Genomic DNA, 56,071 nt, shown 5'->3' with positions numbered 1-56,071 from the left:
GGAAAAATGAGTCATCAGGGCGGAGGCCGCGATGGGGGTCGCGAACAGCACCACAAACACGCAGGTATTGCCCATGGCCAGGGCGGTACCGGCGCGACTGGCGCCGGCCAGTGTGGCCAGTTCGGTGTAGGCAACACCGTGCCAGGCGGACACGCTGATCCCGGCGACGACCATCACACCGATGATCACGGCGCTGGCCAGTGGGGTTTGGCTGATGCCATAGAAGCTGGCGGCCGATACCGTCCCGCTCAAGGCCAGGAAGGTCAGGGTGCTCAACCAGGCGCAGGCTTTGAGGTAGCTGCGGCGGTTCTTGTTTTTGTCGGTCCAGCGTCCGCTCCAGATCCTGCTGACGATCGCGCCAATCTGGATCACCGCCAGAGTCGCGGAAACCAGGGTGATGTTGATGTTGCCGAAGTCATGAAAGAACACCGCCGCATAAGTGAGAATGGCAAATTGCGGGGCGCAGAGCAGGCCGATGGCCAGGACGATTCGCCAGATTCTCGGGTCTTTCAAGGGGCTGTTGCTGCTCTCCAGGCTCTGTTTTTTTGCCGCGCTGCTGGAGAAGTCCGGCTCATACAGCCATAACCAGGCAAATAGGGCGGCCACCAGGCAGAACAGCGCCGATGCCGTGAATACTTCGATAAAACCGTAGGTATGAGCCAGGTAGGGCAACACCACCGCGCCCAAGGCGTAGCCCCCGGGTACAGCGGTTTGCCGGATGCTCATGGCCAGCCCGCGCTCGCCTTCCTTGAACCAGGCCATGATGGCCCGGCCGCTGGCGCCGTTGACGCTGCTGCCCAGCAGGCCCACGGTGAACAGCCCCGCCGCCAGCAGGACCACCGTTGGGGCATAAAAGGCCAGCATGGCCAGGATCAGCAAGGCGATGCCGGAGGTCAAAAGCCCGGTCAGCAGAACCGGACGATCCCCCCAGCGATCGGTGAGCAGCCCCCAGGGAATTTCGCTGATGGCGATGCCCAGTCCGAGCACCCCCAGGACCAGCCCCAGCTCCGCGTTGTCCAGCTGATAGGTGGCGCGCATATAGACCGCTGTAGCGGGCAGTCCACCCACCACACTGGAAAAGCTGGCGTTGGCCGCAACGCCGACGCCGAGCACTTTCCAACGGTGACCGTTATCTACAGGCATAAGAATCCCACTAGTTAAATAGTTGTGGGTCAAAAGACTCTCATGGGAGTATCGTCTCGAATATCAAATAATTTTGCGTGTTAGTCCCAAAAAACAGGATTGTCATGAGACCAGTAAATTTCGATTTGGATGTCATGCGCAGTTTCGTCACAGGGGTCGAATTGGGCAGTTTTGCCAAGGCGGCGCAAAAGCTCGCTCGTTCGACATCGGCCATCAGCGCCCAGTTGAAGAAACTCGAAGCCCAGGCGGGTTCGCCCTTGTTCAAGAAGGCCGGTCGCAGGCTGGCACTCACGGACACCGGGGAAGTGCTACTGAATTACTCCCGGCGGCTTTTAAGCCTCAACGATGAAACCATCACCGCGGTGTCCGAGCTCAAGCTCAAAGGCTGGGTGCGTCTGGGGCTTCAGGAAGACCTGGGCAGCTTCCTGCCCACGGTGCTGGGCCGCTTCGCCAGGGCCCATCCCGATGTTCGGGTCGAAGCCCGCATCGCGCGCAATGGCGATCTGCTCAGCCGCATCGAAAACGGCTCCCTGGATCTCGCCGTGGCCTGGGGGGCAGAGCGGACCACCGGGTATCAGGAAGTGGTGGCGGACCTGCCCATGCAGTGGATCGGCTCATCGCACCAGTACCTCGACTGGCGCGCCGAGTCCGGCACACCGTTGCCGATTATCGCGTTCGACGCGCCTTGTCCCTTTCATTCGATGGCCACCGAAGCGCTCAATCGCGAAGGGATTCCCTGGTTGCTGTCGTTCACCAGCTCCAGCCTCAATGGCCTATCCGCGGCGACCGAAGCCGGCCTGGGCTACACCATTCGCACGGCCCTGGGCCTGCAGCCAGGCACCGAGCTGCTGCAGGCCGGCGACCGCGGCTTGCCAGCCTTGCCCTCGATAGCCCTCACGTTGCATCGCCGCGAGGCAACCCCGGACCCGCTGACCGAACGGCTGTCGAACATCGTGATACAGGCCATCCGCAGTGAAATTGTTTACTGACGAGGGACGGCTTGAGTACAAGCCTTGCCAGACCGATTTTGCCTAACAGGTGTTTGCAGCCGGACTATTGTTAAGCACAGAGATTTGATCAGAAGAGAGCACACAATGAACAAGTTCGTTTGGCCGGCACTGATGGCTTTGCTGTTTGTCCAGTCCCCGGCCCATGCCATCAATGAAAAGTATCGCCAGCAGCTTGAGCAATCGGGCTGTACCCAAATGACCGAGCTTCAGGGATGCGACATCCACAAGAGCAAGGCGGAAAACGCCAAGGCCGGATTTGCCGACCCTTACACACCCGCCGCTGCTGACAGCGCCAAGGAACAGACCCCCTACGCCGGACAGTGGACGGCCAAAAGCGCTGCTGGCGCGACAGTCGCCACCATTCGTATCGATGCCAAAGAGCATGTGTGGGTGAACGGCAAAGAGGTCAAAGCCAAACGCACGGACGGCGCCCTGCAATTTCGTCAGGGCACGCTGCTGTTCACCATTCAAGGTGATCGACGCCTGAAGAATGAAGATGTGTGGATGGATACCGATGCCGGAACCAAGGGGCCGATTCAGAGCGAGTGAGGGTTCGAACAGGCACAAAAAAACCGGCTCAAGTGGCCGGTTTTTTTGAGTTCAAGATGCATTGAGCGGCATCTTGAGATATGTACTTGGTGCCTGAGGGAGACTCGAGCGTTCCATATAAACTGTGTCTTGTAGCGAGATTCTACATGCTGGGATACACATGGGGATACACGCTGCTCAATTCTAGAAGAGCATTGGTATAGAAGTTAACGGTAAGCGCCGCCTGTATCAATTCGTTTGTGATGCGTTGAACTTATGCGCGATGGAAAAGGCCGGACCTAACTCGTCTAGTAACGCGGTTAGGGTTGCCATCAGCTGTCGAATCGTTCGCTCGATTTCGGCAGCTCCTGCCGACGAGTACTCACGTTTAAGCTCGTTCACGTCTACCGAACCGGTATCCACGTTGAACTGCTCTATCCCCACGAATATGCCCAGCTCACGACTAGAGTACGCACTTGAGTGGATCAGCTCATTTCTAGGTCCACGGTAGCTATTCACGGCGTCCGCTACCGCGCCCAAAGCACTAAACAATTTAGGATGCTTTGTTTTTGTGGCTTTCTGAACAAAGCTATTTCCTCCCATCGCCTCATATTTCTCTGAGGGCAGGAGCAGAGAAGCCCCCACCAGTCGATGTGCCCGATCCACCAGGCCTATTACACGAAGCACGAAGTTTTCGTAGTGGTAACGATAGATAGCTGGGCTCGGACTTGGCTCGGAACCAAGCTCAGTTACAAATCTGCACGCTAAGCGCAAGGAGACCAGCGCGGTATCAAGCTCATCGACCCGTGAAAAGACTCCGGTGGCGTAGGTCTCAATGGCTGAAACCTGAAAGCGATCTTTGCCTTCAAGATGATTGGTTAGACCTTTTTCGTAGTAGCTGTGCATGTGGGGGAAAAGAACAACCAAGCTAGGATGATCTACCAAGTTTTTGTCTGTTGATGTATCTCTCAAATCGCACCTTCCTTATTCCGTCTAGCTTCATTGCTGGGGCGATCATAGCGCGGTCTGCAGTACTGTTTGATCACTTATTATGAGGTCCCCCCGCAGCTTAGCTCCATAGGTCAGATCCTTGATGAGTTACCGTTTTCTGAGCGGAAAAGCGCCGGGGCCCCTGGCGCTTTTCGTCCCACACGGGGTCGGAAACCCGCAGGACTGTGTTAGTGGGAGGATTTCAAAGTTACTGAAATTTCAGCCATTGAAATCGAAAGAATTCTGCTGAAAAAGGCCATCGTTACCGCAGCGGTAACGATGGCCTTTTGTGTTGATGATTATGGACACCTTGGGCCGTCAACCAAGTCAACCTGTCAACTAATGTACAAAAATCAGCCACTGCCAAAATCACGCGGGTTTTATGCCCCGTGCCATTCAGAAATGCTCAGGGTCCCCGGCTACCTCTCAACACCTTGTGCAATTGCACTGGTGAACTGTGGGTTCATCCGGTTCACCAGTTCACTAAGCTGCGCACCTGCCCGCTAACAAAGTCCGGCGGGTTTCCGACCCGTGTTCTGCGGAAATGCTCAGGGGCCCCGGCATGCGTTGGAACATGATCTTGATGCTCGCTGGAGGGATTGGTGCCTCTGGGGAGCGGGGTAAGTCAGGTTCTATCCAAAAGATGTGTTACCCATGTTACGTGTGTAACGAAGCTCCCTAACTAACTGTATTTGCTAGGTTTTTCAACGGTTACACCGCCTTTGAGCGTTATAAGTGAGAGGTGTTACTACGCCTGCTGGTGTAACGCTTCGGGGAAGTTAATTTGAAGTCTGAGGCGGCTATACCTACGATCACTAAATTAGAGCGTTCAATTTCTTGACCACGCCTGCGTATTCATGGGTAGCTGATAGTGATTAGTTTTGTTCGGGTATCTGTTGGCGAGAGTCTTGTAGCCACGAATAGCTCCAGTCTGCTATCTGCAAGAGGCGCGTGTACCTATTTAGGAGTACTCAGCAATGATATAGCGACAAAGTGACTGACTAGATGATGTATTAGATTCTTCTTCAAATTAGACGACCCCAAAATAACTAATAGCCTAGATAACTTTGTGCTCTATGAAGTGCTTCTAACACAGCGCGTTTAAGGCTTGGAATTAAGTTCGAATGATGTTAAGTTTTTGGAATAACCTAAAACTCGCAAGGTGTTTACTTGCTGCACGGAAAATGTTAACATCGCGCGCATTTTATTTTTTTGGTGAATATCCGTGCTTGTCGAAGAAAATCTTCAGTTTGAAGAAATACAAACTTTGAAGCGCGAAGAGCGGAGGCGAAGCCTCGGCGCTTTTTATACGCCAAGTTTTCTCAGTAAGTTGTTGTGCAGCTGGGCCATTCGAGATAAAAATCAAGTTGTATTAGAGCCGAGTTTCGGAGGCTGCACATTCTTAGAGGAAATCTCCTCTAGATTTCTTATGTTGGGATCTAATAGTCCGCTGAAGAATGTGTATGGTTGTGACATAGATAAAAATGCGTTTTTGAAATTAGAGTCACTTGAAATTGTTGGATGTGAAAATAATTTCCTGGAAAAAGATTTTCTGCTTTTGGAGCACGCCTCATTTTGTGAGGGTAAGGCAGACGTCGTCATCGGCAATCCTCCCTACATTGGGAACTCCCAAATTGGACCTGACCAGCGTAAGGCCTTAGAAACATGGAAAAGCATCTATGGGTTCGAGATAGATGCGAGATCGAGTTTGTGGGTATATTTTTTTATTCACTCTTTGAGCTTTCTCAAAGAGGGTGGGCGTTTGGCATTCGTTTTGCCAGGCAGCTTTCTCTCCGCGGACTACTCTAAAAAAGTGCACGCTATTCTCAAAAGTAATTTTTCTAATTGCTTAATAGTTTCTTTAGCTGAAAGAATTTTCATTTCTGAAGGTGCAGAAGAACGAACAGTGATTTTATTAGCAGATGGGTTTAAAGAGGATGCTCTTTGTAACGGTATGCTGAAGTTTGCTCACGCTCCAACGCTCTCATGCTTGCCAGAGCTGTTTTCTAGCTGGGAGATAGACAAGTCTGTTTTTTACGATTTTGATAATGTAGGTCTTGGTTCATTTGTCGAGCGAAGTGCTACAAAGAAGTTTTTTGATTTGTCGCTTCGCATTCCAAACATAGTGCTTGGAAGTCTGGCTAAAGTTAGCATTGGGATTGTTACCGGTGATACTAAGTTTTTCATTAAATCGTTAAGTGATTGGCGCGAGCTGGGTGTTTCTGAAGATTTTCTAAAATTCGTGGTGCCTAAAATTAGAGGGATTACGGGGTTGAATCTAACAAAGGCGCAGGTGCAATCGCTTGTTAACTCCGATCTACGCTGTCTTCTTCTTAATACTGAGAAGGAAAATCTTTCTACTGATGTCTTGCTGTATTTAAATCGCTATCCTCTTGAAAAGCGAGAGTTGGCGACTTATACCAAGAGAAGCATCTGGCACCAACCGGATGATCATAAGATTCCTGATGGTTTTTTTACATTCTTGACTCATAATGGTCCGAGACTAGTTCTGAATGATGCTAGGGTGAACTGCACTAATTCTGTCCATAGAATGTTTTTCAAATCGAAAGTAGACGTTGTGACGTCAAAGCTTGTTGCTCTTTCCATGCTTTCAACTTTCACACAGGTTCATGCTGAAATCATTGGCCGACCTTGCGGTTCTGGCGCTTTAAAGCTGGAGCCTAAAGACGCTCTGCAGCTTAAGATTTTATATCCAGAAACTATAGATGCAAGTTTGGTGAAGTCTGCTTTTAAGAACGCTCATCGAGAGCTGTCGAAGAATCCGCCGGATGAGGGTGCCGCTCGGAAGATCGCCGATGAAGCATTGGCAATTATGATCGGTGAGGATTATCAGCGTGAGATTAAATCATTAGATCTTGCTTTGCAGGTTGCCCGAGATCATCGGAAAGGCAATGTGGAGTTGAGTCTACAGTAGAGGGAACTATTTGATGGATATAATTAGTTTAAAAGCAAGCCTGGCGTCAGCTTTAAATGATAGTGAGGTTGATTACAATAGAATATTGAGTCTCGCAAATCAGATTTCAAAATACGATACACAAAATGTGCGGTTCTCAATAGATGCAAGTCATATTTCAAGGCTAGGTCATGAGCTTGTCTCTAAACAAGAAACGGCTGTCGCTGAACTGATAAAGAATGCTTATGATGCAGATGCTAACTACGTAAAAGCTATCTTTAAGCATACTTACAGAGCAGGTGGCGAGCTCATCATTGTGGATGATGGGTTGGGTATGAGTCGTGATGAACTTATCAACGGTTTTATGCGTATTTCTACAAGAGATAAAAGCGAGAACCCGCGGTCGTCTAAGTATAAGCGACAACGAGCAGGGCGAAAAGGAATAGGGCGGTTTTCGGCGCAACGTTTAGGAATGCGCCTGCAGTTAACTACTAGGCGGGAAGAAGACGTAGCCGGGATATGCATTGATATCGATTGGAATAAATTCGAAGAAGTAGGAGATTTGATTTTAGTGTCAAATCAAATTACCTCTGTCCCGTTAGCAGATGTTGGTACTAGTCTCAGGATTAGTAATTTGAAAGACTCGTGGAGTAACGCGCAAATCCAGCGCGCTTACCGTTTTATATCGGAGCTTTTGCAGCCTACGCCACTTCGATTCGCTCCAAACAAAAAGGACGGTGATCCTGGATTTAGGGTCGAGTTTTATGAAGAATTCGATGGCGTGCAAGAGCTAATTGCCAGCGAACAACAAAATATCCTCGATAATGCCCATGCATTGATATCTGGATATGTCGACGAAAATGGCGTTCCCTATTTCTCGATTGATTCGAAGAGGTTCAATTACAACGGTGGTCCTGAAAATTTCCAATCTGATGCAAGAGTGAAAACTGTTTTCGATGCAGACATAGCAGATTATTCGCTGCTGGCTGGTGTCAGCTTTCAAGCTCACTATTTTATTGAAAATGATTTGCCCCCGGGCTCAAGAAATATTGTAAGAAACGTTCTGCGTAAAAATAGTGGCATTAAAATTTATCGTAATGGTTTTCGTGTGCTTCCATACGGGGAAGCACAAGATGATTGGCTTGGGTTGCAGCGCTCATCTGCTCTTAGGCAATTACTGCCGCCACATGCAAACTCGAATTTTATTGGCTTTGTTCAGCTAACCGATCCAAATGGCGATAACTTCGAAGAAACGGCTAGTCGTGAAGGTCTGATTGAGAATCAGGCGTTTTCTCAGCTGCAAGACTTTATTTACAAGTCGCTTATGCACGGAATAATTAAAATCGCGCATGCTCGCGGGAAAAAGGCTTTCGCGACTGATCCTTCACCAAAAAAGACTCCGTCGCAGCGTGCGGAAGATATTACAAGTAAATTATCAACGTTTTTTGAAAAAGTCAGCAACCGTGATAGTGCGGTACAGCGCCCTGCTGCTGAACAAGCAAAGATTGAAGAGGAAGCCTCCGAGATTTTTGATGAGATTATTCTTCTAAAAAAAGATACCAAGGATCTATTGGAAGAAATTGGTATGCTGCGTGTGCTCGCAAGTCTCGGATTAACTATCGGCGAATTTACCCATGAGACCAGGCATGTATTATCTGCATTGTCTGCAGGTATATTCACAATTACTCAGGGAAATCCTAGTGCCGATAAGTTAAAAACGTTGCAGGCCAATATAGAGTCTTTGCAGGCTTATATGCGCTATTTCGATAAGGCGGTTACTCAGAACTCCCAAAGAAATCTAAGCGTACATGAAGTACGGGATCTGTTGGGTGATTTCGAGCAAGTGGTATCATCTGCGCTTAAGCGGCAGTTCGTTTCTTTGAAGGTTGATGTTTCCGGCTACGACTTGTTCGTTAGACCGAGTCATAAGTCCGAATGGGCATCAATATTCTTTAACTTGTTCACGAACTCACTTAAAGCCATCAATCGAGCTCGGGTATTGGGAGATATCCGTATCTCAGCGGGAGAAGTTGATGATGCCAGGATCTTTATCGAGTTTATGGATAATGGGGATGGCATTGCTGAGGAGAACAGAGAAAAGGTTTTTGACGCCTTTTTTACCACTAGCACCCCTGCGGACGCGCTAGCCGATGATGAAGTTCATATTACCGGTTCTGGGTTGGGTCTTAAGATAATACGAGATATAGTTGAAAGTGCGGGTGGGGAAATATTTATCTCTGAGCCACCTAAAGGTTATTCGACTTGTATTCGCATTGAGTTTCCACGCGCCACGGATGAGGAGATTCCCGATGAGCTTCGTTAAGTATTTGTGTATCGATGATCAGCCAGAGGATTTTATTCAGCCTCTTTTAAATAAGTTGTCTAGTTGTAAAGAAGGCTTGGATTTTGCTCGGATGCACCCGCAAGAATTTGAGTCTCAATTCGAACGTATACATGAATTAGCCGCCGCGGGACAGTGTTTTGGTCTGCTTGTTGATTTGAGACTGGATCAAGATGCAGATCTTGAGAACGGTAGTAAGGTTTATTATCGCGGCCCTACACTTGCGCAAGAACTTCGTACGCGCATGGCGGAAGGCTTGTTACCTAGCTTCCCAATAGTTCTTTGGTCGATGAATGATAATATCGTTCATTCTTATGCTCCTGATAGCTCTTCTCACGATCTTTTTGACGCTGTTTATGCCAAGGACGACGGTCAACATGTCTTGGGTGAGAGCATTGCATTGGAGCTGTTTTGGCTTGCAGCTGGCTATTGCGAGTTGACGCAGTTATTTGAACGAGGAGCGGCATTTACCCTGGAGGAAGTAGCTGGTTTGGTCGAGGGGGATAGAGACTACCTGGATCCACGACTCATCTCGTTTCTGAAAGGAAAAGTGGTATATGAGATCGCTGGAAAAGTCCTCAATACTTTGATCCGCTCAGAAGGCGTATTGGTGAGCGAGGGGATGCTTGCTGCGCGCCTAGGTGTCGATATAGAACGCTCAGCCGATTGTTGGCCAAGCCTTTTAAGTAAAATAAAAGATACTAGCTACTCTGGCGTATTTCATGAGGCGTGGCCTCGGTGGTGGATGCATCGCATCGACGCCTGGTGGGCTGATTTAGTGGCGTTTAAAGCCTCGCTTAGAAAATATTCTGCGTCAGACCGCGTCGCGCTCATTAACGAAAAATTTGACCTCAATTTGGTAGCGGCGTTGCCTATAGCAGAGAACTATAGTGTCCGATATTCCACTATCTGTGTAGCAACCGGCAGAGCGCTCGACCCGGTTGATGGTTTTAAGGTTTTCAGCCCTCAACAAGACTCATGGCAGGATAGTAAATATGTTTCTGCTTATGCGGTGCTAGAAAGACTCAAAAAGTCTGAATGGGTGCTCGATCCACTGGAGGTGGAGCGGTTTAAACAGCTTACGGACAGGCTTAAAAATGACAAGAAGAATTAAGCCGGAAGCCTATCGAAAGCAGCTTTCTTCTGAACTCAGACAACTGGGTGGGGTTCTTGAGCGAAATGCAAGCGATGTATGCTTTGATACGGGGCCTATCACTCAGGCAGCCAGTATGTGCGGAAGCTCTAAACCGTACGGGCCTGAGTCCTGGGGATATCAAGTTGATGATCTTAGATTTAGAGTGAAAACACCGCAAAAAGTTATTCCGAACTCTGTTGGTGAGTATCTTCAGGTTGTGATGAATTTCAAGATTCAGGGTAAATGCTCGGATGAGCTTACTGACTTGATTAAGTTGTTAGAGTTTAGCATTGTCGTTACAAATGATGAGGGGACGTACTTGTCTTCGTGGCATTTTGACAAACATATAGTATCGGATGACGGTGGCGATGCAGAGCCAGAGGATGCGCATCCGCTATACCATTTCCAATATGGTGGTAAAAATTTAGCGCCGTTAGAAGGTAATCATGGAGGGATACTGATATTGCCATCACCAAGAATTGGTCATCCTCCTATGGATGTTGTGCTGGCAATTGATTTTATACTATCAAATTTTGCAGGAGTACACTGGAAAGGTCTAAGAGAAAAGACGGATTATAGCAAACGCTTGAGTGACGCGCAGAATAGATATCTGAAGCCTTATATTGAAAGTATGTTTTCTTGGTGGAATACCGGTCGAGAGTCTGACTTTGTTAGAAGTCTTTGGCCTCATCTGATATAGCTCTGCGAAAAAATTTCAGTTTCTCGCTATTCCTTAGGGGAAAGATAATGGAGACAGGACTAACAGAGGAGCGTTCCAGTATACTTGATTTAGTTATGATCTTTGACTTTGTGGTCGATAGACACGTTGACTTTTTCTGGAGGTAGCTCAGCCAAAAGGCTGAGCTATCAGTGACTTTATTCCGATTTCAAAATTATAAAAGGGCTTCTTTTACATCTTCGATCGTCCTTTCAACTTGCTTTCCACATAGTTTATTTCCTTCTTTAGCAGATTGATGGTGAGCGCCTGAACCGTTGTGGCCTTTCCAGTTTTGATGTCGACAACTTTTAGCAGAGCGGTTAAGTGCTCCTTTCGCGCTTTCAAGGTGTCGCTCCAGCTCGCACTGCTTCGGATTTGGTTGATCATGGTCTTCGTCCTGATTGAGTAATAAACAGCCCGCGCGCGCAGGCTGTTTCAGGTGGCTCAGTGCGTTACAGCGAGAGGATGTCTTCTACGGTGAACTTGTACGAGCGGTCAGCGAGTTCACGACTGCCCCATGTGTCGAAGCCTTCACCTTCTTTAGGCAGCACCAACCTTCTAAGGCTGAGCTGATCGCCACCTAGCAAACGTTGAGCAGCCCACAGCTTGGCGCCCATATCCATCAGTACGTGAGCTATTTTGTTCCACTGCTCTTCCATTACCTTTTCGGCCAGCAACAATGCTGTTCTCTGGAGGGCAAGGTGTTCTTTTTGCGCCTCGGCAATGTGCTGGTCGACGATGACCAACTCCTGCTCCAACGCGTTGATGATTAGATGCTGGCGACGATTGTGCTCGATGGCAGCCGCAAGGTTTTTCGCAGCTTTTTGCGCGTCTGTATTGGCGTTCTTTTCGCCCTCAGTGTCGCCCCAGGCCACTGACTGTGCGTAGGCGGTGGCTGCATCGGTTTCGGCTTGCCGGGCCTTGGCCAAGTCTTCCACTGCTTGCTGCTGGATCTGCTCCAAACGGGTGCTGAGGCTATCGCGTTTTTCGTTGAGCTCTTGCTCGTCGGCTTTCCAGTTCGCCATCGATTCGGTGTAACCGGCCATCAAGGTTTTGTGATTGAGCAGTTGCTCGCGTCGAGTGATCTGAGTATCTAAGGTCCAGGCATGGTGCTTATTGGAGTTGTGTGGGAGTTTCAGCGTGTTGTATTCACTGCGGACTTCACGCAGACGATTCGCGTCTAATTCTTCGTCGCCCTCCAGTAATGCTTCCAACGGTGCCATCTCGAAGTATTGCTCTTCAGCCGCCCTCAGGTATTTATCAAGGCGGGTGGTCAGTTGGTCGATCTCATCGAACAACCGTTGCTTCTTCTCGCAGGCCGCGTGAGTGCTATCCGAATTCGGCAGTGAAGGTAAGATGGTCTCGCTGCATCCCAGTCCGCTTGCCAGCGGTTCATGTTGTTCGGTAGAAGCTTGGAGTTCGTTCATCTCTCTGGTTCCTTCAAATTGGGTTTGGGTTGAATGACGGCTGGCGAGGCCGGGACTAAGCCGGCGCTACCTCGATCAGCAGAGATGCCCTCAGGCAGCGCGAGCCTCGCGGTCATCCGTTCCCGGAATCGTCTTCACGATGTAGCAGCGTTGCGGGCCGAGGCCGGGCAACCGGACCAAGCTCGATGCTTTGCCGTCGGTGGCCGGTTCCAGCACTCCGCGTTGCAGCAGTTCCTTGTTCACGGCGTTGATGTTCATGCCCCGGAAGATCTCGGAGCGCCACGCCTCGGGCAGCACGTAATAGGTGTTGGTGGTGTGCATGGTGTCGCCCATGCCGTGCTCCAGCGTCTTGCGAAAGCCGAGACGGTCGATGGTGCGCGGGCCGTGTTCGTCGATCTTGGCCGCCGCCGATTCCCAGCGGGTGAAGCGGCTTTCGCCGAAGCGTTCGATGACCTGGCGCAAGCGCGCCAAGGTCGCATCACCCTCGAAGTTACCGGCGCCACCACGCTCAGCTAGCCATGCGTGCAAGCAAAGTCGGGCGGCGGTGGTGGCGGTGCCATCCGGCCAGCCGGTGACACCAAAGGCTGTGGCCAGCTCGCCTGCTGCGGCCGCGAGGCCGAAGCGCAGGGATGCGCGTTGGGCCTGACCGCTGGATGAGGTTGGCAGGTTTTGGGTAATGATTTGCTCCAGCGTGCGGCGAACGATCACTGAGCACCTGAGCATTTCTCCTGGCACACACAGCGCCTCCAGAAAGGCGGTGAGGAGAGTTACCGTAGTACTTTGTGACTCTGGCTGTAAGTTAGTCGGAGAGGGCGGCTGCGTGTTCCTAGTCGTTCAGCACGTCGAACATGCCGATTTCGTCCAGGTCGCGGTGTTCCTAGTTTCAGGCTTCAGCCTTGCAAGCTGGGAAGCAGGAGTACAGAAGAGGATGGGATAGAAAGGCCAATAGCCAGGCACAAAAAAACCGGCTCAAGTGGCCGGTTTTTTTGGGTTCAAGATGCATTGAGCGGCATCTTGAGATATGTACTTGGTGCCCCGAGGGAGACTCGAACTCCCACTTCTTGCGAAAACGGATTTTGAATCCGCCGCGTCTACCAATTCCGCCATCAGGGCTCAATGGCGGCGAAGTATAGAGAGGCAGTTACCGTTGGTCAATCGGCTTTCGTGGTCAATTTTTAGTTATTCCGCTAAACTTTCCGGCCCTGCTAGACGAACCCCATCATGCGCGTTGCTGACTTTACCTTCGAGCTTCCTGATTCGCTGATCGCCCGCCATCCTTTGGCCGAGCGTCGCGGCAGCCGTCTGTTGACCCTGGATGGGCCAACCGGCGCCTTGGCCCACCGTCAATTCACCGATCTGCTGGAGCATTTGCGTCCGGGCGATCTGATGGTGTTCAACAATACCCGGGTGATTCCGGCCCGTCTGTTTGGCCAGAAGGCCTCCGGCGGCAAGCTGGAGATCCTCATCGAGCGGGTGCTGGACAGCCATCGTGTGCTGGCTCATGTGCGCTCCAGCAAGTCGCCCAAGCCTGGGTCGAAGATCCTGATCGACGGCGGTGGCGAGGCCGAGATGCTGGCGCGCCACGACACGCTGTTCGAGCTGGGTTTTGCCGAGGAGGTGCTGCCGCTGCTGGATCGGGTCGGGCACATGCCGTTGCCTCCTTATATAGATCGCCCGGATGAAGGCGCGGATCGTGAGCGTTATCAGACCGTGTATGCCCAGCGTCTGGGAGCTGTCGCGGCGCCCACGGCGGGGCTGCATTTCGACCAGCCGCTGCTGGAGGCCATTGCCGCCAAGGGCGTGGAGACGGCGTTCGTGACCCTGCATGTCGGTGCCGGCACTTTCCAGCCGGTGCGGGTCGAGCGTATCGAAGATCACCATATGCATCACGAGTGGCTGGAAGTCGGCCAGGACGTGGTGGATGCGGTTGCCGCATGCCGTGCTCGCGGTGGTCGGGTGGTGGCGGTGGGCACCACCAGTGTGCGTTCCCTGGAAAGTGCCGCGCGCGATGGTGTGCTCAAGCCGTTCAGCGGCGACACCGATATCTTTATCTACCCGGGCCGGCCGTTCCATGTGGTCGATGCCCTGGTGACCAACTTCCATCTGCCGGAATCCACGCTGTTGATGCTGGTTTCGGCGTTCGCCGGTTATCCCGAGACCATGGCCGCCTATCGCGCCGCGGTGGAAAATGGATACCGCTTTTTCAGCTACGGTGATGCGATGTTCATCACCCGTAATCCTGCGCCGACCGCTCCCAAGGATCTGGCCCCCGAGGAAACTGTATGAGTCGCACTTGTCGTATGTCCTTCGAGCTTCTGGCCACTGATGGCAAGGCTCGTCGCGGTCGCCTGACCTTCCCCCGCGGTACGGTGGAAACCCCGGCCTTCATGCCGGTGGGCACCTACGGCACGGTCAAGGGCATGCTGCCGCGGGATATCGTCGCCACCGGCGCCGAGATCATCCTCGGCAACACCTTCCACCTGTGGCTGCGTCCGGGCACCGAGGTGATCAAGGCTCACGGTGACCTGCATGACTTCATGCAGTGGAATGGGCCGATCCTCACCGACTCCGGTGGTTTCCAGGTGTTCAGCCTGGGCGCCATGCGCAAGATCAAGGAAGAGGGCGTGACCTTCGCCTCGCCGGTGGACGGTGCCAAGGTTTTCATGGGCCCGGAAGAGTCGATGCAAGTGCAGCGCGACCTGGGTTCGGACATCGTGATGATCTTCGACGAGTGCACCCCGTACCCGGCCGATGAGGACGTGGCGCGGATTTCCATGGAGCTGTCCCTGCGCTGGGCCCAGCGTTCCAAGAATGCCCACGGTGACAACACGGCGGCGCTGTTTGGCATCGTTCAGGGTGGCATGCACCAGGACCTGCGCATGCGTTCCCTGGAAGGCCTGGACAAGATCGGCTTCGACGGCCTGGCCATCGGTGGCCTGTCGGTGGGCGAGCCCAAGCATGAAATGATCAAGGTCCTGGACTACCTGCCGGGCCAGATGCCTGCCGACAAACCTCGTTACCTTATGGGAGTTGGCAAGCCGGAAGATCTGGTTGAGGGTGTGCGCCGCGGTGTGGACATGTTCGATTGCGTGATGCCAACCCGCAATGCCCGCAATGGGCATCTGTTCATCGATACAGGCGTGCTGAAAATCCGTAACGCGTTCCATCGCCATGATGATTCGCCGCTGGACCCAACTTGTGATTGCTACACCTGCCAGAACTTCTCCCGTGCCTATCTGCATCACTTGGACAAGTGCGGGGAAATGCTCGGGAGTATGCTCAATACCATCCATAATTTGCGCCATTACCAGCGTCTTATGGCTGGTTTGCGCGAGGCTATTCAACAAGGTACATTGGCCGCCTTTGTCGATTCCTTCTATGCCAAACGCGGGTTGCCCGTGCCGCCTTTAGAATAAGTTCTAAAGACGTTAAGCCACTAATTTTGCAATTATCGGAGTGTTAAATGAGCTTTTTGATCCCTGCCGCGTATGCGGACGCCGCTGCACCTGCCGCTGCCGGTCCTGCTGGCACTGGTTTCGAGTGGATTTTCCTGGTTGGCTTCCTGGTCATCTTCTATCTGATGATCTGGCGCCCGCAGGCCAAGCGCGCCAAAGAGCAGAAAAACCTGCTGAGCAGCCTGCAGAAAGGCGACGAAGTTGTGACCACTGGCGGTATCGCCGGCAAGATCAACAAGGTGACCGACGACTTCGTGGTTCTGGAAGTATCGGACTCCGTTGAGCTGAAGTTCCAGAAGGGCGCGATCGCTGCCACGCTGCCAAAAGGCACGCTGAAAGCCATCTAAGTTTCATCTTTTACCAATCGACGGGGCGCGCAAGGCGCCCCGCGTCATAAACGGGCGGCGTGATGCTGAACAAATATCCTCTGTGGAAGTACCTACTGATCCTGGCGGTGCTGGCGATCGGTTTTATTTATTCCGCTCCCAATCTATACCCTGATGATCCGGCCATTCAGGTCAGCGGTGCGAGCACTGCGTTGCAGGTCACTCAGGCGGATCTGGATCGTGCGAGCAAAGCGCTCACCGACGCCGGTATCAAGGTCAAGGCTGCTTCCATTGCTGCCAACGGCAAGGGCGGTCTGCTGCGCTTGACCAACAAGGAAGACCAGCTTCCGGCCAAGGATGTAGTGCGCAAGGCGCTGGGCGATGACTATGTGGTGGCGTTGAACCTGGCGCAAACCACTCCGCAATGGCTGCGCAACCTGGGTGCGCACCCGATGAAACTGGGTCTGGACTTGTCCGGTGGTGTGCACTTCCTGCTGGAAGTGGACATGGACAAAGCCCTCGACGCCCGCCTGAAAGTCTATGAAGGCGACGTCAAGAGCCTGCTGCGCAAAGAGCGCCTGCGCTATCGCAGCCTGCCGCAGCTCAATGGCGCCATCCAGCTGGGCTTCAGCGATGAAGACAGCCGTGAACAGGCTCGTTCGCTGATCCGCAAGAACTTCAACGATTTCGATATCGTACCGGCCGACCTCAATGGCCAACCGGTGCTGCGTCTGGCGATGACCCCGGCCAAGCTGGCGGAAATCCGTGAATACTCCATCAAGCAGAACTTGACCACCGTGCGTAACCGGGTCAACGAGCTGGGTGTGGCCGAGCCTCTGGTTCAGCGTCAGGGTGCCAACCGTATCGTGGTTGAGCTGCCGGGCGTGCAGGACACTGCTGAAGCCAAGCGGATCCTGGGCAAGACCGCCAACCTGGAATTCCGTCTGGCCGCCGAGCCGGGTGCTTCCAAGGCGACTTCCGAGTCCTTCGAATTCCGTGAGGGCAACCGTCCTCCTGCACTGATCGAGCGTGGCCTGATCATCACCGGTGACCAGGTGACCGATGCCCAGGCCGGTTACGACGAACACGGCCGTCCACAGGTGAACATCAAGCTTGATGGTCACGGTGGCGAGCTGATGAACCGTTCGACTCGCAGCAATGTCGGTCGCAGCATGGCGGTGATCTTCATCGAGCAGAAGCCGACCACTACCTACACCAAACAAGTGGTGAACGGTGTCGAGAAAGACGTGGCGGTGCAGACCTTCAAGGAAGAGAAGAAGATCATCAGCCTGGCGACTATCCAGTCGCCGCTGGGCAGCCAGTTCCGCATCACCGGCCTGAACGGCCAGGGCGAGTCTTCCGAGCTGGCGCTGTTGCTGCGTGCCGGTGGTCTGGCGGCGCCGATGTACTTCGCCGAAGAGCGCACAATCGGTCCAAGCCTGGGTGCTGACAACATCACCAAGGGTATCGATGCGTCTCTGTGGGGCATGCTGTTCGTGTCGCTGTTCATTATCGCCATCTACCGTTTCTTCGGTGTCATCGCCACTGTGGCACTGGCATTGAACATGGTGCTGCTGCTGGCCCTGATGTCCCTGCTGGGGGCGACGCTGACCCTGCCGGGTATCGCCGGTATCGTCTTGACCATGGGTATGGCGGTGGACGCCAACGTACTGATCTTCTCGCGGATACGTGAAGAGCTCGCCGCCGGCATGAGTGTGCAGCGGGCAATCAACGAAGGCTTCGGCCGGGCATTCACCGCGATCCTGGACTCCAACCTGACCACCTTGCTGGTGGGCGGCATTCTGTTCGCCATGGGTACCGGTCCGGTGAAAGGCTTTGCGGTGACCATGTCCCTCGGGATCTTTACCTCGATGTTCACGGCCATCTGGCTGACCCGTGCGATGGTCAACCTGATCTTCGGCGGTCGTGACTTCAAGAAGTTGTGGATTTAAGGGGCTGCCATGTTACGTACTATCAACTTCATGGGCGTCCGCAATTTTGCGTTCGGCGTCACTGTGCTCCTCACCGTTCTGGCGTTGTTCAGCTGGTTCAACAAGGGGTTGAACTACGGTCTGGACTTCACCGGCGGTACGCTCATTGAGCTGACCTACGAGCGTCCGGCGGATGTGATGAAGGTGCGTTCGCAACTGAACGACGCCGGTTATCACGAAGCCATCGTGCAGAGCTTCGGTGCGACCACTGATCTGCTGGTGCGGATGCCGGGTGAAGACCCGCAACTGGGCCACCAGGTGGCCGAGGCGCTGCAGAAGGTTGGCGGTGACAACCCGGCGCAGGTCAAGCGCGTCGAGTTTGTCGGTCCGCAAGTGGGTGAAGAGCTGCGGGACCAGGGCGGCCTCGGCATGCTCATGGCCCTGGGCGGCATCCTGATCTACCTGGCCTTCCGCTTTCAGTGGAAGTTCGCGGTGGGCGCGATCGTTTCGCTGATCCACGACGTGATCGTGACGGTGGGCATCCTCTCGTTCTTCCAGATCACCTTTGACCTGACGGTGCTGGCGGCGGTGCTGGCGATCATCGGTTACTCCCTCAACGACACCATCGTGGTGTTCGACCGGGTGCGTGAGAACTTCCGTGTGCTGCGCAAGGCCAGCCTGATCGAGAACATCAACATCTCGACCACTCAGACCCTGCTACGGACCATGGCGACTTCGATCTCCACCTTGCTGGCGATCATCGCGCTGCTGTTCTTTGGTGGCGACAACCTGTGGGGCTTCTCCATCGCCCTGTTTGTCGGTGTTCTGGCGGGTACCTACTCGTCGATCTACATCGCCAACGTGGTGCTGATCTGGCTGAACCTGAACAGCGAGGACCTGATTCCTCCGGCCAATACCGAGAAGGAAGTGGACGACCGTCCATGAGGATCTAGCCCTTTTCCGGCTGTCAGTTAAAAAGGCGCGAGTGTTGAACTCGCGCCTTTTTTATTGCTCCAACGCTGGGAGAAGCGCGGGCCAAGTCCCGTTTGTATGGTCAGGAGGTTCACGTGAACAAGTCGTTGCTGGTTGGTGCGGTATTGGGTGCTGTCGGTGTCACCGCCGGGGGTGCTGTTGCCACCTACAGCCTGGTTAAAAGCGGCCCTGAGTATGCGCAAGTGCTGGCCGTACAGCCGGTCAAACAACAGATCAAGACCCCTCGTGAAGTCTGCAAGGACGTCGCCGTGACTCGCCAGCGCCCGGTCAAGGATGAGCATCAGATCCTGGGCACCGTGGCGGGTGCGGTGGGCGGCGGTCTGCTGGGTAGCATGATTGGTGGTGGTAATGGCAAGAAGATCGCCACTGTGGCGGGTGCGGTTGGCGGTGGCTATGCCGGCAACAAGGTGCAGGAAGGCATGCAGGAACGTGACACCTACACCACCACCCAGACTCGCTGTAACACGGTCAATGACATCAGTGAGAAGGTCGTGGGTTATGACGTGAAGTACGACCTGGGCGGCAAGCAAGGCCAGGTGCGCATGGATCGTGAACCGGGCAACCAGATTCCGGTGGATAAAGAGGGGCGTCTGATTCTGGGTCAGAACCAGAATCAACCCGGCCAATAACCCTCGCTTGTAGGGGTTGGCTTGCCGGCGAATGGGCTTTGAGATCGCCTTCGCCGGCAAGCCGGCTCCTATAGGTCGGGTTTTGCGGACATAAAAAAAGCACCCCTCGGGGTGCTTTTTTGTCGCTGGCGCTTAGCGCTTCAGCGAAGCCGGCAGGTGCGGCTGGATGGCGGTCAGGACCGCTTTGAAGCATTTGGTGTTGCCAGCTACCACGTGGCCTTTTTCCAGGAAGTCGTGACCGCCGGTGAAGTCGCTCACCAGGCCGCCGGCTTCTTGAATCAGCAGGGCGCCAGCTGCCATGTCCCATTCGGACAGGCCCGACTCCCAGAAAGCGTCGAAACGACCGGCGGCCACGTAGGCCAGGTCCAGGCTTGCAGCACCAGCGCGGCGGATGCCGGCGGTCTGGCCAACCAGGGCGCGGAACATGCCCAGGTAGTTGTCCAGGTTGTCCATCTGGTCGTCACGGAATGGGAAGCCGGTGCCCAGCAGGGCGCCGTCGAGGCTGGTGCGGCCGCTCACGCGCAGGCGGCGACCGTTCAGCTGGGCGCCACGGCCACGGCTGGCGGTGAATTCTTCCTGGCGAACCGGGTCCAGGACCACGGCGTGTTCCAGGCGGCCACGGTATTTGCAGGCGATGCTCACGGCAAAGTGCGGGATGCCGCGCAGGAAGTTGGTGGTGCCGTCCAGTGGGTCGATGATCCACAGGTAGTCTTCGCCTTCGCCGCTGCCAGCGTGCAGGCCGGTTTCTTCGCCAAGGATGGCGTGGGTCGGGTAGGCCTTGCGCAGCGCGTCGATGATCTTCTGCTCGGCAGCGCGATCAACTTCGGATACGTAGTCTTTGGCGTCTTTTTCGTCGACCTTGATGGTATCCAGGCGCTCGATGGAGCGGAAAATCAATTCACTGGCGCTGCGGGCGGCGCGCAGCGCGATATTCAGCATTGGCTGCATGGATAGGTCACCTAAGGTTGTTAAAGAAAGCCGAGCATTCTAGCAGAAAACTTTTGCAGATGAAGGCTGGTGTTCGCTTTGATTGCATTGATCCGCTGTGTGGCGTTCTCCGGTGGCGAGTGTTTGTGCCGGTTGCTGGGCGCCTTTATGGAGCGCTGGAATCTGTCGGGTGGTTATTTTTGAGGCGGGAGTCTTGCCTGTTCGGTAAGATTTGCTCCCCCTTATCGTGTCCGAGAGCGCATCCCTTGCTGCAGAACATTCGTGTCGTCCTGGTCAATACCAGTCATCCGGGCAATATCGGCGGGGCTGCGCGTGCCATGAAGAACATGGGCTTGTCGCGGCTGGTGCTGGTGGAGCCCCGGGTATTTCCGTCTCACGAGGCGGATGCGCGTGCTTCCGGTGCCACCGATATCCTGGCCAATGCCCAGGTAGTCGCCACCCTTGAGGAGGCATTGGCGGGTTGCACGCTGGTGTTTGGCACCAGTGCTCGCGACCGGCGCATTCCCTGGCCCTTGCTTGATCCGCGTGAGTCCGGTCTCAAGGTGGTAGAGGAAGCCGGTCAGGGTGCGCAGATCGCCCTGGTGTTCGGTCGTGAAGATTCCGGCCTGACCAATGATGAGCTGCAGCGATGTCATTTCCACGTGCACATCCCGTCGGACCCGGAGTTCAGCTCGCTGAACCTGGCCACGGCGGTGCAGGTGCTGACTTATGAAGTGCGCATGTCCTGGCTGGCGGCCCAAGGCCGGCCAACCAAGGTAGAGAAGGATGAAGTGGCTTCGCCGCGCAGTGAAGAGCTGGCGACCATGGATGAGTTGGAGCGGTTCTACGAGCATCTGCAGCAGACGCTGGTGGCCATCGACTTCCTCGATCCGGAAAAGCCGCGGCACTTGATGGCACGCCTGCGTCGGTTATACGGTCGCAGCTCGGTCAGCCGGGCGGAAATGAATATATTGCGTGGCATTCTCACGGAAACCCAGAAAGCGGCCCGTGGAGAGCTACAAAAGCGGAAGGATCAGTGATGTTCGAGCGTCTGCGTGAAGATATCCAAAGCGTGTTTCATCGTGACCCGGCGGCGCGCAATGCCTTCGAGGTGTTGACCTGCTACCCAGGCATGCACGCGATCTGGATTCATCGTTTGTCCGGCGCCTTGTGGGGCATGGGTTGGAAATGGCTGGCGCGGCTGGTGTCGAATTTCGGTCGTTGGTTGACCGGGATCGAAATTCATCCGGGAGCCAAAGTCGGCCGTCGCTTCTTTATTGACCATGGCATGGGCATTGTCATTGGCGAGACCGCCGAGATTGGTGATGACGTGACCCTCTATCAAGGGGTGACGCTGGGTGGCACCAGCTGGAACAAGGGCAAGCGCCATCCGACCCTGGAAGACGGTGTGGTGGTGGGGGCGGGCGCCAAGGTGCTGGGTCCCTTCATTGTGGGGGCGGGGGCCAAGGTCGGTTCCAATGCGGTGGTGACCAAGGCGGTGCCGGCCGGAGCGACGGTGGTGGGCATTCCTGGGCGGATCATCATGAAGTCCAGCGACGAGCAGGCGGCCAAGCGCAAGGCCATGGCGGAAAAGCTCGGTTTCGATGCCTACGGTGTCGGCGAGGACATGCCGGATCCGGTGGCTCGGGCTATCGGGCAGTTGCTGGATCACCTGCAGGCAGTCGACGGTCGTCTGGAGGATATGTGTGGCGCGCTGAAGGATCTGGGCAGTGATTACTGTGCCAAGGATCTGCCTCAATTGCGTGAAGAAGACTTCGCTGAAGTCAAAGGCAAGGACGGCAGTCAGGTCGGCTGATGGCGCAAAACCGGCCCCCTCTGTGGGGCCTGCTTGCTAGCGAAAGGGCCTAATACCCTTTGAGTGACCCGCAGGTCAGGTGTTGCCATCCTGCTGTGCCATTACGTCGCAGACTTTGCTATGATTCGCGCGCTCTTTTGCGGGTAAACCCGACTAAAGTAGTTGGTCTTATAGTTGACTCGATTACTCGGGTATTGCATACTCGCGTCCATTCCGAAACTCCGTGGTACTTGTCCATGCGACTGACTACTAAAGGCCGATACGCCGTGACCGCCATGCTTGATCTGGCGTTGCACGCGCAACATGGCCCGGTCTCCCTGGCCGATATCTCTGAGCGCCAAGGCATCTCCCTGTCCTACCTCGAACAGCTTTTCGCCAAACTGCGCCGCAGTAACCTGGTGTCCAGCGTCCGTGGGCCTGGTGGCGGCTACCAGCTGTCCCGTGACATGCAGGGGATTCAGGTGGCTCAGGTGATCGATGCGGTGAACGAATCGGTCGATGCAACCAAATGCCAGGGGCTGGGTGATTGCCATGCCGGCGACACCTGCCTGACCCATCACCTGTGGTGCGACTTGAGCCTGCAGATTCACGAATTTCTGAGCGGTATCAGCTTGGCTGATCTTGTTACTCGCCGTGAGGTACAAGAAGTAGCCCAGCGTCAGGACCAGCGCCGTTGTAATGGTAAGGCGCCGCGCCTGGACAAGATTGAAGCGTCCGCCGTCGAATGACAGCCAAAGAGCTAGCGGCACGCCAGCCAGCCTGATTTAGGAGAGAGTCCATGAAATTGCCGATTTACCTTGATTACTCAGCAACCACGCCGGTCGATCCGCGTGTTGCGCAAAAAATGAGTGAATGCCTGCTGGTCGACGGAAACTTCGGTAACCCGGCGTCCCGCTCTCACGTGTTCGGCTGGAAGGCCGAAGAGTCGGTGGAGAATGCCCGTCGCCAAGTGGCCGACCTGGTTAACGCTGATCCGCGTGAAATCGTCTGGACCTCCGGTGCAACCGAGTCCGACAACCTGGCAATCAAGGGTGTCGCGCATTTCTATCACACCAAGGGCAAGCACCTGATTACCTCGAAAATCGAGCACAAGGCTGTCCTGGACACCATGCGCCAACTCGAGCGTGAAGGCTTTGAAGTGACTTACATCGAGCCGGGCGAAGATGGCTTGATCACTCCGGCCATGGTTGAAGCGGCCCTGCGTGACGACACCATCCTGGTTTCGATCATGCATGTGAACAACGAAATCGGCACCATCAACGACATTGCCGCCATCGGCGAGTTGACCCGCTCCAAAGGTATTCTGTTCCACGTCGACGGCGCTCAGTCCACCGGCAAGGTCGAAATCGACCTGCAGGCCCTGAAAGTCGACCTGATGTCCTTCTCTGCCCACAAGACCTACGGCCCTAAAGGCATTGGCGCGCTGTACGTCAGCCGTAAGCCTCGCGTGCGCCTGGAGGCCACCATGCACGGCGGCGGTCACGAGCGCGGCATGCGTTCCGGTACCCTGGCCACTCACCAGATCGTCGGCATGGGCGAAGCCTTCCGCGTCGCCAAGGAAGACATGGTCGCCGAAAATGCTCGCATCAAGGCCCTGAGCGATCGCTTCTACAAGCAGGTTGAACACCTGGAAGAGCTGTACATCAACGGCAGCATGACGGCTCGTGTACCGCACAACCTGAACCTGAGCTTCAACTACGTTGAAGGCGAGTCGCTGATCATGGCCCTCAAGGATCTGGCAGTGTCTTCCGGTTCGGCCTGTACTTCGGCTTCGCTCGAGCCTTCGTACGTGCTGCGTGCCCTGGGCCGTAACGACGAGTTGGCTCACAGCTCGATCCGCTTCACCTTCGGCCGCTTCACCACCGAAGAAGAAATCGATTACGCGGCGCAGAAAGTCTGCGAAGCCGTTACCAAGCTGCGCGCTCTGTCGCCGCTGTGGGACATGTACAAAGATGGCGTCGATATCTCGAAGATCGAGTGGGCGGCGCACTGAATATAAGTCGCCGCACAGGGTTCTGTAGAGCGTCCCGATAACGGCGATTTGCAGAACCCAAGAGCGACTCTCTGATGAGTGAGGATTAAGAATCATGGCTTACAGCGAAAAGGTCATCGACCACTACGAGAACCCGCGCAACGTCGGCAAGATGAACGCGGAAGATCCGGATGTCGGCACCGGCATGGTCGGCGCTCCAGCCTGCGGCGACGTGATGCGCCTGCAGATCAAGGTCAACGAGCAGGGCATCATTGAAGACGCCAAGTTCAAGACTTATGGCTGCGGTTCCGCCATTGCTTCCAGCTCCCTGGCCACTGAGTGGATGAAGGGCAAGACGCTGGATGAAGCCGAAACCATCAAGAACACCCAGCTGGCTGAAGAGCTGGCTCTGCCTCCAGTGAAGATCCACTGCTCGGTGCTCGCCGAAGACGCCATCAAGGCCGCCGTTCGCGACTACAAGCAGAAGAAAGGCCTGATCTGATCGATCGGCTTTCACAGATTTGGCGACAAGTAAGGAGTCACGATGGCTATCAGCATGACAGAAGCGGCTGCTCAACACGTGCGACGCTCCCTCAATGGGCGCGGCAAGGGTGATGGGATTCGTCTGGGTGTTCGCACCACAGGCTGTTCCGGCCTTGCCTATGTGCTGGAGTTCGTCGACGAGATCGGCGAGGACGATCAGGTGTTCGAAAGTCACGGCGAGAAAGTGATCATCGACCCGAAGAGCCTGACCTATCTGGACGGCACCGAGCTTGATTTCGTCAAGGAAGGGTTGAACGAAGGCTTCAAGTTCAACAACCCCAACGTGCGCGGTGAGTGTGGCTGCGGCGAAAGCTTCAATATCTGAGGCTTCTTGTGGGTACTCCTTGTCATTTCGCTTTATTTGAACTGCAACCGAGCTTCCGTCTGGATCTCGAGCAGTTGGCTGCGCGCTACCGTGAGTTGGCGCGTGGGGTTCATCCCGACCGTTTTGCCGATGCTTCCGAGCGCGAGCAACGTCTGGCCCTGGAGCAGTCGGCGAGCCTCAACGAGGCTTACCAGACCCTCAAGAGTCCGCCAAAGCGTGCTCGTTATCTTCTGGCCTTGAATGGCGGTGAGTTGCCGCTGGAAGTCACGGTGCATGATCCGGAGTTTCTTCTGCAGCAGATGCAGTGGCGCGAAGAACTCGAAGACTTGCAGGACAGCGCCGACCTGGCTGGAGTGGCAGCATTCAAGCGTCGACTCAAGACTGCACAGGATGAACTGAACGAAAGCTTCGCAGCCTGTTGGGATGATGCAGCGCAACGCGAGCAGGCCGAACGCCTGATGCGGCGCATGCAGTTCCTCGACAAGCTCACCTACGAAGTGCGCCAGTTAGAAGAGCGCCTCGACGATTAACCCAGTGCCGCTACGGTCGCACGCCTGATATACAGATAAGTCCAGATAAGCATGGCCCTACTGCAGATCGCCGAACCCGGCCAAAGTCCTCAACCGCACCAGCGTCGTCTGGCTGTGGGGATCGACTTGGGTACCACCAATTCGCTGGTTGCTGCCTTGCGCAGTGGTCTTTCCGAGCCTCTGGCTGACGCGCAGGGTCAGGTGATTCTGCCGTCGGCCGTGCGTTATCACGCCGACCGCGTCGAAGTGGGTGAATCCGCCCGCCTGGCTGCGTCCAGCGATCCCCTGAACACCGTGCTCTCGGTCAAGCGCCTGATGGGGCGCGGCCTGTCCGACGTCAAGCAATTGGGTGAGCAACTGCCTTATCGCTTCGTTGATGGTGAGTCGCATATGCCGTTCATCGAGACCATCCAGGGGCCGAAAAGCCCGGTGGAGGTATCGGCTGAAGTGCTCAAGGTCTTGCGTCAGCGTGCTGAGGCGGCCCTGGGGGGCGAGCTGGTAGGTGCGGTGATTACCGTTCCGGCCTATTTCGATGATGCCCAGCGTCAAGCCACCAAGGATGCTGCCAAGTTGGCTGGCCTGAATGTGCTGCGCCTGCTCAACGAGCCGACCGCAGCTGCCGTGGCTTACGGTCTGGACCAGCACGCCGAGGGTGTGGTGGCGATCTATGACCTGGGCGGCGGTACCTTCGATATTTCCATCCTGCGCCTGACTGGCGGCGTCTTCGAAGTGCTGGCTACTGGTGGCGATACCGCCTTGGGTGGCGACGACTTCGATCACGCCATTGCCGGCTGGATCATCGAGGGCGCGGGCCTGTCCGCCGACCTGGACCCAGGCATCCAGCGCAATCTGTTGCAAACCGCCTGTGCGGCCAAGGAAGCCCTGACCAGTGCTGCATCCGTGGAAGTGGTGCATGGCGATTGGCGCGCCGCCCTGACTCGCGAGGCCTTCGACGCCCTGATCGAGCCTATGGTTGCCCGCAGCCTCAAGGCCTGTCGTCGTGCCGTTCGCGACTCCAATGTCGAGCTGGACGAAGTGCAGGCAGTGGTCATGGTGGGCGGTTCGACCCGCGTGCCGCGTGTGCGTGAGGCGGTGGCTGAAATGTTCGGTCGCCAGCCGTTGACCGAGATCGATCCGGATCAAGTGGTGGCCATTGGTGCCGCGATCCAGGCCGATACCCTCGCGGGCAACAAGCGCGAAGGGGGTGAATTGCTGCTGCTGGACGTGATTCCGCTGTCTTTGGGGTTGGAAACCATGGGCGGGCTGATGGAGAAGGTGATTCCGCGTAACACCACCATCCCGGTTGCCCGTGCCCAGGACTTCACCACCTACAAGGATGGCCAGACGGCCATGATGATTCATGTGCTGCAGGGCGAGCGCGAGCTGATCAGTGACTGCCGCTCCCTGGCGCGCTTCGAGCTGCGTGGCATCCCGCCGATGGTGGCCGGTGCGGCGAAGATTCGCGTGACCTTCCAGGTCGACGCCGATGGTCTGCTCAGTGTCTCTGCCCGAGAGCTGGGTTCGGGGGTTGAAGCCAGCATTCAGGTCAAGCCGTCCTACGGCCTGACTGACGGTGAAATCGCCAAGATGCTCAAGGACTCCTTCCAGTACGCCGGTGACGACAAGGTGGCCCGCGTGCTGCGTGAGCAGCAGGTTGATGCCCAGCGGCTGATCGAGGCTGTGCAGGGCGCCCTGGACGCTGATGGTGACCGCCTGCTGGACGCTGAAGAGCGCATGGTCATCGAGCTGCAGATGCAGGAACTGAGTGAATTGATGCGTGGCACCGATGGTTACGCCATCGAGCAGCAGACCAAGCGTCTGTCGCAAGTGACCGATGCCTTTGCTGCCCGCCGCCTGGATTCGACGGTGAAAGCCGCGTTGGCGGGGCGCAACCTGAATGAAATCGAGGAATAACTGATGCCGCAGATCATTTTTCTGCCACACGCCGTGTTCTGCCCGGACGGTCTGGTTGTCGAGGTCGAGCCTGGTGTTTCGGTGCTCGACGTGGCCCACGACAACCACATCGAGATCGAGAGCGCCTGCGGCGGCGTCTGCGCCTGCACTACCTGCCACTGCATCATTCGTGAAGGGTTTGACTCGCTGAACGAAGCCGACGAGCTGGAAGAAGACTTGCTGGACAAGGCCTGGGGCCTGGAAGCACAGTCGCGCCTGTCGTGCCAGGCCATCGTTGGTGATGAAGACCTGACCGTTGAAATTCCCAAGTACTCACTCAACCATGCCGCCGAAGCGCCGCACTGATTCAAGGAGTCGTCATGAGTCTGAAGTGGGTTGATGTACTGGAAATCGCGATCCAGCTGGCTGATTCCAAGCCGGATGTGGATCCGCGTTATGTGAACTTTGTCGACTTGCACCAATGGGTTCTGGCACTGCCAGAGTTCAGCGACGATCCGGCTCGCGGAGGCGAGAAGGTTCTTGAAGCAATTCAGGCCGCCTGGATCGACGAAGCGGACTGAATCCGCGGGCTACGCAGTTAGGCAATCCCTATAAACCCGCGTATAATTCGCGGGTTTAATTTTTCGCTTTAATCACCGTTTCTGGAGTTACACCATGGCTGTTCAACGTACTTTCTCCATCATCAAGCCTGACGCTGTTGCAAAAAACGTTATCGGCAAGATCGTTTCCCGTTTTGAAGAAGCCGGCCTGCGCGTTGTAGCTTCGAAAATGAAGCAACTGTCCAAGGCTGAAGCTGAAGGCTTCTACGCTGAGCACAGCGAGCGTGGCTTCTTCGGCGAACTGGTTGCCTTCATGACTTCCGGTCCAGTTGTTGTTCAGGTTCTGGAAGGCGAAAACGCCATCGCTCGCAACCGTGAGCTGATGGGCGCTACCAACCCTAAAGAAGCTGCTGCCGGCACCATCCGTGCTGACTTCGCCGAGTCCATCGACGCCAACGCCGTTCACGGTTCGGACTCCGAAGCTGCCGCTGCTCGCGAAATCGCTTACTTCTTCGCAGCTACTGAAGTAACCGCTCGCTGAGTAAGGCTGGCGAGTGAGGGGTGAGACCATGACTACATCGATCGGCAAAACTAACCTGTTGGGGTTGACTCAACCGGAAATGGAGAAATTCTTCGACTCAATCGGGGAGAAGCGTTTCCGTGCCGGTCAGGTAATGAAATGGATTCACCACTTTGGCGTCGATGATTTCGACGCCATGACGAATGTCGGCAAGGCCTTGCGCGAGAAGCTCAAGGCCGTTGCCGAGATTCGCGGTCCGGAAGTGGTCAGCGAGGACATCTCCAGCGACGGCACCCGCAAATGGGTGGTGCGCGTGGCGTCCGGCAGCTGCGTCGAGACCGTGTACATTCCCCAGGGCAAGCGCGGCACTCTGTGCGTTTCGTCCCAGGCAGGCTGTGCCCTGGATTGCAGTTTCTGCTCCACCGGCAAGCAAGGCTTCAATAGCAACCTCACCGCCGCCGAAGTCATCGGCCAGGTGTGGATTGCCAACAAATCCTTTGGCAGCGTCCCGGCAACCGTCGACCGTGCCATCACCAACGTGGTGATGATGGGCATGGGTGAGCCGCTGCTGAACTTCGACAACGTCATCGCCGCCATGCACCTGATGATGGACGACCTGGGCTACGGCATTTCCAAGCGCCGTGTGACCCTGTCCACCTCCGGCGTGGTGCCGATGATCGATGAGCTGGCCAAGCACATCGACGTGTCCCTGGCGTTGTCCCTGCACGCACCTAACGATGCGCTGCGCAACCAGCTGGTGCCAATCAACAAGAAGTACCCGCTGAAGATGCTCCTGGAGTCCTGCCAGCGCTACATGTCCTCCTTGGGCGAGAAGCGCGTGCTGACCATCGAGTACACCCTGCTCAAGGACGTCAACGACAAGCTGGAACACGCGGTTGAGATGATCGAGTTGCTCAAGGACATTCCTTGCAAGATCAACCTGATCCCGTTCAACCCGTTCCCTCATTCCGGTTACGAGCGTCCGAGCAACAACGCCATTCGTCGTTTCCAGGACCAACTGCATCATGCCGGCTTCAATGTCACCGTGCGCACGACTCGCGGTGAAGACATCGATGCCGCCTGCGGTCAGTTGGTCGGGCAGGTGCTGGATCGCACCCGCCGTAGCGAACGTTATATCGCCGTGCGTGAGCTGAGCGCCGACGCCGATATGCCGCAAAGCGCCGCGACCCGTACCTGAGAGAGGATCTCCATGACCCTGCGCTTCGCGCTGCTCCTGCTTGTTGCCAGTCTCTGTGCTGGCTGTGTTCTGTCGGGTGATTCCAGTCCGATGAACACCAGCAAGGGCCGCGATGAGGCGCGCGAGGCCTACGTACAGCTGGGCCTGGGGTATCTGCAGCAGGGGATGAGCGAAAGGGCCAAGGTGCCGTTGAAAAAGGCCCTGGAGCTGGCGCCTGCCGATGCTGATGCCAACGCCGCCCTTGCGCTGGTGTTCCAGGCCGAGATGGAACCTGCGCTGGCCGATGAGCACTTTCGCCAAGCCCTGGCGGCGCGTCCGGACAGTGCGCGTATCCTCAATAACTACGGCAGCTTCCTGTTCGAAGAAAAACGTTACAAAGAGGCTTATCAGCGCTTCGAGCAGGCCGCTGCTGATACTCTGTACCCCGAGCGTTCCCGGGTGTTCGAAAACCTCGGTATGACCGCTTCCAAGCTGGGCCAGCGTGAGCTGGCCCAACTGCAACTGGAAAAAGCCCTGCGCCTGAATCACCAACAGCCCCGCGCATTGCTGGAAATGGCTGAGTTGTCTTACGAAGACAGGCATTATGTGCCCGCGCGCGACTATTACGATCGTTTTAGCCTGCTCGGCGAGCAAAATGCACGTAGTCTATTGCTCGGCGTTCGGCTGGCAACGGTGTTCGAAGATCGCGACAAGGCCGCCAGTTACGGCCTGCAACTAAAACGACTTTATCCCGGTACGCCGGAATATCAGCAATACCTGTCGGAGCAATGATGAAAGCGGCGCATCCCGAAGTTCAAGCAGTGACTCGCGTAAACCCCGGTGAGACCCTGCGTCAGGCCCGCGAAAGCAATGGTTGGTCGCTGGCTGAAGTGGCCCACAAGCTCAACCTCACCGTGAGCTCCCTGAGCAATCTGGAAGCCGGCGCGTTCGACAAACTGCCAGGGCATACCTTTGCTCGCGGCTATATCCGTGCCTACGCCAAATTGCTGGGCATGGACCAGGCCATCCTGGTACAGGAATTCGATCAATACACCGGTACCGACTCCCAAGGCAGCAGCGTTCACGCTCTGGGTCGTATCGAAGAGCCGGTACGGGTTTCCCACACCATCCTGCGCATCGTCAGCTTGCTGCTGTTGGTGGCCGTGGTGGGTGGCGGTTTCATCTGGTGGCAGGATCAGTCCTCCTTGCGCGGCAAGGAGCCGATCTCCTTGAGTCCCGAGCACGTTGAGGTTGAGGGTGCCGATGGCACCACGCAGATCCATCCAATCGACGAGCCGGAAGACCAGGCCGTCGCCGAAGGTCAGAGCGAAGCCCAGGACAACGCCGCGCAAACTCAGAGCCTGGCTGCTGCTGAGGCGCCAGCCAATCCAGTGGCGCCTGCAACGTCGGCTCCGGTTGCGACTCCTGCGGCCCCAACCGCTCCTGCGCATACCGCCCCGACCGTTGCGCCCGTTGTCAGCGCACCTGCAGTTCAGGCGCCGGTTCCGGCTGCCGTACCCGCTACGCCAGCGAATCCTGCCACTGCAGCGGCGCCTACCTCTCCGGTTGCTGGGGCGGGCCAGGTGCAGATCCAGTTCAGTGCCGACTGCTGGGCCCAGGTCATCGATGGCAACGGCAAGATTCTGCTCAGTGCCCTGAAGCGCAAGGGTGAAACGGTCGATGTTAGCGGCAAGCCGCCTTTTGCCGTACGTCTGGGGTATGCCCGTGGCGCACAAATTTCTTACAACGGTCAGGCGGTGGATATCGCCCCGTTCACCAGTGGCGAGACCGCTCGCCTGAAGTTAGGTCAATAAGTCATGCACGGCGAATCTCCAATCAAACGTCGCGAGTCCCGCAAGATCTGGGTCGGCTCGGTACCGGTCGGTGGCGATGCCCCGATTGCGGTGCAGAGCATGACCAACAGCGACACCAACGACGTGGCCGCAACCGTCGCCCAGATCAACCGCCTTGAAGCTGCCGGTGTCGACATCGTGCGGGTCTCGGTGCCGGACATGGACGCCGCCGAGGCGTTCGGTCGCATCAAGCAGCAGGTCAAGGTGCCGCTGGTGGCCGACATTCACTTCGACTACAAGATCGCCCTGCGCGTAGCCGAGCTGGGTGTCGATTGCCTGCGGATCAACCCCGGCAACATCGGTCGCGAAGATCGGGTGCGTGCGGTGGTGGATGCCGCCCGTGACCGCGGAATTCCGATCCGTATCGGGGTCAACGCCGGCTCCCTGGAAAAAGATCTGCAGAAAAAGTACGGCGAACCGACTCCAGCAGCGCTGGTTGAGTCGGCACTGCGCCACGTCGAGCACCTTGAACGCCTGAATTTCCAGGACTTCAAGGTCAGCGTGAAGGCGTCCGACGTGTTTATGGCCGTCGAAGCCTATCGCTTGCTGGCCAAGGAAATCATCCAGCCTCTGCACCTGGGGATCACCGAAGCCGGCGGATTGCGTTCAGGCACGGTGAAATCCGCCGTCGGCCTCGGTATGCTGCTGGCCGAAGGCATTGGCGATACCATTCGCATCTCGTTGGCGGCCGACCCGGTCGAGGAAGTGAAGGTCGGCTACGACATTCTCAAGTCCCTGCACCTGCGTTCCCGTGGCATCAACTTCATCGCTTGCCCGAGCTGCTCGCGGCAGAATTTCGATGTGGTGAAAACCATGAACGAACTGGAAGGGCGCCTGGAAGACTTGCTGGTGCCGTTGGATGTCGCAGTGATCGGTTGTGTGGTCAACGGTCCGGGTGAAGCCAAAGAGGCGCATATCGGCCTGACCGGTGGTACGCCGAATCTGATCTACATCGACGGCAAGCCTGCACAGAAACTGACCAATGACAATCTGGTGGACGAGCTTGAAAAGCTGATCCGGCAGAAGGCGGCCGAAAAGGTCGAAGCCGACGCAGCGCTTATCGCTCGCGGCTAACCGAACGTATTTAAGGATTTTTTGTGAGCAAGTCTCTGCAAGCCATTCGTGGCATGAATGACATCCTGCCCGAGCAGACGCCCCTGTGGCGTTATTTCGAGGGCACTGTGGCGCGTCTGCTGGATAACTACGGCTATAAGCAGATCCGCATGCCGATCGTCGAATTCACCGAGCTGTTCAAGCGCTCCATCGGTGAAGTGACCGACATCGTCGAAAAAGAGATGTACACCTTCGAAGACCGCAACGGTGATTCCCTGACCCTGCGTCCGGAAGGCACTGCGGCGTGCGTCCGCGCTGTACTCGAGCACGGCATCACTGGCGGTGGCCAGGTGCAGAAGCTCTGGTACATCGGCCCGATGTTCCGTCACGAGCGCCCGCAGAAAGGCCGTTATCGCCAGTTCCACCAGATCGGTTGCGAGGTTTTCAACCTCGACGGTCCGGACATTGATGCTGAGCTGATCGTGCTGACCTGGCGCCTGTGGGGCGAGCTGGGCATCCGTGATGCGGTCAAGCTCGAACTGAACAGCCTGGGCACTGCTGAGGCTCGCGCACGTTATCGCGACGCGCTGGTGGCGTTCCTGTCGGCGCGCATGGACAAGCTGGACGAAGACAGCCAGCGTCGCCTGAAGACCAATCCGCTGCGCGTGCTCGATACCAAGAATCCGGACACTCAAGCCGTACTGGTGGACGCGCCCAAGCTGGCCGACTACCTGGACGAAGAGTCCCGTGTGCACTTCGAGGGGCTCAAGGCCCGTCTGGACGCCGCGGGTATCCCTTATGTGATCAACCCGAAGCTGGTGCGCGGGCTGGATTACTACAGCAAGACCGTTTTCGAATGGGTCACCGACAAGCTCGGCGCCCAGGGCACAGTGTGTGCCGGCGGCCGTTACGACGGGCTGGTCGAGCAAATGGGTGGCAAACCTACACCGGGTGTTGGCTTCGCCATGGGGATCGAACGTCTGGTGCTGCTGCTGGAAACCCTGGAGCAGATCCCGCAAGAAATCTCGCGTCAGGTCGACGTTTACCTCTGCGCCTTCGGCGAGGCTGCCGAACTGGCCGCACTGGCGCTGAGTGAGCGCGTTCGAGACCAATTGCCGAACCTGCGTCTGCAGATCAATGCCGGTGCCGGCAGCTTCAAGAGCCAATTCAAGAAGGCCGACAAGAGCGGTGCGTTGTACGCGCTGATCCTTGGTGACGACGAACTGGCCCAGCAAGTGGTAGGTTTCAAACCCCTGCGTGGCCAGGGTGAACAACAAAGCATTGCCTGGGATGCGCTCGCCGCGCACCTGGCCACCTGCATCGTGCAGGGTTGAAGCTGTCAAACAGCCGATTTAGCGAATAAGGAGTATTGGGGTGTCGAGTACCGAAGATGAACAGCTGGCGGAATTGAAAGACTGGTGGCAGCGCAACGGCAAACCCCTGGTGACTGGCGGCCTGTTGGCCTTGGTTATCGTGTTCGGCTGGCAGGCCTGGCACAAGTATCAGAACAATCAGTCGCAAGGTGCTTCGGTGCTCTATCAGCAACTGCTGGAAACCACCCTGACGCCAGATGGCAAGCCTGACGCCGCCCGGGTTGCAGACCTGGCCGGCAAGCTCAACAGCGAGTTCGGCGGTACTGCCTACGCGCAATACGGCAACCTGTTCGTGGCCAAGGTAGCCGTGGACACCGGCAAGCTGGACGACGCAGCGGCGCAGCTCAAAGCAGTGCTCGACAAGCCGGCGAGCCCGGCTCTGGGTGAAGTGGCGCGCCAGCGTCTGGCCCAGGTGCTGGCGGCGCAGAACAAGGCTGACGAGGCCTTGAAGCTGCTCGAGGGTGATGCCGACAAGGCGTTCCTGGCGACCCGCGAAGAACTCAAGGGTGATCTGCTGGTCCAGTTGGGCCGTGTGGATGAAGCCCATGCGGCATACCAAAAAGCCAAGGCGGCGCTCTCGGATGAGGCGGCGGTCGGTGGCTTACAAATCAAGCTGGACGACCTGGCCAAAGGGGATGCATGACGTGATCCGTTGGAAACATGCAGCATTGCTGGCCCTGGCCTTGTTGGCCGCGGGTTGCAGCAGCAATAGCAAGAAAGAACTGCCGCCGGCTGAACTGGTCGACTTCAAAGAAGAAGTGGTCCTGCAGAAGCAGTGGAGCCGTTCGATCGGTGACGGTCAGGGCGAAACCTACAACATGCTGGTGCCGGCGATCGATGGTGACACCATCTATGCCGCCGACGTCACTGGCGTTGTGGTTTCCATGGATCGCATGAACGGCGACGTCAAATGGAAGAAAGATCTCGAACTGCCTGTTTCCGGCGCCGTCGGCGTGGGTTACGGCCTGGTCATGATCGGCACTCTGAAAGGCGAAGTGGTTGCCCTGGATGCTTCCAGCGGTGAAGAGAAGTGGCGCTCCCGGGTCACCAGTGAAGTGCTGGCTCCGCCGGCGACCAACGGTGACGTGGTCGTGGTCCAGACTCAGGATGACCGTGTGATTGGCCTCGATGCCAGCACCGGCAACCAGCTCTGGCTCTACGACAGCACTCCAGCAGTACTGACCCTGCGGGGCACCAGTGCGCCGTTGGCCACCAACCGTCTGGCCCTGGCCGGTCTCTCCACTGGCAAGGTGGTGGCGCTGGATATCCGCAACGGCGTGCCGGTGTGGGAGCAGCGTGTCGCTATTCCACAAGGCCGTTCCGAGCTGGATCGGGTAGTGGACATCGACGGCGGCTTGCTGCTGTCCGGCGGTACCCTGTACGTCGCCAGCTATCAGGGACGTGTGGTTGCCCTGGACCTGGAGAGCGGTCGTCCGCTGTGGCAGCGTGACGCTTCCAGCTATGCCGGTGTGGCGCAAGGTTTTGGCAGCGTCTATGTCAGCCTGTCGTCGGGCACCGTGGAAGGCGTGGACGAGCGTTCGACTACGGCCCTGTGGAGCAACGACTCCCTGGCCCGTCGTCAACTGTCGGCCCCGGAAGTCTTCTCCAGCTACGTAGCGGTGGGTGACCTGGAAGGTTACCTGCACCTGCTGAGTCAGGTGGACGGTCGTTTCGTCGGCCGTACCCGCATCGATAGCGACGGCTTGCGCGCTCGTCCGCTGGTGGTGGGCGACATGATTTATGTGTATGGCAACAGCGGCAAACTGGAAGCCCTGACCATCAAGTAATGGTTTGACTATGCTTGGGGTTGATTCCCCAAGCGGCCTTGTCTCGACAAGGTTCGCAGCACTTCAAGGTGCTGCCCCGAGCACCAGCCGCTGCCTCGCAGCGGCTTTTGTATTTTCGCAATTAACGCAGTGGAGAGCCGCATGGTTCCCGTAATCGCCCTGGTGGGCCGACCTAACGTCGGCAAGTCCACCTTGTTCAACCGCCTGACTCGGACTCGCGACGCTATTGTTGGCGACCTGTCCGGTCTGACCCGTGATCGCCAATACGGTGAGGCCAAGTGGCAAGGGCGTACCTATATTCTGATCGACACCGGTGGTATTTCCGGTGACGAACATGGCATGGATGAAAAGATGGCCGAGCAGTCGCTGCTGGCTATCGAAGAAGCTGATGTGGTGTTGTTCCTGGTGGACGCCAAGGCCGGGTTTACCGCGGCCGACCAGATGATTGGCGAACACCTGCGCAAACGTAACAAGACCTCCTATGTGATCGCCAACAAGGTCGACAACATCGACCCGGACATGGCCCGCGCCGAGTTCGCGCCACTGGGTATGGGCGATGCGATTCCAATCGCTGGTGCTCATGGCCGCGGCATCACCCAGATGCTGGAAATCGCCCTGAGCGAGTTCCCCAAGGATGACGCCGACGAGCCGGAAGAAGGCGAGGAAGAGATCGTCGCCGAAGGCGAGGAAGCCAAGCGCATTCCTGGTCCGAGCGAGAAAGACGGGATCAAGATCGCCATCATCGGCCGCCCCAACGTGGGTAAATCCACGCTGGTCAACCGCATGCTCGGTGAAGACCGGGTCATCGTCTACGACCAGCCCGGCACCACCCGCGACAGTATCTACATCCCGTTCGAGCGTAACGACGAGAAGTACACGCTGATCGACACCGCTGGTGTGCGCAAGCGCGGCAAGATCCACGAGGAAGTTGAAAAGTTCTCGGTGGTCAAAACCCTGCAAGCGATCAAAGACGCCAACGTGGTGATCTTTGTCATGGACGCCCGGGAAGGGGTGGTGGACCACGACTTGAACCTGCTGGGCTTCGCCCTGGAAGCCGGTCGGGCCCTGGTGATCGCCCTGAACAAGTGGGACGGCATGCAGCCAAGCGAGCGCGACTATGTGAAGACCGAGCTGCAGCGCCGGTTGTTCTTCGTCGACTTCGCCGATATCCACTTCATCTCGGCCTTGCACGGAACCGGCGTGGGCAACCTCTACCAGTCGGTGCAGAACTCCTTCAAGTCGGCGGTGACCCGCTGGCCGACCAGCCGCCTGACGCAGATTCTCGAAGACGCCGTTGGCGAGCACGCGCCGCCCATGGTCAACAACCGTCGGATCAAGCTGCGCTACGCCCACTTGGGCGGTGCCAACCCGCCGCTGATCGTGATTCACGGCAACCAGGTGGAGAAGGTACCGAAGTCCTACGTGCGTTACCTGGAAAACACCTACCGTCGCGTACTGAAGCTGGTGGGCACACCGATTCGTATCGAGTTCAAGGGTGGCGAGAACCCGTACGAAGGCAACAAGAACACGCTGACCGACCGCCAGGTCAACAAGAAGCGTCGTTTGATGTCGCACCACAAGAAGGCCGACAAGAAGCGCCGCGACAAGCGCTGAGCGACCGGGATTTGTGTGGGTAAGAGGGCGCTTTATGCGCCCTTTTTCATGCCCGGTGTTTGGGCTATTCTCGGGACCTCCCGCGCCGTCGTAGAGCCGGGTGTTCAGCAGGGAATCCTCATGATCACCAGTAAGCTGCCGAATGTCGGCACCACCATCTTCACGCAGATGTCCCAGCTCGCGGTTGAAACCGGAGCGCTCAATCTGTCCCAGGGCTTCCCTGATTTCGAGGGTCCCCAAGCCTTGCGTGACGCGGTTGGACGGCATATCGCCAATGGCCACAACCAATACGCACCCATGACCGGATTGCCGGCCTTGCGCCAACAGGTGGCGGCGAAAATCGCTCGCTGCTATGGCGTCGAGGTCAATGCCGACAGCGAAGTGACCATCACCCCGGGCGCCACCCAGGCCATTTTCTGTGCCATCCAGGCGGTGATTCAGCGCGGTGACGAGGTCATCGTTTTCGATCCCTGTTACGACAGTTATGAGCCGGCAGTGGAACTGGCCGGCGGCCGTTGCGTGCATGTGCAACTGGGCCTTGATGACTTTGCCATCGACTGGCAGAAACTTGGCGAAGCCCTGAGTCCGCGTACGCGGATGATCATTCTGAACACGCCGCACAACCCCAGTGGAGCCTTGATCAGCCGTGCCGAACTGGATCAACTGGCAGCGTTGATCCGTGATCGCGACATCTACCTGGTCAGCGATGAGGTCTATGAGCACCTGGTGTTTGACGGTGTCCCCCATGTCAGCGTTTTGGCCCACGAGGAGCTGTATCCGCGGGCTTTCGTCGTCAGCTCCTTCGGCAAGACCTACCACGTGACCGGCTGGAAGACCGGTTATGTCGTAGCGCCACCGGCCTTGAGCGCCGAGCTGCGCAAGGTGCATCAATATGTCAGCTTCTGCGGCGTGACCCCTTTGCAGTACGCTCTGGCGGACTTCATGGCCGAATGCCCGGAACATGTCGAGCAGCTACCGGCCTTCTACCAGGCCAAGCGTGATCTGTTCTGCGACTTGCTGAGCCCTTCGCGCTTCAGCTTTACCCGGGTGGCCGGCACCTACTTTCAACTGGTGGACTATTCGCAGATTCGTCCAGACTTGAATGACGTCGACATGGCAACCTGGATGACCCGCGAACACGGCGTGGCAGCCATTCCGGTGTCGGTGTTCTATCAGCCGCCGCCCCAGGGGCAGCGTCTGGTACGTCTGTGTTTTGCCAAGCGCGAGGAGACGTTGCGTCAGGCAGCGGAGAAACTATGCGTGATCTGAGTGCGTTACCCGATCTGAATCTGGCGTTGATCCAGACCACCCTGGCTTGGCATGACCGCCAGGCCAACTTTGAGCATTTCGAGCAGTTGCTGGAGCAGGCCCGCGGTGCGGATCTGATCATCCTCCCGGAAATGTTCACCACCGGATTCTCCATGGAATCCAGCACCTTGGCGGAGGCGGAGAACGGCCCCACCAGCAAGTGGCTGCGCTGTCAGGCGAAGAAGCTCGATGCGGTGATCACTGGTAGCGTGATCATCCAGGCGGCGGACGGCAGCCATCGCAACCGCCTGTTGTGGGCACGTCCCGACGGCGAAGTCTGGCATTACGACAAGCGCCACCTGTTCCGCATGGCCGGCGAGCACAATCACTTCACCCCAGGTGAGCGCCAGGTACAGTTCGAACTCAAGGGGTGGCGGATTCGTCCGCTGATCTGCTACGACCTGCGTTTTCCGGTGTGGAGCCGCGATGCCCAGGACACTGATCTGTTGCTGTACACCGCCAACTGGCCCGGGGCTCGGCGGCTGCACTGGAACCGCTTGTTGCCGGCCCGAGCCATTGAAAACCTGTGCTATGTCGCTGCGGTGAACCGGGTAGGTACCGACGGCAAGGGCTTTGCGTATACCGGTGACAGCCAGGTGTTGGACTACCAGGGCGAGACCCTGCTCAGTGCGGGTGAGGCGGATGGGGTGTTCCAGGTACGTTTGAACGTCGGCGAGCTGGCGGCCTATCGAGCACGCTTTCCCGCGAATCTCGACGCCGATACCTTCATGTTTACCTAGAAGGATTGGGGCGCGGCAGCACACTTTTTTACAGGTTGCCGATATCAAGCTTCAGGGATGAAAGCCGATAGGACGGGCATTCAGGAGGAATCACTCATGACCACCATCAATGCCAATGTCGTCAATCCTTACCCGCTGTCCGCGCCGAAAGCGGTGACGGGGGAGGCCGAAGCCACCAGCACCAGCCCGCTGGCGCCGGTGGCTGAAAACAAGGACGCCGAAGACCAGGAGCTGCGAGTCAACTCTTCGGATGCCAGTATCGATGCGGTGAAAGGCGGAGGCGATCCGGTCAAGCAGCTGCAGAAGCAGATCGAACAGACCCAGAAGATCCTGGCACAGCAACAGGCGCAATTGGCCAGTGTCGAGAAGGGTCAGGCCAGCGATGAGCAGAAAGTCCAGCAAGTGATGGAGATCCAGACCCAGATCGCCGTAACCAACAGCACCTTGCAAGTGTTGCAGGCAGCTTTGTTGCAGGCCATGTTCAGCGTTGATGTGCATGCCTGAGGCACACACCGCCAGTTGTTAGCTCAAGGCCGGATACAAAAAGGCCCCGAGGAGCAGAACTCCCCGGGGCCTTTTTATCAGGGCTGCTTAAGCGGCCTTGGCTTCCTGCTCGCTCAGGGAGCGGTTCAGGGCACTGAACAGCGCCTTGAAGCTGGCAGTGGTGATGTTTTCGTCGATACCAACACCGTGGACCGCACGCTCACCGTTGACCCGCAGTTCGATGTAGGCCGCAGCCTTGGCGTTGGTGCCCGCACCAATGGCGTGTTCGTTGTAGTCCATGATCTCTACAGGAATCGGCAGGCCGGCCACCAGGGCTTCCAGGGCGCCATTGCCCTTGCCGCGCCAGCTCAGGTTGGTTTCGCCCTGACCCTTGCTCGACACTTCCACTTCCACGGCGCTGTGGCCGTTTTCTTCCTGCAGGCGATGGCTGACCAGCGCGTACGGAGTGTTGGCCTGCAAGTATTCGCTGTGCAACAGCGCGTGGATTTGCTGGGCGGTCATCTCCAGACCCAGGCGGTCGGTTTCACGTTGCACCACCTGGCTGAACTCGATCTGCATGCGGCGCGGCAAGCTGATGCCGTACTCCTGTTCCAGCAGGTAGGCGATACCGCCTTTGCCCGACTGACTGTTGACGCGGATAACCGCCTCGTAGCTGCGACCGATGTCGGCCGGATCGATCGGCAAGTACGGCACTTCCCACAAGCCATCGGCTTTCTGCTGGGCGAAGCCCTTGCGGATCGCGTCCTGGTGGGAGCCGGAGAAGGCGGTGTGGACCAGGTCGCCGACATAAGGATGGCGCGGATGCACGGCAATCTGGTTGCACTCTTCCACGACTTTGCGTACGCCGTCGATGTCGGAGAAGTCCAGTTCCGGGTTCACACCCTGGGTGTAAAGGTTCAAGGCCACGGTGACCAGATCGACGTTGCCGGTACGTTCGCCGTTGCCGAACAGGCAGCCTTCGACACGGTCGGCGCCCGCCATCAGGCCCAACTCGGTGGCGGCTACGCCAGTGCCACGGTCGTTGTGGGTGTGCAGGCTGATGAGCACGCTGTCACGACGGTTGATGTGGCGGCAGAACCACTCGATCTGGTCGGCATAGATATTGGGTGTCGCCACTTCAACGGTGGCCGGCAGGTTGAGGATCACCTTGTTGGTCGGCGTCGCGTTCCAGACTTCCACCACGGCGTCGCAGACTTCCTTGGCGAACTCCAGTTCGGTGGCGCTGAAGGTTTCTGGCGAGTATTCGAACTGCCATTGGGTTTCCGGCTGCTGGGCGGCGTATTTGACGAACAGCTTGGCCGCGTTCACCGCGATTTCTTTCACACCGGCCTTGTCCTGGTTGAAGACAATGCGGCGGAACGAAGGGCTGGTGGCGTTGTACAGGTGGACGATGGCTTTCTTGGCACCACGCAAGGATTCGAAGGTGCGGGCGATCAGGTCTTCACGGGCCTGGGTCAGCACCTGGATGGTGGTGTCGTCCGGGATGTGGCCGCCTTCGATCAGGGTGCGCACGAAGTCGAAGTCGGTTTGCGAGGCGGCAGGGAACGAAGCCTCGATCTCTTTCACGCCAACGGCCACCAGGGTCTTCCAGAAACGCAGCTTCTTGACCGCATCCATCGGCTCGATCAGCGACTGGTTGCCATCACGCAAGTCCGAGCTGCACCAGATCGGCGCGCGTGTGATGGTCTTCGACGGCCAGGTGCGGTCCGGCAAGTTGATGGTCGGGAACGCGCGGTACTTGGAGGAGGGGTCTTTGAGCATGGTCATGGAGAAATCCTTATGGTCCGGGCCGAAAAGAGGCGGCCTACCGGTGAGTCAAGAGTGCAGTGTTGACGCAGGGGGATGAGGCACCGCGATTCAGCCTGGCAGTCGTGCGCTGACGAGGCAGAGGCTCCGGTGTTGACGACGCTGAATGAGGGTGTGAGAGGTTTTCATGTGCTCAACCCTAACCACTGAGGTGAGAGATGGCAAGCAGTCGAAAAAAATTGAGAGGAATACTCGAAATCGAATCTATATCGAGATTTTATGCCGGCTATTCTTTGAAAGAATACTAACGATTGCGCAGTCGTGATGGGCTGCGCAATTCTCACGGGAGCCGGCTTGCCGGCGATCAGGGCTCGGGATCAGGGCTGAAACGCCCCGATGAAGATTGCCGGATCGACCCGGGCATCGTTCAGGCTGATATTCCAGTGCATATGCGGGCCGGTAGCGCGTCCGGTCGAACCCACCTTGCCCACCACTGCACCACGAGTCAGGGACTGACCCACCTTCACGTCAATCTTCGACATGTGGCAGAACATGCTGATAAAGCCCTGGCCGTGGTCGACGAACACCGTGTTGCCATTGAAAAAGTAGTTGCCGGTCAGGATCACCTTGCCGGCTGCCGGAGTCTTGATCGGTGTGCCTGCCGGCACTGCGAAGTCCAGGCCGGCGTGGGGATTGCGCTCCTCGCCGTTGAAGAACCGGCGCACCCCGAACTTGCTCGACAGCGGCCCGTTCACTGGCTTGTCCAGCAGCAGGTTGCTCGGGGTGTTGGGGCTGAAACTGCGATAGGCACGGAGTTGCTCTGCCAGTTCTCCATCGATGCGTTTCAGGTCTGCCGGGTTTGGATTGACCTGGCGCTGGTTCTTCAGGGTGATGTGCTGCTCGGGGTATTTTTTACTGCCCACCACGAAGTTCAGGCTGCGGTTGCCGGCGCTGATCTGCTGGGTGCCTGGTTTGACCGTCAACGGGATACCGACAATGGCCAGCCAGTTGTTCTGCTCCTTCACCACCAGCACAGGTTTACCCTGGTAGCTGACCTTGGGCGCCTGGGCTGCGCTGCCCAGGTCCACTACCGCGACGCCACCAGGCACGGGTTTGTTCAACAGGCGAGTGATGTAGCTGTCGGCGTTGGCGTTGAAGGCCAGGCACAGCAACAGCAGGGAAGTGAGAAAGCGCGGCATGGATCAGTCCAGTAGAGAAAGAGTGACAGGCGTCAGGTGGTTGTCTTCGACTCGCACCTGCAGTTCACCTTCGCCCAGACGGGCGGTGAGGCGCTGGCCATTGCGTGTCTGGGCGGCAGTGCGGATGGCATGGCCGCGGTCGTCCAGAAGAATGCTATAGCCGCGTCCCAGGGTGGCCAGGGGGCTGACCACATGCAGGGTTTGCATCTGACTGTGCAACTGCAGGCGTCGGGCTTTCAGGCCTTCGCGCATGGCTCGGGGCAGGCGTTCGGCGAGGCTGTCCAGGCGCTGGCGCAATAGGGCCAGTTGTCGTCCCGGATGCTGGGCGCCGAGGCGGGTTTCCAGGCGGATCAGGCGCTCGCGACGGGTATTGAGGTTGCGCTCGAAGGCCCTGCGCATGCGCATATCCAGGTCATCCAGGCGTTGTGCCTGTTGGCGCAGGCGTTCGCCGGGATGGCGCAGGCGGCGGGCCAGACCGTCGAGGCGCAAGCGGTCGCGCATCAGCCGGTCGCGGATGCGCATCACCAGGCGGCGATGCAGGCTGTCGACGCGGTGTTGCAGGTCACTGGCGTCGGGTGCCAGCAGTTCAGCAGCGGCGGAAGGGGTGGGGGCCCGTACGTCAGCGACGAAATCGCTGATGGAGACATCGGTTTCATGGCCGACGGCGCTGACGATCGGCGTCACGCAGGCATCCACCGCCCGGGCTACCGCCTCTTCGTTGAAGCACCAGAGGTCTTCCAGAGAGCCGCCGCCCCGAGCCAGGATCAAGGCATCGAAGCCTCGGGCATCGGCCAGTTGCAGGGCCCGGACGATCTGCGCCGTGGCCTCGCGACCTTGCACGGCAGTGGGGATCAGCGTCAGTGCCACCTGGGGCGCACGGCGGCGGAACACGCTGATGATGTCGCGGATTACCGCGCCAGTGGGGGAGCTGATAATGCCGATGCGTTGTGGATGGGCCGGTAACGGCACTTTGCGTTCGGCATTGAACAGCCCCTCGGCGCTGAGCTTTTCCTTGAGGGCATCGAAGGCCAGGCGCAGGGCACCATCACCGGCGGGCTCCACGGTGTCGAGAATCAGTTGGTAGTCGCCGCGCCCCTCGAACAGCGAAACCTTGCCCCGGACCTTGACCGCCAGGCCGTCCTTCAGTGCCTGGCGGACCCGCGCGGCGTTCTGCCGGAACAGCGCGCAACGCACCTGGGCGCCGCTGTCCTTGAGGGTGAAGTAGACATGGCCGGAAGCCGGGCGAGCGAGGTTGGAGATCTCGCCTTCGACCCAGATATTGCTGAACACGTCCTCGAGCAGCACCCGGGCGCGGCCGTTGAGCTGGGTGACAGTGAGGACCTCGCGGTCCAGGCCGAGTCGTGCAAAGGGATCTTTAATCATGGGGCGCAGTTTAAGGGGCTGTCAGTCCATGGAACAACGCAATTCGATTGCCAATGATTGCGCAGCTGTTCGACAAACTGCGCCACCAGCGGTGTGGGGTCTTGCCGATAGGCGAGGGCGACGGTGCTCTGGCAATCGCTATCGGCCAGAGGCAGGAAACGCACGTTGGCCGGGGCGATGTCCTGCATCGATTCGGGCAGCAGGGCAACGCCGAAACCGGCCTGGATCAACTGCAATTGAGTGGTCTTGCGTGACATCACTCGCGCCGCTTTGGGAAAGAAACCCTGGCTCATGCACAGCTGTGCCGACAGGTAGCTCAAGCCCCCACGCTGGGGATGGGGGATGGAGATAAAGGCTTCGTTGCGCAGTTGTGCAAGCTCCACCCCGTGGGCCGGAGGATCAAGGGCCAGGGGATGCTGCGGCGGCAATGCCAGCAGCAGGGGTTCGCTGAACAAGGGCACGATTTGCACTCCCTCGCATTGGCGCAGTACCGGCAGGCGCAGCAGGCCAGCATCCAGCCGGCCTTCGGCGAGTTCTTGCAACTGCGCCTCGGACGACAGCTTGACGATGTCCATCGAAGCGCCGGGGCACGCCTGTAGATACTCGCTGATGCCTCCAAGCAGACGGCCGCTCATGGGCACGGTGCTTGAGTGACTGAGGCGCAGAGTGCCCAGTTGCCCCTGGCCGACCTGGGTGGCCAGCTCGGCGGCCTTGTGCAGTTCGCTCAGCAGGTTGCGTGCCTTGGGCAGGAAGGCTTCACCGGCGGCGGTCAGCCGAGGCTGGCGGGCAGTGCGTTGGAAAAGTGGGGTTTGCAGCTGGCTTTCCAGTTCCTTGATCTGCCGGCTAAGGGCTGATTGGGCGACAAACAGGCGTTCTGCCGCAGCGCTGAAGCTGCCGCATTCGGCGATTTCCACGAAATAGCGCAGTTGACGGGTTGAAATCACAAGGCATGCCTTTTTGCGATGGGTTGAAGGCTTTGATGATATTAGTCGCAAGGCTCGCCGCTGGCTAAAGTCATTGCTGATCCGCTTGGGGGAAGTCGCAGTGATGAGCGTGGTAATCGAAGGTTTGAACCAGTGGTCTTTCGGCCCGGGTGGTTGGTTGGCGATCGGCCTGGGCATCGCGCTGGCGTACATCGTGTTTGGCATCGCCGGTTTCGGCACGGCGCTGGTGGCGGGACCGGTCCTGATTCTGTTTATGCCGTTGTCGAAAATCGTGCCGCTGTTGGTGCTGCTCGACTTTGTAGCGGCCTTCGGCAACCTGCTGCCATCGCGCAAGGACGTGGCCAAGCCGGAGCTGTTGCGCCTGCTGCCCTGCATGGCGCTGGGCTGCACCTTGGGGGTGATCTTTCTGCTCAACCTCAAGTCCGATCTGCTGCTTCTATTAATGGGGCTGTTTATCAGTGCCTATGCCATCTACAGCTTGTGGGTGAAGGTACGCCCGGCTCAGTTGGCGGCCGGCTGGTCGGTGCCGATGGGAATAGTGGGAGGAATGTTTGGCGCCTTGTTCGGTAGTGGCGGCTTTTTATATGCCATTTACCTGAACAGTCGTTTGCCCAAGGACCCGGCACGGGCCACTCAAAGTGCGTTGATCAGTTGCAGTACCGTGGTGCGCTTGAGTCTGTTTGCCTTGGCCGGGGTCTATGCCGAGTTGCCGCTGCTGCTGTTGGCGGTGTGCTTGTTGCCGGCGATGGCGTTGGGTCTATGGGTGGGACGGCGCTTGACCATGAGGTTGTCCCGGGAGGCCTTTGTGCGCCTGGTGACCTGGCTGGTGCTGGCCAGTGGTGTTGCCTTGATCGGGCGCTTTCTGAGCACTTGACCTGCGGGGTTCAGGGATTAAGCTGCGGGCCTTTAAATTCGTTCGCCGGCAAGCCGGCTCCTACAATTGATGGTGGGGGCCGGCTTGCCGGCGAAAGCGTTCGTACTGTCCCGCACGTTTCAGGCTTATCCATGAACTCGCAAAGCATCCTCGTCCCGAAAATTTCCACCCTGCCGGTGCACGAGCCCCGGGCTCGGGCCATTGTGCGTTGGCTGGTGCGCAAGAACATCGTCGAGGAAACCCTGAGCACGTGCGGGCGCACCGGCAATCGCATGGGCCATGCGATTGCGCCGGGGGCACGGGAGGTGGTGCTGCGGCCGCAGGCGCTGCCCTTCGGCGAGCCGATCAATGGTCTGGAGATCATCACCAAGCGCTGCATCTATACCCCGGCCAAGGGCTTTCTCGAAGAAGCCGGCTGTGCCGAATGCCGCCAGGAAGTGGGTGAAGCGCTGTTCGAGAGCCTGGAAGACTGGATGCCGGGGCGCACCGATAACTTCACCTGTCCCGAGTGCGGTCATGAAGATGACATCAACGGCTTTCTGTTTCTTCAGGAATGCGGCTTTTCCAACTTGGGCTTTATCTTCAACAACTGGGCCGAAGCGGGTTTCAAACAGAGTTTTATCGACGAGTTCGCCGAGTGGCTGGATCAACCGATAAGTTGGGTCAAGGTCGAGTTGTAGCGCGCTGATATCTCCATCTATCACTCCAGTGATATTAGACAGAGTTTTACATTGAGCCCGGGTAGGTGTCTGAGTATAATGGCGCGCTTCCATTTTCCCGCCCGGGAGCCCCCGCGATGCTGCGTATCAGCCAAGAAGCCCTCACCTTCGACGACATCCTCTTAGTGCCCGGTTATTCCGAAGTACTGCCTAATGAAGTCAGTCTAAAGACCCGTTTGACCCGTGGCATCGAGCTGAATATTCCACTGGTTTCCGCCGCCATGGACACCGTCACTGAAGCCCGTCTGGCAATCGCCATGGCTCAGGAAGGCGGCATCGGCATCATCCACAAGAACATGACCATCGAGCAGCAAGCTGCCGAAGTGCGCAAGGTCAAGCGTTTCGAAGCCGGTGTGGTCAAAGACCCCATCACCATCGAAGCCGACGCCACCGTGCGTGATCTGCTCGAACTGACCAACATGCACAACATCTCCGGTGTGCCCGTGCTGCACAACGGCGATCTGGTGGGCATCGTGACTTCCCGCGACGTGCGTTTCGAAAGCCGTCTGGACGTCAGCGTCCGCGAAGTGATGACGCCTAAAGAGCGTCTGGTCACCGTCAAGGAAGGCGCCGATAAGACCGCCGTCCGCGAACTGCTGCACAAGCATCGCATCGAGCGCGTGCTGATCGTCGACGACGCCTTCACCCTCAAGGGCATGATGACCGTCAACGACATCGAAAAAGCCAAGGCTTACCCACTGGCCAGTAAGGACGATCAAGGTCGTCTGCGTGTAGGCGCTGCGGTCGGTACTGGTAAAGACACCGGCGATCGCGTTGCAGCGCTGGTCAACGCCGGCGTCGACGTGGTGGTGGTCGACACCGCCCACGGTCACTCCAAAGGCGTGATCGACCGCGTTCGCTGGGTCAAAGAGAACTTCCCGCAAGTGCAGGTGATCGGCGGCAACATCGCCACTGGCGCTGCAGCCAAGGCCCTGGCCGAAGCCGGCGCCGACGCGGTCAAGGTTGGTATCGGCCCTGGTTCGATCTGCACCACCCGTATCGTTGCAGGTGTTGGCGTGCCGCAAATCAGCGCGATCGCCAATGTTGCAGCGGCACTGGTCGGCACGGGCGTTCCGCTGATCGCCGACGGCGGTATCCGTTTCTCCGGTGACCTGTCCAAGGCCATCGTGGCCGGTGCGTCCTGCGTGATGATGGGCTCGATGTTCGCCGGTACCGAAGAGGCGCCGGGCGAGATCGAACTGTTCCAGGGTCGTTCCTACAAGGCTTACCGTGGCATGGGTTCCCTGGGCGCCATGTCCCAGGCCCAGGGCTCTTCCGACCGCTACTTCCAGGACTCCTCCGCGGGTGCCGAGAAGCTGGTGCCGGAAGGGATCGAAGGTCGCGTGCCGTACAAGGGCTCCCTGACCGCGATCATCCATCAACTGATGGGCGGCCTGCGTTCTTCCATGGGCTACACCGGTAGCGCCAACATCGAAGAAATGCGCACCAAGCCGGAGTTTGTCCGCATCACCGGCGCCGGCATGGCTGAATCCCACGTCCACGACGTGCAGATCACCAAGGAAGCGCCAAACTATCGCGTAGGTTGATAGTGATCGCCTCCAGGCCCAGGCTTGGAGGCGATTGACGAATTTAGTAACCGGGGCTGTGTTTTTCAGCCCCGTGTCGTTTCTGAAATTAGACGAGACTGACCATGGCCCTCGACATTCACGCCCACCGCATTCTGATCCTCGACTTCGGTTCCCAGTACACCCAATTGATCGCCCGCCGCGTGCGCGAGATCGGGGTCTACTGCGAACTGCATCCGTTCGACATGGACGACGAAGCGATCCGCGAATTCGCTCCCAAAGGCGTCATCCTCGCCGGCGGTCCCGAGTCCGTGCACGAAGCCAACAGCCCTCGCTGCCCACAAGCGGTGTTCGACCTGGGCGTTCCGGTCTTCGGCATCTGCTACGGCATGCAGACCATGGCCGAGCAAATGGGCGGCAAGGTCGAAGGTTCCGAGCTGCGCGAATTCGGTTATGCCCGGGTTGATGTGGTCGGCAAGAGCCGCCTGCTGGACGGCATCGAAGACCACGTCGACGCCGACGGCCTGTTCGGTCTCGACGTGTGGATGAGCCACGGTGACAAGGTCACCAAGATGCCAAAGGATTTCCACATCCTGGCCAGCACCCCGAGCTGCCCGATTGCCGGCATGTTCAACGATGACCTGCGCTACTACGGCGTGCAGTTCCACCCAGAAGTGACCCACACCAAGCAGGGCGGCCGCATCCTGTCGCGCTTCATCCTCGACATCTGCGGCTGTGAAGCGCTGTGGACCCCGTCGAAGATCGCCGAAGACGCCATTGCCCAGATCCGTGCCCAGGTCGGCACCGACAACGTCCTGCTGGGCCTGTCCGGCGGTGTCGACTCCTCGGTGGTCGCGGCCCTGCTGCACAAGGCCATCGGCGACCAGCTGACCTGCGTTTTCGTCGACAACGGCCTCCTGCGCCTGCACGAAGGCGAGCAAGTGATGGCCATGTTCGCCGAGAACATGGGCGTCAAGGTGATCCGCGCCAACGCCGAGGAGCAGTTCCTCAACAACCTGGCCGGCGAGTCGGACCCTGAGAAGAAGCGCAAGATCATCGGCCGTACCTTCATCGACGTGTTCGATGCCGAATCCTGCAAGCTGGAAAACATCAAGTACCTGGCCCAGGGCACCATCTACCCGGACGTGATCGAGTCGGCTGGCGCGAAAAGCGGCAAGGCCCACGTGATCAAGTCGCACCACAACGTGGGCGGCCTGCCGGAAGAAATGAACCTCAAGCTGGTTGAACCGCTGCGCGAGCTGTTCAAGGACGAAGTCCGCCGTCTGGGCCTGGAGCTGGGCCTGCCGTACGACATGGTCTACCGTCACCCGTTCCCGGGTCCGGGCCTGGGTGTGCGCATCCTGGGTGAAGTGAAGAAGGAATACGCCGACCTGCTGCGTCGCGCTGACCACATCTTCATCGAAGAACTGCGCAAGGCCGACTGGTACCACAAGGTCAGCCAGGCATTCGTCGTGTTCCAGCCAGTGAAATCCGTCGGCGTGGTCGGCGATGGGCGTCGTTACGCCTGGGTCGTGGCCCTGCGCGCGGTGGAAACCATCGACTTCATGACCGCCCGTTGGGCGCACCTGCCTTACGAGCTGCTGGAAACCGTCAGCGGCCGGATCATCAACGAAATCGAAGGCATCTCCCGCGTCACTTACGACGTGTCGAGCAAGCCGCCGGCAACGATTGAGTGGGAATGATCGGGGCCGAGTGATCGGCGCTTGATCCACTGGCTTTAACCAATGGCGATCGGGACCTTCGGGGATCGGTCGCCATTGTCGTTTCTGCGGAGATTGAATCCGTTACACATCGGCATTTGTGTTGCAGAACCTTTAGAAACGCTGCTTTTTCACCTTCCGGCAATATAACGTAAGACATGTTCGGCGCTCTGCCCCGTGCTTCTCTCTACCCTTGGGTCTCCCCCCGCTGTTTTTGCTGCGGCTTGTTCGTGGCGCGGGTTTGATCGGATTGCATAAGGTTGTCAGTTGACAACCATGCATGACTGGCGATACTGGAGGCTATGGATGGCTCGTGCAACTCATCCCAAGAAGGACATTGAAATGGCCCTGCGCTACGCCGAATGGCAGGGCTGGCGAATCGAGGTCGGTGGTGGCCATGCGTGGGGGCGGATCTACTGCCCGTACAACAACGAAGTGTGCCGCTGCGGCGAGTTCTGCATCACCAGTGTCTGGCGTACGCCGAAGAACCCGACCCAGCACGCCCGGGCGCTATGCCGGGTGATCGACAACTGCACCGTGAATCAGCTGCGTGGGGCCAAGGCGCCGGCAGCCCGTCAGGAGTAAGCACCATGGAATACCTGTTCACCCTCAACTATCTGCTGCCGCTGGAGGGCTGCGATCCGCTGCAACTGGTGGAGCGCCTCGGTGCGGCGGGCTGCACCGACGCCCTGGTGGGCACCGGTCTGGCCGGGCGCCTGGCCCTGGAGTTCAGTCGCGAGGCCGAGAGTGCCGAAGCGGCGCTGCTCAGTGCCCTGGGGGATATCAAGCGCATCATCCCCGAGGCGCGGCTGGTGGAGGCCAGCCCGGACTTTGTCGGCCTCAGCGAGATCGCCGAGATCGTCGGCGTGTCACGGCAGAACATGCGCAAGCTGATGCTCGGCCACGCCGACAGTTTTCCCCTGGCGATCCATGAGGGCAGCACCTCGCTGTGGCATCTGGCGGAGGTCCTGAGCTGGCTGGACAGCAAGGGCGGTTACCCTCTCAAGCACCCGGTGATCGAGGTGGCGCGGGTGGCACAGCAGGTGAACACCGCCAAGGAGTCGAAGCGCATCGGCCCCCTCAGCGGTGAGCTGGTGGCCCTGTTGGGCTGACGGGGTATGGCTTAGCGCCGGGCCACGTCGGAGAAGTAGAACTTGTCCAGGGTGTGCCGAGATTCGGTGTACTCGAACTGCCGCCCGTCCTGGAGAAAGGTCTGGTTGCTTACCACGATCACATGGCTCTGGCCGTCCAGGTCGAGCAGTTGCTGGTCGTCCTTGCTCCGCGGGCTGGCCTCGATGGTGCGCTGGGCATAGCTGATGTTCAGTTGCAGGGTCTGTTCGATGTAGGCGTAGATCGAATGCTCGGCGATCTCTCGGTCCAGCCCCGGAATCAGCTCGGCGACAAAATGGTTGATGTCGAGAATCACCCGCTTGCCGTCGATTCGCCGCACGCGCTTGATCCGTGTGATCAGGCTGCCTTCTTGCGCCTGCAGATGGTTGCGCAGGGCGCCTTGCAGGGGGAACTGGCTGAACTCCACCACCTCGGTGCTGACGTCATCCCCCAGGCGTGGATAGGTTTCCTGGAAGCTGACGATGCCGCCCAGCTGGAACTCGATGGGGTTGGGCGAGAGCACGAAGGTGCCCTTGCCGTGGATCTTCTGCGCGAAACCGCGCTCCTGCAGCAGTTCGATGGCCTTGCGCACGGTGCCGCGGCTGGCCTGGTAGCTGTCCATCAGTTCGCTTTCCGAAGGCAGGCGGGCGCCACGCTCAAGACGTTCGGTGGTGATGCTGGCAAGCAGATCGCTGTAGATCTGGTTGTATTTGCTCATGGGATGGCTCTGTGCCGGACTGTGCTCAAGGCAGGCACCTTAAGGGCTGGACGGGGCATTTGTCCATGCGCCCTGGTGATGCTTTAGCGGGTGGAAAAAGCATGGGGCAGGGCCACGCCGGAAGAAAATTTCAAACTCGTCTGTACGAGTTGTTGATTTAACTCGTACAGACGAGTAATTTGCCCCTCGGCGTGCTGCCAATAACAAAAATCTCAGGTGGAAGAACAAGCATGAGCCACGACTATTCAACGATCGCCAGCGAGTTGCTGCACAGCCTCGGTGGCGCCGACAACCTCGAACAGGCGGCCCATTGCGTGACCCGCCTGCGCCTGGCCCTCAAGGACCCGAGCCTGGTCGACAGCGCCACCCTCAACCAGATCGATCTGGTCAAGGGTTCGTTCTTCACCGGTGGCCTGTTCCAGGTGGTGATCGGCCCTGGCGAGGTAGAGAAGGTCTACGCGGCCCTGCGTGAGCAGACGGGCCTCGCGGTTTCCACCATTGCCGATGTGAAGCAGAAGGGCGCGGAAAAGACCAACGCCATGCAGCGTCTGGTGCGGGTGTTCTCCGATGTGTTCATGCCCATCCTGCCGGCCCTGATCATCGCCGGCCTGCTGATGGGGGTGAACAACCTGCTGGGCGCCAAGGGCATGTTCATCGAGGGCAAGACCCTGCTTGAGGCGTACCCGGGGCTGGATGGGCTCTGGAGCCTGATCAACCTGATGGCCAACACCTCCTTCGTGTTCCTGCCGGCCCTGGTGGGCTGGTCGGCGGCCAAGCGCTTTGGCGGCAGCGAGATCCTCGGCATTGTCCTGGGGCTGATGCTGGTCCACCCGGACCTGCTCAATGCCTGGAACTATGGCAAGGCCGTGGCTGGGCTGGACGGCCAGAGCCTGCCGTACTTCGACATCTTCGGTCTGTTCCAGATCGAGAAGGTCGGCTATCAGGGGCAGATCCTGCCGATCCTGCTGGCGGCCTATGTGATGAGCGTGATCGAAAAATGGCTGCGCGCCCGGGTGCCCAACGCCATCACCCTGCTGGTGGTACCCATCACCACCATCGTGGTCACCGGCGTACTGGCCCTGGCGATCATCGGGCCGGTGACCCGGCACTTGGGAATCCTCATCACCGAAGGCGTGGTCACCCTGTTCGACCTGGCTCCTGTGCTCGGGGGCGCCATCTTCGGCCTGCTCTACGCACCGCTGGTGATCACCGGCATGCACCACATGTTCCTGGCCGTCGACCTGCAACTGATCGCCACCCAGGGCGGCACCTTTATCTGGCCGATGATCGTCATGTCCAACCTGGCACAGGGCAGCGCAGCCCTGGCGGTGTTCACCATGAGCCGCAACGCTCGTGATCGCAGCATGGCCTCGACCTCGGCGATTTCCGCCTACTTCGGCATCACCGAGCCGGCGATGTTCGGCGTCAACCTGCGCTACAAGTTTCCCTTCTACGCCGCGCTGATCGGCTCGGCCCTGGGCAGCATCTTTCTCTCGCTGAACAAGGTCCAGGCTTCGGCCATTGGTGTCGGTGGGCTGCCGGGGTTCATCTCGATCATTCCCCAGTACATCCCGACGTTCGTGATTGGCATGGTCATCGCCCTGGTGGTGCCCTTCGTCCTGACCTGCGGCCTGAGCCTGAAGATCATCCGCCCCGGCTACCGAGTGGCCTGACCGGCCTTGTCGGCGCCGGCTCGCCGGCGAATGCCCTCGCACTTTCCAAAGGATTCCCCCATGCAAGACTGGCAGCGTTCGGTGATCTACCAGATCTACCCGAAAAGTTTTCACAGCCACCAAGGCCAGGCCACCGGTGACCTGCTGGGTGTGGTGGACAAGCTCGACTACCTGCACTGGCTGGGGGTCGATTGCCTGTGGCTGACCCCGTTCCTGCGTTCGCCGCAACGGGACAACGGCTATGACATCAGCGACTACTACGCCATCGATCCCAGCTACGGCAGCATGGCCGACTGCGAGTTGCTGATCGCCGAAGCCGGCAAGCGCGGGATCAAGCTGATGCTGGATATCGTGGTCAACCACACCTCCATCGAGCACGCCTGGTTCCAGCAGGCCCGCAGCAGCCTGGACAACCCCTACCGGGATTTCTACATCTGGCGCGATGAGCCCAATAACTGGGAATCCAAGTTCGGTGGCTCCGCCTGGGAATACGAGGCCCAGACCGGGCAGTACTACCTGCACCTGTTCGATCACACCCAGGCCGACCTCAACTGGGACAACCCCCAGGTGCGTGCCGAAGTGTTCAAGATGATGTGCTTCTGGCGCGACAAGGGCGTCGGTGGCTTCCGTCTCGATGTGATCAACCTGATCTCCAAACCAGCGGATTTCCCCGAGGATCAGAGCGACGGCCGCCGCTTCTATACCGACGGTCCCAACGTGCACCAGTACCTGCAGGAAATGCATCGGGAAGTGTTCGCCGGGCACGATCTGGTGAATGTGGGCGAGATGTCCTCCACCCGTCTGGAGCACTGCATCCGCTATTCCCATCCGGAGTCGAAGGAGCTGTCGATGACCTTCAACTTCCATCACCTGAAGGTGGATTACCCCAACCAGCAGAAGTGGCTGCGGGCCGATTTCGACTTCCTCGAACTCAAGCGCATCCTCTCCGACTGGCAAACCGGCATGCAGGCCGGTGGCGGCTGGAATGCGCTGTTCTGGTGTAACCACGACCAGCCGCGGGTGGTCTCGCGTTTCGGCGACGACGGCGAGCACCGGGTGGTGTCGGCGAAGATGCTGGCCACCGCGCTGCACCTGCTCCAGGGCACGCCTTTCATCTACCAGGGCGAAGAGTTGGGCATGACCAATCCGCACTTCGAGCGGATCGAGCAGTACCGCGATGTCGAAACCCTGAACATCCACCGCCTCAAGCGCGAGGCCGGTGAAGAGCCGCAGGCCATCATGGCGGCGATCCAGCAGAAGTCCCGGGACAACGGGCGCACGCCGATGCAGTGGAATGCCGGGGTCAATGCCGGTTTCAGCAGCGCCGAGCCCTGGATCGGGATACCGGCCAACGCCAGCCAGATCAATGTCGAGGCGCAACTCGACGACGAAGATTCGGTGCTGCATCACTATCGCCGGTTGATTGCTTTGCGTCGTCATGAGGCGCTGATCCAGCACGGCCTCTATCGCCAGTTGCTGCCCGAGCATGGGCAGATCTGGGCCTATGTGCGTGAGGGCGACGGCGAGCGCCTGCTGGTGGTGAACAACTTCTATGGCTCGCCGTGTGAGGTCGAGTTGCCGGAAGCGGTGATCAGCACCGGCATGCAACAGCGCCTGCTGATCAGCAATTATCCGGACCACGAGCCCCGCAGCCGGCACTTGCACCTGCGGCCTTACGAGTCCTTCGTCCTGCACCTGACCCTGTAGGCGCCGGCTTGCCGGCGAACCGGGCCAGGCGATCTTTCTGGCCCGGCGCATGCGCCGCCAAGCCGGTTCCGATGAATCCATACAACACAATAAAAATAATGCGGTGGCTTATGAAAACAACAATAAATCGCGCTCTGGCGGCGTCCTGCCTGTGTCTGGCCTTGCCCTTGCCGGCCCAGGCCCTGGAGTTTGCCGGGTACCTGCGCAGCGGCCTGGGGACCTCGGTGAACAGCGGCTCGCAGTCCTGCTTCCAGTTGCCCGGCGCGCAGTCCAAGTACCGCCTGGGCAACGAGTGTGAGCAGTACGCCGAGCTTGAGCTGCGCCAGGACCTGTACACCCTGGAAGACGGCTCGGTGCTCAGCGTCGACGGCATGGCGTCGCTCTACAACCGCTACGACCGCAACCTGAGCTTCCAGGGCGAGAATGGCTCGGCGCGCATGCCGCAGATGTACGCCCAGTGGTCGAACCTGCCCAGCCTCAATGGCGGCTCGCTGTGGGCCGGGCGCCGTTACTACAAGCGTAACGACATCCATATTTCCGACTTCTACTACTGGAACCAGAGCGCCACCGGCGGCGGGGTCGAGGACGTGCGCATCGGCGATCTGAAATACAGCTACGCCTTTTCCCGCAAGGACAACCTCTACCAGAAGCAGGCCGTGAGCCGTCACGACTTCAACGTTGCCGGTTTCCAGACCAACCCCGGCGGCGAGCTGGAG

The 56,071-nt window shown here is 58.1% G+C and carries 53 protein-coding genes, 1 tRNA gene and 1 pseudogene (2 of these 55 only partly in view); 43 read left to right on the top strand and 12 right to left on the bottom strand.

The window, feature by feature from the left end; genetic code table 11:
* Positions 1-1,143: the 5' portion of an MFS transporter gene (locus tag PFZ56_RS29810; protein WP_102880824.1), read on the bottom strand. Its footprint begins 102 nt before the window's first position; the window shows 1,143 of its 1,245 coding nt (coding positions 1-1,143); the start codon lies at positions 1,141-1,143; its stop codon lies off the left edge, out of view.
* 104 nt (positions 1,144-1,247) lie between these two features.
* Here PFZ56_RS29810 and PFZ56_RS29805 point away from each other — a divergent pair, with 104 nt between their 5' ends.
* Positions 1,248-2,132 carry a LysR substrate-binding domain-containing protein gene (locus PFZ56_RS29805; RefSeq protein ID WP_102860386.1) on the top strand — a complete coding sequence of 295 codons (885 nt, stop codon included), beginning with the start codon at positions 1,248-1,250 and terminating at the stop codon, positions 2,130-2,132.
* Between the two features lie 105 nt (positions 2,133-2,237).
* Positions 2,238-2,702, top strand: coding sequence for a hypothetical protein (locus PFZ56_RS29800; RefSeq protein WP_170001457.1), 465 nt, complete (start codon positions 2,238-2,240; stop codon positions 2,700-2,702).
* Positions 2,703-2,930: 228 nt separating this feature from the next.
* Here the strand turns inward: PFZ56_RS29800 and PFZ56_RS29795 are convergent, their stop codons facing one another.
* Positions 2,931-3,653: a Cthe_2314 family HEPN domain-containing protein gene (locus PFZ56_RS29795; protein ID WP_170001456.1), complete on the bottom strand. Its 723-nt coding sequence runs from the start codon at positions 3,651-3,653 to the stop codon at positions 2,931-2,933.
* A 1,243-nt stretch (positions 3,654-4,896) separates the two neighbouring features.
* Between PFZ56_RS29795 and PFZ56_RS29790 the strand changes: the two genes are divergently transcribed.
* From PFZ56_RS29790 to PFZ56_RS29775, 4 genes are read left to right on the top strand one after another with little or no spacing between them, the layout of a single operon-like run.
* Complete coding sequence (locus tag PFZ56_RS29790) at positions 4,897-6,606, top strand: Eco57I restriction-modification methylase domain-containing protein (RefSeq protein WP_170001455.1); 1,710 nt, start codon at positions 4,897-4,899, stop codon at positions 6,604-6,606.
* A gap of 13 nt (positions 6,607-6,619) precedes the next feature.
* Positions 6,620-8,908 carry a sensor histidine kinase gene (locus tag PFZ56_RS29785; RefSeq protein WP_170001454.1) on the top strand — a complete coding sequence of 763 codons (2,289 nt, stop codon included), beginning with the start codon at positions 6,620-6,622 and terminating at the stop codon, positions 8,906-8,908.
* Positions 8,895-10,040: a hypothetical protein gene (locus PFZ56_RS29780; protein ID WP_170001453.1), complete on the top strand. Its 1,146-nt coding sequence runs from the start codon at positions 8,895-8,897 to the stop codon at positions 10,038-10,040. The genes PFZ56_RS29785 and PFZ56_RS29780 overlap by 14 nt, the downstream gene beginning before the upstream one ends.
* Positions 10,024-10,761 (top strand): hypothetical protein, encoded by a 738-nt coding sequence (locus PFZ56_RS29775; protein WP_170001452.1) that lies wholly within the window; start codon positions 10,024-10,026, stop codon positions 10,759-10,761. The genes PFZ56_RS29780 and PFZ56_RS29775 overlap by 17 nt, the downstream gene beginning before the upstream one ends.
* Positions 10,762-10,971: 210 nt before the next feature.
* On the opposite strand, the gene PFZ56_RS29770 is transcribed toward PFZ56_RS29775, so the two are convergent.
* The 4 genes and pseudogenes from PFZ56_RS29770 to PFZ56_RS29755 form a co-directional block, all read right to left on the bottom strand.
* Entirely contained in the window at positions 10,972-11,166 is a 195-nt protein-coding gene (locus PFZ56_RS29770) for a hypothetical protein (protein WP_170001451.1), read from the bottom strand.
* A 65-nt stretch (positions 11,167-11,231) separates the two neighbouring features.
* A complete protein-coding gene (locus PFZ56_RS29765; protein ID WP_262379279.1) occupies positions 11,232-12,206 on the bottom strand; it encodes a chromosome segregation protein SMC in 975 nt (324 codons plus the stop codon).
* A 90-nt stretch (positions 12,207-12,296) separates the two neighbouring features.
* A pseudogene (locus tag PFZ56_RS29760) lies at positions 12,297-13,062 on the bottom strand (DNA/RNA helicase, superfamily II protein); the annotation flags it as partial.
* 172 nt (positions 13,063-13,234) lie between these two features.
* Positions 13,235-13,319, bottom strand: a tRNA-Leu gene (locus PFZ56_RS29755).
* Between the two features lie 108 nt (positions 13,320-13,427).
* On the opposite strand from PFZ56_RS29755, the gene queA reads away from it, so the two are divergent.
* The 6 genes from queA to PFZ56_RS29725 all read left to right on the top strand — a co-directional run bounded on the left by queA (position 13,428) and on the right by PFZ56_RS29725 (position 19,540).
* The gene (queA, locus tag PFZ56_RS29750) at positions 13,428-14,492 is read left to right on the top strand and encodes a tRNA preQ1(34) S-adenosylmethionine ribosyltransferase-isomerase QueA (RefSeq protein ID WP_102860388.1); all 1,065 of its coding nucleotides are present in this window, start codon (positions 13,428-13,430) and stop codon (positions 14,490-14,492) included.
* A 14-nt stretch (positions 14,493-14,506) separates the two neighbouring features.
* Positions 14,507-15,622: a tRNA guanosine(34) transglycosylase Tgt gene (tgt, locus tag PFZ56_RS29745; protein WP_161799191.1), complete on the top strand. Its 1,116-nt coding sequence runs from the start codon at positions 14,507-14,509 to the stop codon at positions 15,620-15,622.
* Positions 15,623-15,669: 47 nt separating this feature from the next.
* Positions 15,670-16,008: a preprotein translocase subunit YajC gene (yajC, locus tag PFZ56_RS29740; protein ID WP_102880809.1), complete on the top strand. Its 339-nt coding sequence runs from the start codon at positions 15,670-15,672 to the stop codon at positions 16,006-16,008.
* Between the two features lie 62 nt (positions 16,009-16,070).
* Entirely contained in the window at positions 16,071-17,939 is a 1,869-nt protein-coding gene (secD, locus tag PFZ56_RS29735; RefSeq protein WP_102860389.1) for a protein translocase subunit SecD, read from the top strand.
* A 9-nt stretch (positions 17,940-17,948) separates the two neighbouring features.
* The gene (secF, locus tag PFZ56_RS29730; protein ID WP_170001450.1) at positions 17,949-18,863 is read left to right on the top strand and encodes a protein translocase subunit SecF; all 915 of its coding nucleotides are present in this window, start codon (positions 17,949-17,951) and stop codon (positions 18,861-18,863) included.
* A gap of 122 nt (positions 18,864-18,985) precedes the next feature.
* Positions 18,986-19,540: a glycine zipper 2TM domain-containing protein gene (locus PFZ56_RS29725; protein ID WP_170001449.1), complete on the top strand. Its 555-nt coding sequence runs from the start codon at positions 18,986-18,988 to the stop codon at positions 19,538-19,540.
* Between the two features lie 132 nt (positions 19,541-19,672).
* Here PFZ56_RS29725 and suhB read toward each other — a convergent pair whose 3' ends face one another.
* The gene (suhB, locus tag PFZ56_RS29720; RefSeq protein WP_011063220.1) at positions 19,673-20,488 is read right to left on the bottom strand and encodes an inositol-phosphate phosphatase; all 816 of its coding nucleotides are present in this window, start codon (positions 20,486-20,488) and stop codon (positions 19,673-19,675) included.
* Between the two features lie 245 nt (positions 20,489-20,733).
* Here suhB and trmJ point away from each other — a divergent pair, with 245 nt between their 5' ends.
* The 22 genes from trmJ (at position 20,734) to PFZ56_RS29610 (ending at position 40,035) form a co-directional block, all read left to right on the top strand.
* Entirely contained in the window at positions 20,734-21,507 is a 774-nt protein-coding gene (gene trmJ, locus PFZ56_RS29715) for a tRNA (cytosine(32)/uridine(32)-2'-O)-methyltransferase TrmJ (protein ID WP_102860392.1), read from the top strand.
* Positions 21,507-22,283: a serine O-acetyltransferase gene (cysE, locus tag PFZ56_RS29710; RefSeq protein ID WP_102880807.1), complete on the top strand. Its 777-nt coding sequence runs from the start codon at positions 21,507-21,509 to the stop codon at positions 22,281-22,283. Before trmJ ends, cysE begins: the two co-directional genes overlap by 1 nt.
* Positions 22,284-22,519: 236 nt before the next feature.
* Positions 22,520-23,011, top strand: coding sequence for a Fe-S cluster assembly transcriptional regulator IscR (iscR, locus tag PFZ56_RS29705; protein ID WP_011063217.1), 492 nt, complete (start codon positions 22,520-22,522; stop codon positions 23,009-23,011).
* Positions 23,012-23,061: 50 nt separating this feature from the next.
* Positions 23,062-24,276: an IscS subfamily cysteine desulfurase gene (locus PFZ56_RS29700; RefSeq protein WP_102860394.1), complete on the top strand. Its 1,215-nt coding sequence runs from the start codon at positions 23,062-23,064 to the stop codon at positions 24,274-24,276.
* A gap of 94 nt (positions 24,277-24,370) precedes the next feature.
* Entirely contained in the window at positions 24,371-24,757 is a 387-nt protein-coding gene (gene iscU / locus PFZ56_RS29695; protein ID WP_007929523.1) for a Fe-S cluster assembly scaffold IscU, read from the top strand.
* Positions 24,758-24,799: 42 nt separating this feature from the next.
* Positions 24,800-25,123 (top strand): iron-sulfur cluster assembly protein IscA, encoded by a 324-nt coding sequence (iscA, locus tag PFZ56_RS29690; RefSeq protein WP_007929524.1) that lies wholly within the window; start codon positions 24,800-24,802, stop codon positions 25,121-25,123.
* An 8-nt stretch (positions 25,124-25,131) separates the two neighbouring features.
* Complete coding sequence (gene hscB / locus PFZ56_RS29685; protein WP_011063215.1) at positions 25,132-25,653, top strand: co-chaperone HscB; 522 nt, start codon at positions 25,132-25,134, stop codon at positions 25,651-25,653.
* Positions 25,654-25,704: 51 nt separating this feature from the next.
* Positions 25,705-27,567, top strand: coding sequence for a Fe-S protein assembly chaperone HscA (gene hscA / locus PFZ56_RS29680; RefSeq protein WP_170001448.1), 1,863 nt, complete (start codon positions 25,705-25,707; stop codon positions 27,565-27,567).
* Positions 27,568-27,570: 3 nt separating this feature from the next.
* The gene (fdx, locus tag PFZ56_RS29675; protein WP_025129554.1) at positions 27,571-27,912 is read left to right on the top strand and encodes an ISC system 2Fe-2S type ferredoxin; all 342 of its coding nucleotides are present in this window, start codon (positions 27,571-27,573) and stop codon (positions 27,910-27,912) included.
* Positions 27,913-27,926: 14 nt separating this feature from the next.
* Complete coding sequence (iscX, locus tag PFZ56_RS29670; protein ID WP_102860397.1) at positions 27,927-28,127, top strand: Fe-S cluster assembly protein IscX; 201 nt, start codon at positions 27,927-27,929, stop codon at positions 28,125-28,127.
* A gap of 94 nt (positions 28,128-28,221) precedes the next feature.
* Positions 28,222-28,647, top strand: a complete 426-nt coding sequence (gene ndk / locus PFZ56_RS29665) for a nucleoside-diphosphate kinase (protein ID WP_025129556.1) — start codon at positions 28,222-28,224, stop codon at positions 28,645-28,647.
* A 28-nt stretch (positions 28,648-28,675) separates the two neighbouring features.
* A complete protein-coding gene (gene rlmN, locus PFZ56_RS29660) occupies positions 28,676-29,824 on the top strand; it encodes a 23S rRNA (adenine(2503)-C(2))-methyltransferase RlmN (protein WP_102860398.1) in 1,149 nt (382 codons plus the stop codon).
* A 12-nt stretch (positions 29,825-29,836) separates the two neighbouring features.
* Positions 29,837-30,595, top strand: coding sequence for a type IV pilus biogenesis/stability protein PilW (gene pilW / locus PFZ56_RS29655; RefSeq protein WP_102860399.1), 759 nt, complete (start codon positions 29,837-29,839; stop codon positions 30,593-30,595).
* Complete coding sequence (locus tag PFZ56_RS29650; protein WP_170001447.1) at positions 30,595-31,617, top strand: RodZ family helix-turn-helix domain-containing protein; 1,023 nt, start codon at positions 30,595-30,597, stop codon at positions 31,615-31,617. Before pilW ends, PFZ56_RS29650 begins: the two co-directional genes overlap by 1 nt.
* A 3-nt stretch (positions 31,618-31,620) precedes the next feature.
* Positions 31,621-32,730, top strand: a complete 1,110-nt coding sequence (gene ispG, locus PFZ56_RS29645; RefSeq protein WP_016968333.1) for a flavodoxin-dependent (E)-4-hydroxy-3-methylbut-2-enyl-diphosphate synthase — start codon at positions 31,621-31,623, stop codon at positions 32,728-32,730.
* A gap of 23 nt (positions 32,731-32,753) precedes the next feature.
* Positions 32,754-34,043, top strand: coding sequence for a histidine--tRNA ligase (gene hisS / locus PFZ56_RS29640; protein ID WP_102860401.1), 1,290 nt, complete (start codon positions 32,754-32,756; stop codon positions 34,041-34,043).
* A gap of 40 nt (positions 34,044-34,083) precedes the next feature.
* Positions 34,084-34,725: a tetratricopeptide repeat protein gene (locus tag PFZ56_RS29635; RefSeq protein ID WP_102860402.1), complete on the top strand. Its 642-nt coding sequence runs from the start codon at positions 34,084-34,086 to the stop codon at positions 34,723-34,725.
* Complete coding sequence (gene bamB / locus PFZ56_RS29630; RefSeq protein ID WP_102860403.1) at positions 34,718-35,869, top strand: outer membrane protein assembly factor BamB; 1,152 nt, start codon at positions 34,718-34,720, stop codon at positions 35,867-35,869. The genes PFZ56_RS29635 and bamB overlap by 8 nt, the downstream gene beginning before the upstream one ends.
* Before the next feature lie 141 nt (positions 35,870-36,010).
* On the top strand, positions 36,011-37,483 hold the full coding sequence (gene der / locus PFZ56_RS29625; protein WP_011063203.1) for a ribosome biogenesis GTPase Der: 1,473 nt from the start codon (positions 36,011-36,013) through the stop codon (positions 37,481-37,483).
* Positions 37,484-37,603: 120 nt separating this feature from the next.
* On the top strand, positions 37,604-38,752 hold the full coding sequence (locus PFZ56_RS29620) for a pyridoxal phosphate-dependent aminotransferase (RefSeq protein WP_170001446.1): 1,149 nt from the start codon (positions 37,604-37,606) through the stop codon (positions 38,750-38,752).
* The gene (locus PFZ56_RS29615; protein ID WP_170001445.1) at positions 38,740-39,531 is read left to right on the top strand and encodes an amidohydrolase; all 792 of its coding nucleotides are present in this window, start codon (positions 38,740-38,742) and stop codon (positions 39,529-39,531) included. Before PFZ56_RS29620 ends, PFZ56_RS29615 begins: the two co-directional genes overlap by 13 nt.
* Before the next feature lie 96 nt (positions 39,532-39,627).
* On the top strand, positions 39,628-40,035 hold the full coding sequence (locus PFZ56_RS29610) for a hypothetical protein (RefSeq protein WP_170001444.1): 408 nt from the start codon (positions 39,628-39,630) through the stop codon (positions 40,033-40,035).
* An 87-nt stretch (positions 40,036-40,122) separates the two neighbouring features.
* On the opposite strand, the gene leuA is transcribed toward PFZ56_RS29610, so the two are convergent.
* The 4 genes from leuA to PFZ56_RS29590 all read right to left on the bottom strand — a co-directional run bounded on the left by leuA (position 40,123) and on the right by PFZ56_RS29590 (position 45,307).
* On the bottom strand, positions 40,123-41,802 hold the full coding sequence (gene leuA, locus PFZ56_RS29605) for a 2-isopropylmalate synthase (protein WP_102880803.1): 1,680 nt from the start codon (positions 41,800-41,802) through the stop codon (positions 40,123-40,125).
* A 356-nt stretch (positions 41,803-42,158) separates the two neighbouring features.
* Positions 42,159-42,980 (bottom strand): M23 family metallopeptidase, encoded by an 822-nt coding sequence (locus PFZ56_RS29600; protein WP_102880802.1) that lies wholly within the window; start codon positions 42,978-42,980, stop codon positions 42,159-42,161.
* A 3-nt stretch (positions 42,981-42,983) separates the two neighbouring features.
* Complete coding sequence (gene xseA / locus PFZ56_RS29595; RefSeq protein ID WP_170001443.1) at positions 42,984-44,363, bottom strand: exodeoxyribonuclease VII large subunit; 1,380 nt, start codon at positions 44,361-44,363, stop codon at positions 42,984-42,986.
* Positions 44,360-45,307 carry a LysR family transcriptional regulator gene (locus PFZ56_RS29590; protein WP_170001442.1) on the bottom strand — a complete coding sequence of 316 codons (948 nt, stop codon included), beginning with the start codon at positions 45,305-45,307 and terminating at the stop codon, positions 44,360-44,362. The genes xseA and PFZ56_RS29590 overlap by 4 nt, the downstream gene beginning before the upstream one ends.
* Positions 45,308-45,410: 103 nt before the next feature.
* Between PFZ56_RS29590 and PFZ56_RS29585 the strand changes: the two genes are divergently transcribed.
* The 6 genes from PFZ56_RS29585 (at position 45,411) to PFZ56_RS29560 (ending at position 51,259) form a co-directional block, all read left to right on the top strand.
* Positions 45,411-46,181 (top strand): sulfite exporter TauE/SafE family protein, encoded by a 771-nt coding sequence (locus PFZ56_RS29585; RefSeq protein ID WP_102860411.1) that lies wholly within the window; start codon positions 45,411-45,413, stop codon positions 46,179-46,181.
* 131 nt (positions 46,182-46,312) lie between these two features.
* Positions 46,313-46,861 carry a sugar ABC transporter ATPase gene (locus PFZ56_RS29580; RefSeq protein WP_102880800.1) on the top strand — a complete coding sequence of 183 codons (549 nt, stop codon included), beginning with the start codon at positions 46,313-46,315 and terminating at the stop codon, positions 46,859-46,861.
* 116 nt (positions 46,862-46,977) lie between these two features.
* The gene (gene guaB / locus PFZ56_RS29575; protein ID WP_016968318.1) at positions 46,978-48,447 is read left to right on the top strand and encodes an IMP dehydrogenase; all 1,470 of its coding nucleotides are present in this window, start codon (positions 46,978-46,980) and stop codon (positions 48,445-48,447) included.
* Positions 48,448-48,551: 104 nt separating this feature from the next.
* Positions 48,552-50,129: a glutamine-hydrolyzing GMP synthase gene (guaA, locus tag PFZ56_RS29570; protein ID WP_102860414.1), complete on the top strand. Its 1,578-nt coding sequence runs from the start codon at positions 48,552-48,554 to the stop codon at positions 50,127-50,129.
* 324 nt (positions 50,130-50,453) lie between these two features.
* Positions 50,454-50,732, top strand: coding sequence for a hypothetical protein (locus PFZ56_RS29565; protein ID WP_102880799.1), 279 nt, complete (start codon positions 50,454-50,456; stop codon positions 50,730-50,732).
* A 5-nt stretch (positions 50,733-50,737) separates the two neighbouring features.
* Positions 50,738-51,259 carry an AlpA family transcriptional regulator gene (locus PFZ56_RS29560; protein ID WP_102860416.1) on the top strand — a complete coding sequence of 174 codons (522 nt, stop codon included), beginning with the start codon at positions 50,738-50,740 and terminating at the stop codon, positions 51,257-51,259.
* An 11-nt stretch (positions 51,260-51,270) separates the two neighbouring features.
* Here PFZ56_RS29560 and treR read toward each other — a convergent pair whose 3' ends face one another.
* Positions 51,271-51,975, bottom strand: a complete 705-nt coding sequence (treR, locus tag PFZ56_RS29555; RefSeq protein ID WP_110597127.1) for a trehalose operon repressor — start codon at positions 51,973-51,975, stop codon at positions 51,271-51,273.
* A 230-nt stretch (positions 51,976-52,205) separates the two neighbouring features.
* On the opposite strand from treR, the gene treP reads away from it, so the two are divergent.
* The 3 genes from treP to PFZ56_RS29540 all read left to right on the top strand — a co-directional run.
* Positions 52,206-53,648 (top strand): PTS system trehalose-specific EIIBC component, encoded by a 1,443-nt coding sequence (gene treP, locus PFZ56_RS29550; RefSeq protein ID WP_102880797.1) that lies wholly within the window; start codon positions 52,206-52,208, stop codon positions 53,646-53,648.
* Between the two features lie 60 nt (positions 53,649-53,708).
* Positions 53,709-55,355: an alpha,alpha-phosphotrehalase gene (gene treC, locus PFZ56_RS29545; protein ID WP_170001441.1), complete on the top strand. Its 1,647-nt coding sequence runs from the start codon at positions 53,709-53,711 to the stop codon at positions 55,353-55,355.
* A gap of 110 nt (positions 55,356-55,465) precedes the next feature.
* Positions 55,466-56,071, top strand: partial view of a carbohydrate porin gene (locus PFZ56_RS29540; protein WP_170001440.1) — the 5' end (the start) only. 618 nt of this gene lie beyond the right edge of the window; the window shows 606 of its 1,224 coding nt (coding positions 1-606); its start codon is at positions 55,466-55,468; its stop codon lies off the right edge, out of view.

It is taken from the genome of Pseudomonas danubii, assembly GCF_042980055.1.
GTDB lineage: Bacteria > Pseudomonadota > Gammaproteobacteria > Pseudomonadales > Pseudomonadaceae > Aquipseudomonas > Aquipseudomonas danubii.
The sequence above is the reverse complement of the archived record's forward strand: the minus strand, read 5'-3'. Positions and strand labels throughout refer to the sequence as shown.

What these genes read in the sequence shown, in the direction of transcription:
- treC (WP_170001441.1), top strand. Translation starts at nt 53,709, where the DNA reads ATGCAAGACTGGCAGCGTTCGGTGATCTACCAGATCTACCCGAAAAGT.
- secD (WP_102860389.1), top strand. Translation starts at nt 16,071, where the DNA reads ATGCTGAACAAATATCCTCTGTGGAAGTACCTACTGATCCTGGCGGTG.
- treP (WP_102880797.1), top strand. Translation starts at nt 52,206, where the DNA reads ATGAGCCACGACTATTCAACGATCGCCAGCGAGTTGCTGCACAGCCTC.
- iscU (WP_007929523.1), top strand. Translation starts at nt 24,371, where the DNA reads ATGGCTTACAGCGAAAAGGTCATCGACCACTACGAGAACCCGCGCAAC.
- guaA (WP_102860414.1), top strand. Translation starts at nt 48,552, where the DNA reads ATGGCCCTCGACATTCACGCCCACCGCATTCTGATCCTCGACTTCGGT.
- queA (WP_102860388.1), top strand. Translation starts at nt 13,428, where the DNA reads ATGCGCGTTGCTGACTTTACCTTCGAGCTTCCTGATTCGCTGATCGCC.
- ndk (WP_025129556.1), top strand. Translation starts at nt 28,222, where the DNA reads ATGGCTGTTCAACGTACTTTCTCCATCATCAAGCCTGACGCTGTTGCA.
- PFZ56_RS29650 (WP_170001447.1), top strand. Translation starts at nt 30,595, where the DNA reads ATGAAAGCGGCGCATCCCGAAGTTCAAGCAGTGACTCGCGTAAACCCC.
- ispG (WP_016968333.1), top strand. Translation starts at nt 31,621, where the DNA reads ATGCACGGCGAATCTCCAATCAAACGTCGCGAGTCCCGCAAGATCTGG.
- xseA (WP_170001443.1), bottom strand. Translation starts at nt 44,363, where the DNA reads ATGATTAAAGATCCCTTTGCACGACTCGGCCTGGACCGCGAGGTCCTC.
- PFZ56_RS29610 (WP_170001444.1), top strand. Translation starts at nt 39,628, where the DNA reads ATGACCACCATCAATGCCAATGTCGTCAATCCTTACCCGCTGTCCGCG.
- pilW (WP_102860399.1), top strand. Translation starts at nt 29,837, where the DNA reads ATGACCCTGCGCTTCGCGCTGCTCCTGCTTGTTGCCAGTCTCTGTGCT.
- PFZ56_RS29780 (WP_170001453.1), top strand. Translation starts at nt 8,895, where the DNA reads ATGAGCTTCGTTAAGTATTTGTGTATCGATGATCAGCCAGAGGATTTT.
- PFZ56_RS29775 (WP_170001452.1), top strand. Translation starts at nt 10,024, where the DNA reads ATGACAAGAAGAATTAAGCCGGAAGCCTATCGAAAGCAGCTTTCTTCT.
- iscR (WP_011063217.1), top strand. Translation starts at nt 22,520, where the DNA reads ATGCGACTGACTACTAAAGGCCGATACGCCGTGACCGCCATGCTTGAT.
- rlmN (WP_102860398.1), top strand. Translation starts at nt 28,676, where the DNA reads ATGACTACATCGATCGGCAAAACTAACCTGTTGGGGTTGACTCAACCG.
- PFZ56_RS29805 (WP_102860386.1), top strand. Translation starts at nt 1,248, where the DNA reads ATGAGACCAGTAAATTTCGATTTGGATGTCATGCGCAGTTTCGTCACA.
- PFZ56_RS29620 (WP_170001446.1), top strand. Translation starts at nt 37,604, where the DNA reads ATGATCACCAGTAAGCTGCCGAATGTCGGCACCACCATCTTCACGCAG.
- suhB (WP_011063220.1), bottom strand. Translation starts at nt 20,488, where the DNA reads ATGCAGCCAATGCTGAATATCGCGCTGCGCGCCGCCCGCAGCGCCAGT.
- fdx (WP_025129554.1), top strand. Translation starts at nt 27,571, where the DNA reads ATGCCGCAGATCATTTTTCTGCCACACGCCGTGTTCTGCCCGGACGGT.
- cysE (WP_102880807.1), top strand. Translation starts at nt 21,507, where the DNA reads ATGTTCGAGCGTCTGCGTGAAGATATCCAAAGCGTGTTTCATCGTGAC.
- PFZ56_RS29585 (WP_102860411.1), top strand. Translation starts at nt 45,411, where the DNA reads ATGAGCGTGGTAATCGAAGGTTTGAACCAGTGGTCTTTCGGCCCGGGT.
- PFZ56_RS29580 (WP_102880800.1), top strand. Translation starts at nt 46,313, where the DNA reads ATGAACTCGCAAAGCATCCTCGTCCCGAAAATTTCCACCCTGCCGGTG.
- tgt (WP_161799191.1), top strand. Translation starts at nt 14,507, where the DNA reads ATGTCCTTCGAGCTTCTGGCCACTGATGGCAAGGCTCGTCGCGGTCGC.
- PFZ56_RS29770 (WP_170001451.1), bottom strand. Translation starts at nt 11,166, where the DNA reads ATGATCAACCAAATCCGAAGCAGTGCGAGCTGGAGCGACACCTTGAAA.
- hscA (WP_170001448.1), top strand. Translation starts at nt 25,705, where the DNA reads ATGGCCCTACTGCAGATCGCCGAACCCGGCCAAAGTCCTCAACCGCAC.
- PFZ56_RS29560 (WP_102860416.1), top strand. Translation starts at nt 50,738, where the DNA reads ATGGAATACCTGTTCACCCTCAACTATCTGCTGCCGCTGGAGGGCTGC.
- PFZ56_RS29615 (WP_170001445.1), top strand. Translation starts at nt 38,740, where the DNA reads ATGCGTGATCTGAGTGCGTTACCCGATCTGAATCTGGCGTTGATCCAG.
- iscX (WP_102860397.1), top strand. Translation starts at nt 27,927, where the DNA reads ATGAGTCTGAAGTGGGTTGATGTACTGGAAATCGCGATCCAGCTGGCT.
- der (WP_011063203.1), top strand. Translation starts at nt 36,011, where the DNA reads ATGGTTCCCGTAATCGCCCTGGTGGGCCGACCTAACGTCGGCAAGTCC.
- guaB (WP_016968318.1), top strand. Translation starts at nt 46,978, where the DNA reads ATGCTGCGTATCAGCCAAGAAGCCCTCACCTTCGACGACATCCTCTTA.
- secF (WP_170001450.1), top strand. Translation starts at nt 17,949, where the DNA reads ATGTTACGTACTATCAACTTCATGGGCGTCCGCAATTTTGCGTTCGGC.
- PFZ56_RS29765 (WP_262379279.1), bottom strand. Translation starts at nt 12,206, where the DNA reads ATGAACGAACTCCAAGCTTCTACCGAACAACATGAACCGCTGGCAAGC.
- treR (WP_110597127.1), bottom strand. Translation starts at nt 51,975, where the DNA reads ATGAGCAAATACAACCAGATCTACAGCGATCTGCTTGCCAGCATCACC.
- PFZ56_RS29700 (WP_102860394.1), top strand. Translation starts at nt 23,062, where the DNA reads ATGAAATTGCCGATTTACCTTGATTACTCAGCAACCACGCCGGTCGAT.
- PFZ56_RS29565 (WP_102880799.1), top strand. Translation starts at nt 50,454, where the DNA reads ATGGCTCGTGCAACTCATCCCAAGAAGGACATTGAAATGGCCCTGCGC.
- bamB (WP_102860403.1), top strand. Translation starts at nt 34,718, where the DNA reads ATGCATGACGTGATCCGTTGGAAACATGCAGCATTGCTGGCCCTGGCC.
- leuA (WP_102880803.1), bottom strand. Translation starts at nt 41,802, where the DNA reads ATGACCATGCTCAAAGACCCCTCCTCCAAGTACCGCGCGTTCCCGACC.
- yajC (WP_102880809.1), top strand. Translation starts at nt 15,670, where the DNA reads ATGAGCTTTTTGATCCCTGCCGCGTATGCGGACGCCGCTGCACCTGCC.
- PFZ56_RS29800 (WP_170001457.1), top strand. Translation starts at nt 2,238, where the DNA reads ATGAACAAGTTCGTTTGGCCGGCACTGATGGCTTTGCTGTTTGTCCAG.
- iscA (WP_007929524.1), top strand. Translation starts at nt 24,800, where the DNA reads ATGGCTATCAGCATGACAGAAGCGGCTGCTCAACACGTGCGACGCTCC.
- PFZ56_RS29600 (WP_102880802.1), bottom strand. Translation starts at nt 42,980, where the DNA reads ATGCCGCGCTTTCTCACTTCCCTGCTGTTGCTGTGCCTGGCCTTCAAC.
- PFZ56_RS29785 (WP_170001454.1), top strand. Translation starts at nt 6,620, where the DNA reads ATGGATATAATTAGTTTAAAAGCAAGCCTGGCGTCAGCTTTAAATGAT.